48 protein-coding genes (1 of these 48 only partly in view) are annotated in these 57,671 nt (G+C 71.7%); 19 read left to right on the forward strand and 29 right to left on the reverse strand.

Features of this window, described 5'->3' with window-relative positions:
- Positions 1-28 precede the first annotated feature (28 nt).
- Positions 29-1,042 carry a Gfo/Idh/MocA family oxidoreductase gene (locus H305_RS0111735; RefSeq protein WP_028800551.1) on the forward strand — a complete coding sequence of 338 codons (1,014 nt, stop codon included), beginning with the start codon at positions 29-31 and terminating at the stop codon, positions 1,040-1,042.
- A 78-nt stretch (positions 1,043-1,120) separates the two neighbouring features.
- Here the strand turns inward: H305_RS0111735 and H305_RS0111740 are convergent, their stop codons facing one another.
- The 3 genes from H305_RS0111740 to H305_RS0111750 form a co-directional block, all read right to left on the reverse strand.
- Positions 1,121-1,624, reverse strand: coding sequence for a hypothetical protein (locus H305_RS0111740; protein ID WP_028800552.1), 504 nt, complete (start codon positions 1,622-1,624; stop codon positions 1,121-1,123).
- A gap of 64 nt (positions 1,625-1,688) precedes the next feature.
- Positions 1,689-2,864, reverse strand: a complete 1,176-nt coding sequence (locus H305_RS0111745; RefSeq protein WP_028800553.1) for a cytochrome P450 family protein — start codon at positions 2,862-2,864, stop codon at positions 1,689-1,691.
- A 192-nt stretch (positions 2,865-3,056) separates the two neighbouring features.
- The gene (locus H305_RS0111750; protein ID WP_028800554.1) at positions 3,057-3,728 is read right to left on the reverse strand and encodes a response regulator; all 672 of its coding nucleotides are present in this window, start codon (positions 3,726-3,728) and stop codon (positions 3,057-3,059) included.
- Between the two features lie 398 nt (positions 3,729-4,126).
- Here H305_RS0111750 and H305_RS45515 point away from each other — a divergent pair, with 398 nt between their 5' ends.
- From H305_RS45515 to H305_RS0111790, 8 genes are all read left to right on the forward strand, one after another.
- Entirely contained in the window at positions 4,127-5,038 is a 912-nt protein-coding gene (locus tag H305_RS45515; protein ID WP_078628999.1) for an arylamine N-acetyltransferase family protein, read from the forward strand.
- 48 nt (positions 5,039-5,086) lie between these two features.
- Positions 5,087-6,649, forward strand: coding sequence for an AMP-binding protein (locus H305_RS0111760; RefSeq protein ID WP_028800555.1), 1,563 nt, complete (start codon positions 5,087-5,089; stop codon positions 6,647-6,649).
- Positions 6,646-8,208, forward strand: a complete 1,563-nt coding sequence (locus H305_RS0111765; RefSeq protein ID WP_028800556.1) for an FAD-dependent monooxygenase — start codon at positions 6,646-6,648, stop codon at positions 8,206-8,208. Before H305_RS0111760 ends, H305_RS0111765 begins: the two co-directional genes overlap by 4 nt.
- A 20-nt stretch (positions 8,209-8,228) precedes the next feature.
- Positions 8,229-8,804, forward strand: coding sequence for a flavodoxin family protein (locus H305_RS0111770; RefSeq protein WP_028800557.1), 576 nt, complete (start codon positions 8,229-8,231; stop codon positions 8,802-8,804).
- Positions 8,801-9,457 carry a LuxR C-terminal-related transcriptional regulator gene (locus H305_RS45520; protein ID WP_051370531.1) on the forward strand — a complete coding sequence of 219 codons (657 nt, stop codon included), beginning with the start codon at positions 8,801-8,803 and terminating at the stop codon, positions 9,455-9,457. Before H305_RS0111770 ends, H305_RS45520 begins: the two co-directional genes overlap by 4 nt.
- Positions 9,458-9,798: 341 nt before the next feature.
- A complete protein-coding gene (locus H305_RS45525) occupies positions 9,799-10,836 on the forward strand; it encodes a 3-oxoacyl-ACP synthase III family protein (protein ID WP_037763554.1) in 1,038 nt (345 codons plus the stop codon).
- Between the two features lies 1 nt (position 10,837).
- Positions 10,838-11,659, forward strand: coding sequence for an enoyl-CoA hydratase/isomerase family protein (locus H305_RS0111785; RefSeq protein ID WP_051370532.1), 822 nt, complete (start codon positions 10,838-10,840; stop codon positions 11,657-11,659).
- A 67-nt stretch (positions 11,660-11,726) separates the two neighbouring features.
- A complete protein-coding gene (locus H305_RS0111790; protein ID WP_028800559.1) occupies positions 11,727-12,488 on the forward strand; it encodes an SDR family NAD(P)-dependent oxidoreductase in 762 nt (253 codons plus the stop codon).
- 84 nt (positions 12,489-12,572) lie between these two features.
- Here H305_RS0111790 and H305_RS0111795 read toward each other — a convergent pair whose 3' ends face one another.
- Both H305_RS0111795 and H305_RS45530 read right to left on the reverse strand, forming a co-directional pair.
- Positions 12,573-13,526, reverse strand: coding sequence for an NAD-dependent epimerase/dehydratase family protein (locus H305_RS0111795; protein WP_028800560.1), 954 nt, complete (start codon positions 13,524-13,526; stop codon positions 12,573-12,575).
- 14 nt (positions 13,527-13,540) lie between these two features.
- Entirely contained in the window at positions 13,541-14,371 is an 831-nt protein-coding gene (locus tag H305_RS45530) for a thioesterase II family protein (protein ID WP_063611314.1), read from the reverse strand.
- Positions 14,372-14,784: 413 nt separating this feature from the next.
- Here H305_RS45530 and H305_RS45535 point away from each other — a divergent pair, with 413 nt between their 5' ends.
- Positions 14,785-16,167 carry a helix-turn-helix domain-containing protein gene (locus H305_RS45535; protein ID WP_078629000.1) on the forward strand — a complete coding sequence of 461 codons (1,383 nt, stop codon included), beginning with the start codon at positions 14,785-14,787 and terminating at the stop codon, positions 16,165-16,167.
- A gap of 89 nt (positions 16,168-16,256) precedes the next feature.
- On the opposite strand, the gene H305_RS0111810 is transcribed toward H305_RS45535, so the two are convergent.
- Positions 16,257-17,723, reverse strand: a complete 1,467-nt coding sequence (locus H305_RS0111810; RefSeq protein WP_234020757.1) for a flavin monoamine oxidase family protein — start codon at positions 17,721-17,723, stop codon at positions 16,257-16,259.
- A gap of 266 nt (positions 17,724-17,989) precedes the next feature.
- On the opposite strand from H305_RS0111810, the gene H305_RS0111815 reads away from it, so the two are divergent.
- Positions 17,990-18,487: a cupin domain-containing protein gene (locus tag H305_RS0111815; protein ID WP_028800562.1), complete on the forward strand. Its 498-nt coding sequence runs from the start codon at positions 17,990-17,992 to the stop codon at positions 18,485-18,487.
- Between the two features lie 143 nt (positions 18,488-18,630).
- Here H305_RS0111815 and H305_RS0111820 read toward each other — a convergent pair whose 3' ends face one another.
- The 7 genes from H305_RS0111820 to H305_RS53360 all read right to left on the reverse strand — a co-directional run bounded on the left by H305_RS0111820 (position 18,631) and on the right by H305_RS53360 (position 24,362).
- Positions 18,631-19,068, reverse strand: coding sequence for a TIGR03618 family F420-dependent PPOX class oxidoreductase (locus H305_RS0111820; RefSeq protein ID WP_199791386.1), 438 nt, complete (start codon positions 19,066-19,068; stop codon positions 18,631-18,633).
- A gap of 335 nt (positions 19,069-19,403) precedes the next feature.
- Positions 19,404-20,657 carry an IS701 family transposase gene (locus tag H305_RS45540; RefSeq protein WP_078629001.1) on the reverse strand — a complete coding sequence of 418 codons (1,254 nt, stop codon included), beginning with the start codon at positions 20,655-20,657 and terminating at the stop codon, positions 19,404-19,406.
- A 156-nt stretch (positions 20,658-20,813) separates the two neighbouring features.
- Positions 20,814-21,269: a hypothetical protein gene (locus tag H305_RS0111830; RefSeq protein ID WP_028800564.1), complete on the reverse strand. Its 456-nt coding sequence runs from the start codon at positions 21,267-21,269 to the stop codon at positions 20,814-20,816.
- A 262-nt stretch (positions 21,270-21,531) separates the two neighbouring features.
- A complete protein-coding gene (locus H305_RS0111835) occupies positions 21,532-21,939 on the reverse strand; it encodes a VOC family protein (RefSeq protein ID WP_028800565.1) in 408 nt (135 codons plus the stop codon).
- Complete coding sequence (locus tag H305_RS0111840; protein WP_028800566.1) at positions 21,936-23,528, reverse strand: GMC family oxidoreductase; 1,593 nt, start codon at positions 23,526-23,528, stop codon at positions 21,936-21,938. The genes H305_RS0111835 and H305_RS0111840 overlap by 4 nt, the downstream gene beginning before the upstream one ends.
- Positions 23,529-23,542: 14 nt before the next feature.
- Positions 23,543-23,917 carry a nuclear transport factor 2 family protein gene (locus H305_RS0111845; RefSeq protein ID WP_028800567.1) on the reverse strand — a complete coding sequence of 125 codons (375 nt, stop codon included), beginning with the start codon at positions 23,915-23,917 and terminating at the stop codon, positions 23,543-23,545.
- A 22-nt stretch (positions 23,918-23,939) separates the two neighbouring features.
- Positions 23,940-24,362, reverse strand: coding sequence for a nuclear transport factor 2 family protein (locus tag H305_RS53360; protein WP_028800568.1), 423 nt, complete (start codon positions 24,360-24,362; stop codon positions 23,940-23,942).
- Between the two features lie 359 nt (positions 24,363-24,721).
- Here H305_RS53360 and H305_RS45545 point away from each other — a divergent pair, with 359 nt between their 5' ends.
- Complete coding sequence (locus H305_RS45545) at positions 24,722-26,704, forward strand: MFS transporter (RefSeq protein WP_158690518.1); 1,983 nt, start codon at positions 24,722-24,724, stop codon at positions 26,702-26,704.
- On the forward strand, positions 26,701-27,765 hold the full coding sequence (locus H305_RS0111860) for an AMP-binding protein (RefSeq protein WP_028800569.1): 1,065 nt from the start codon (positions 26,701-26,703) through the stop codon (positions 27,763-27,765). Before H305_RS45545 ends, H305_RS0111860 begins: the two co-directional genes overlap by 4 nt.
- A gap of 55 nt (positions 27,766-27,820) precedes the next feature.
- Here the strand turns inward: H305_RS0111860 and H305_RS0111865 are convergent, their stop codons facing one another.
- The 6 genes from H305_RS0111865 to H305_RS0111890 form a co-directional block, all read right to left on the reverse strand.
- Entirely contained in the window at positions 27,821-29,398 is a 1,578-nt protein-coding gene (locus H305_RS0111865; RefSeq protein ID WP_028800570.1) for a Na+/H+ antiporter, read from the reverse strand.
- Positions 29,395-30,621: a low temperature requirement protein A gene (locus tag H305_RS0111870; RefSeq protein WP_028800571.1), complete on the reverse strand. Its 1,227-nt coding sequence runs from the start codon at positions 30,619-30,621 to the stop codon at positions 29,395-29,397. The genes H305_RS0111865 and H305_RS0111870 overlap by 4 nt, the downstream gene beginning before the upstream one ends.
- A 1-nt stretch (position 30,622) precedes the next feature.
- Positions 30,623-31,576, reverse strand: coding sequence for an alpha/beta hydrolase (locus H305_RS45550; protein ID WP_234020758.1), 954 nt, complete (start codon positions 31,574-31,576; stop codon positions 30,623-30,625).
- Between the two features lie 89 nt (positions 31,577-31,665).
- Positions 31,666-32,604, reverse strand: a complete 939-nt coding sequence (locus H305_RS0111880) for an NAD(P)/FAD-dependent oxidoreductase (protein ID WP_028800572.1) — start codon at positions 32,602-32,604, stop codon at positions 31,666-31,668.
- A 112-nt stretch (positions 32,605-32,716) separates the two neighbouring features.
- A complete protein-coding gene (locus tag H305_RS0111885; RefSeq protein WP_028800573.1) occupies positions 32,717-34,876 on the reverse strand; it encodes an AGE family epimerase/isomerase in 2,160 nt (719 codons plus the stop codon).
- 101 nt (positions 34,877-34,977) lie between these two features.
- Complete coding sequence (locus H305_RS0111890; RefSeq protein ID WP_028800574.1) at positions 34,978-35,664, reverse strand: NAD(P)H-binding protein; 687 nt, start codon at positions 35,662-35,664, stop codon at positions 34,978-34,980.
- 878 nt (positions 35,665-36,542) lie between these two features.
- Here H305_RS0111890 and H305_RS45555 point away from each other — a divergent pair.
- Positions 36,543-37,706: a transposase gene (locus H305_RS45555; protein WP_063611317.1), complete on the forward strand. Its 1,164-nt coding sequence runs from the start codon at positions 36,543-36,545 to the stop codon at positions 37,704-37,706.
- A 212-nt stretch (positions 37,707-37,918) separates the two neighbouring features.
- Here H305_RS45555 and H305_RS0111900 read toward each other — a convergent pair whose 3' ends face one another.
- Entirely contained in the window at positions 37,919-39,940 is a 2,022-nt protein-coding gene (locus H305_RS0111900) for a helix-turn-helix domain-containing protein (RefSeq protein ID WP_028800575.1), read from the reverse strand.
- A 40-nt stretch (positions 39,941-39,980) separates the two neighbouring features.
- On the reverse strand, positions 39,981-41,090 hold the full coding sequence (locus H305_RS0111905; RefSeq protein WP_037763563.1) for a transaldolase family protein: 1,110 nt from the start codon (positions 41,088-41,090) through the stop codon (positions 39,981-39,983).
- 242 nt (positions 41,091-41,332) lie between these two features.
- Here H305_RS0111905 and H305_RS0111910 point away from each other — a divergent pair, with 242 nt between their 5' ends.
- Genes H305_RS0111910 through H305_RS45560 form a run of 4 tightly spaced genes read left to right on the forward strand, consistent with a single transcriptional unit; the run spans position 41,333 to position 45,927 of the window.
- On the forward strand, positions 41,333-42,505 hold the full coding sequence (locus H305_RS0111910) for a 3-deoxy-7-phosphoheptulonate synthase (RefSeq protein ID WP_028800577.1): 1,173 nt from the start codon (positions 41,333-41,335) through the stop codon (positions 42,503-42,505).
- 22 nt (positions 42,506-42,527) lie between these two features.
- On the forward strand, positions 42,528-43,325 hold the full coding sequence (locus H305_RS0111915) for a 2,3-dihydro-2,3-dihydroxybenzoate dehydrogenase (RefSeq protein ID WP_028800578.1): 798 nt from the start codon (positions 42,528-42,530) through the stop codon (positions 43,323-43,325).
- 50 nt (positions 43,326-43,375) lie between these two features.
- The gene (locus H305_RS0111920) at positions 43,376-44,002 is read left to right on the forward strand and encodes an isochorismatase family protein (protein ID WP_028800579.1); all 627 of its coding nucleotides are present in this window, start codon (positions 43,376-43,378) and stop codon (positions 44,000-44,002) included.
- Entirely contained in the window at positions 43,999-45,927 is a 1,929-nt protein-coding gene (locus H305_RS45560; protein ID WP_078629003.1) for an anthranilate synthase family protein, read from the forward strand. The genes H305_RS0111920 and H305_RS45560 overlap by 4 nt, the downstream gene beginning before the upstream one ends.
- A 376-nt stretch (positions 45,928-46,303) precedes the next feature.
- Here the strand turns inward: H305_RS45560 and H305_RS45565 are convergent, their stop codons facing one another.
- Genes H305_RS45565 through H305_RS0111950 form a run of 5 tightly spaced genes read right to left on the reverse strand, consistent with a single transcriptional unit; the run spans position 46,304 to position 53,134 of the window.
- The gene (locus H305_RS45565) at positions 46,304-47,752 is read right to left on the reverse strand and encodes a class-II fumarase/aspartase family protein (RefSeq protein ID WP_051370535.1); all 1,449 of its coding nucleotides are present in this window, start codon (positions 47,750-47,752) and stop codon (positions 46,304-46,306) included.
- Positions 47,749-49,734 carry an FAD/NAD(P)-binding protein gene (locus H305_RS0111935; RefSeq protein ID WP_028800580.1) on the reverse strand — a complete coding sequence of 662 codons (1,986 nt, stop codon included), beginning with the start codon at positions 49,732-49,734 and terminating at the stop codon, positions 47,749-47,751. The genes H305_RS45565 and H305_RS0111935 overlap by 4 nt, the downstream gene beginning before the upstream one ends.
- Positions 49,731-50,969: an FAD-dependent monooxygenase gene (locus H305_RS0111940; RefSeq protein ID WP_028800581.1), complete on the reverse strand. Its 1,239-nt coding sequence runs from the start codon at positions 50,967-50,969 to the stop codon at positions 49,731-49,733. The genes H305_RS0111935 and H305_RS0111940 overlap by 4 nt, the downstream gene beginning before the upstream one ends.
- 4 nt (positions 50,970-50,973) lie before the next feature.
- Positions 50,974-52,542 (reverse strand): class I adenylate-forming enzyme family protein, encoded by a 1,569-nt coding sequence (locus H305_RS0111945; protein ID WP_028800582.1) that lies wholly within the window; start codon positions 52,540-52,542, stop codon positions 50,974-50,976.
- Between the two features lie 40 nt (positions 52,543-52,582).
- Complete coding sequence (locus tag H305_RS0111950) at positions 52,583-53,134, reverse strand: SRPBCC family protein (RefSeq protein WP_028800583.1); 552 nt, start codon at positions 53,132-53,134, stop codon at positions 52,583-52,585.
- Positions 53,135-53,359: 225 nt separating this feature from the next.
- Here H305_RS0111950 and H305_RS0111955 point away from each other — a divergent pair, with 225 nt between their 5' ends.
- The gene (locus H305_RS0111955) at positions 53,360-54,331 is read left to right on the forward strand and encodes an NADPH:quinone reductase (RefSeq protein ID WP_028800584.1); all 972 of its coding nucleotides are present in this window, start codon (positions 53,360-53,362) and stop codon (positions 54,329-54,331) included.
- 182 nt (positions 54,332-54,513) lie between these two features.
- Here the strand turns inward: H305_RS0111955 and H305_RS0111960 are convergent, their stop codons facing one another.
- The 3 genes from H305_RS0111960 to H305_RS0111975 form a co-directional block, all read right to left on the reverse strand.
- Positions 54,514-55,770, reverse strand: coding sequence for a sensor histidine kinase (locus H305_RS0111960; RefSeq protein WP_051370552.1), 1,257 nt, complete (start codon positions 55,768-55,770; stop codon positions 54,514-54,516).
- Positions 55,771-56,330: 560 nt separating this feature from the next.
- Complete coding sequence (locus tag H305_RS0111970; RefSeq protein ID WP_028800586.1) at positions 56,331-56,723, reverse strand: ribonuclease domain-containing protein; 393 nt, start codon at positions 56,721-56,723, stop codon at positions 56,331-56,333.
- Positions 56,724-56,809: 86 nt separating this feature from the next.
- Positions 56,810-57,671: the 3' portion of a DMT family transporter gene (locus tag H305_RS0111975; protein WP_028800587.1), read on the reverse strand. Its footprint extends 44 nt past the window's final position; the window shows 862 of its 906 coding nt (coding positions 45-906); its start codon lies off the right edge, out of view; the stop codon is at positions 56,810-56,812.

A 57,671-nucleotide genomic window follows, 5' to 3' on the forward strand; every position in this document is an offset into this window, starting at 1 on the left:
GCGCCGGGTACACCCTCAGTTTGGTCCCATGCGCATCGGACTTATCGGAGCGGGTCGTATCGGTACATTTCACGCGGCCACTCTCAGTCGTCATCGCGAGGTGGGCGGCTCGCTGATCATCACCGACGCGGACACCGCGCGGGCCCGTCGGCTGGCGGACCGGCTGGGCGCGACGGCGGCACCCAGCGTGGACGAGATCTTCACCTGGGGCGTGGACGCGGTGGTCGTCACGGCGGCGACGTCGGCCCACTCCGAACTGATCGGTCGGGCAGCGCGCTCCGGGCTCCCCGTCTTCTGCGAGAAGCCCATCGCCCTCGATCTGGCGGGCACGCTGGACGCGCTGGCCGAGGTCGACGCCGCCGGAACGGTTCTGCAGCTGGGCTTCCAGCGCCGCTTCGACATCGGCTACACGACGGCCCGGGAGGCCGTCCGGTCGGGACGGCTGGGCCGGCTGCACACCGTCCGCGCGATGACGTCCGACCAGGCACCGCCCCCGGCCGACTACCTGCCGCACTCCGGCGGGATCTACCGCGACTGCCTGATCCACGACTTCGACGCGCTCCGCTGGGTCACCGGCCACGAGGTCGTCGAGGTCTACGCGACCGGGTCCGACGCCGGACCCGCGATGTTCCGCGAGGCGGGCGACGTCGACACCGCCGCGGCCGTGCTCACCTTCGACGACGGCACGCTCGCCACCGCGACGGCCGCCCGGATGAACGGCGCGGGCTACGACGTCCGCATGGAACTCGCCGGCGAGCTCGACCAGATCGCCGTCGGGCTCGACGACCGCACGCCGATCGCCTCCACCGAACCGGCCGGACCACCGCCCGCCGACAAGCCGTGGACGGGCTTCCTGGAGCGCTTCGGCCCCGCCTACGAGGCCGAACTCGTCGCCTTCGTCGAGGTCGTCCGCGGCGAGCGCGCCAACCCCTGCGACGGACGTGAGGCCCTGGAGGCGCTGCGCATCGCCGAGGCCTGCGAACTGTCCCGGCACGAGCGGCGCCCGGTGCGCCTCGCGGAGATCCCGGACCGGCGGACCTGACCGCGGAGGCCCGTCGGCGCTCCCTCACGTCGGCGGGCCGGGCGCCGCGACCAACGCGGCGCCCGGCGCGGTGGTGTCTCACACCAGCAGGCGCACCGACGGGCTCCGGGTGTCGGCCGCGAGTTCGCGGTCGCAGTGCTTGCACGTCAGTTCGTGCGGCCGCACCAGGTTGGTCTGGACGCTCGCGGTGCCCGACTCCTTGGCGCGCGGGCAGTGGTAGCCGAGATGCAGCCGGACCCAGGGATGGCTGGTGGGCGCCGCGGACCTGTGGCCGTCGCGGCTGTCCGTGAAGGGCGCCCACCAGAAGTCGACCACGGCCCGCACCCCCATGCGGTCCCGGCCGCTCGTGGTGTCGAAAGCGGCGAGCCGCGCGGCCGTGTAGTGGCGCGCGAAGCCGCTGCGGCTGCCCGAGCACAACGCCCGCTCGGCGCCGCGCTCGAAGACGGTCGTACGGCCGACCCGCTCACAGACGAAGCAGTCCAGCGAGCACTCCAGCGTGCCGCGCCAGTACAGCTGATGGGAGTCCTCACCGCGCCGCTCCTCGCGGCTCAGCTCCGCGGTGATCTCGGCCGTACGCAGCACGGGCGACGCTCCTCTCGCGGCCGGGGTCCGCTCGCGCGCCCCTCGTCGGACGGCATCGGGCCGCTCACCAGCGCACCGGCAGGCTGCGCACGCCCCGCATCAGCATGCCGGGCAGCCAGCCGCCGGGCGGTCCGTCGAGCGCCAGGTCCGGGCAGCGCTCCAGGAGCGAGCGCAGCGCCACACGCGCCTCCAGCCGGGCCAGCGGCGCGCCCAGACAGTAGTGGATGCCGTGTCCGAAGGCGACATGGCCGCGGGTGTCGCGCCGGATGTCGAAGCGGTCGGGCGCCGTGAAGCGCGTGCCGTCGCGGTCGGCGGCGGTGAGGCCGATCATCACCGGGTCACCGGCCCCGATCGGTGTGCCGCCGATGTCGAGCGGCTCGACGGCGAACCGGAACGTCGCGTTCTCCACCGGTCCCTCGTAGCGCAGCATCTCCTCCACAGCACCGTCGAGAAGTGTCATGTCGGCGCGCAGCGCGGCGAGTTCGCCGGGGTGGGTGAGCAGTGCGCGCACCCCGCTCGACAGGAGGTTGACCGTCGTCTCGTGACCGGCGATGAGCAGGACGAAGGCCATGCCGCGCAGTTCCTCCGGGGACAGCCGGTCGCCGTCCTCCGCGGTGGTGCGGATCAGGCCGCTGAGCAGGTCGTCGCCCGGCGCGGCGCACCGCTTGTCCTCGATCAGCCCGGTGAGGTAGTCGGCCAGGCGGACGAACGCGTCGTACTCGCTCTCCGCGCTGGTGGGCGCGACCGCCTCGGTGGACATCTCGCGGAATGCGGCCCGGTCCATCTCCGGCACCCCGAGCAGTTCGCAGATCACGGTCAGCGGCAGCGGGTGGGCGAACGACGCCACGAGGTCGGCCCGCCCGCACGGCAGCATCGCGTCGAGCAGCTCGTCGGTGATCTCCTGGACGCGCGGCCGGAGCGTCTCCACCCGGCGCGTCGTGAACTCGCGTGCGACGAGGGCGCGCAGGCGTGTGTGCTGCGGCGGGTCCGCGACGAGCAGGTACTTGCCGATCAGCTCCTCGTCGAGGAACGTGAGCCCGATCTTCTGCCCGTCCTTGGCCAGTCGCGGGTCGGCGAGTGCCGCGCGTGCCTCCTCGTGACCGACGACGAGCCAGGTCTCGTGATGCGCGTCGGAGCCCGGCAGCCGTACCCGGTGCACCGGTCCGCGCCGGCGCAGCTCGGCGTACACGGGATGCGGGTCCTCGGTGAACCGCTTCCCGAACTCCCCGAGATCGATCATCTCTGCTCCTTCCCCCGTCCCCTGTCCCCCTGTTCAACGACAACGGCCGGCGATCGGTGCCCGGCAGGCGCGGAGGCCCGGACCGATGCGCCTTCGTCCCGTCGACCGGGGACCGGCGGCCGGGGACCGTGGGCAGTCATGCCGTCATGCCGTCATGCCGTCGTGCCGTCGTGCCGTCGTGCCGCGCAGCCGTCACTTCCCGTTGTCCTCGAGCAGCCCGGCGTCGTACGTCAGCAGGGCGATCTGCACACGGTTGTTGAGGCCGAGCTTGGCGAGGATGCGGGAGACGTGGGTCTTGACGGTGGCGACGCTCATGAACAGCTCTCCGGCGATCTCCGCGTTGGAGCCGCCCTGTCCCACGGCGACGGCCACCTCGCGCTCGCGGTCGTTCAGGACCGCGATCCGGGTACGGGCCGCGGACCGGCGGGCGTCGAGCGTGGAGCCCGCCGCGTGCTCGATCAACTGGCGGGTCACCGTGGGCGACAGCACCGGGTCGCCGGCCGCCACGCGCCGCACCGCCTGAAGGATCTCGGCCGGCGGGGTGTCCTTCAGGACGAATCCGGCCGCCCCCGCGCCCAGCGCCCGCAGCACCTGTTCGTCGGCGTGAAAGGTGGTCAGCACGATCACCTGGGGCGATTCCTCGCGGCCGCGGAGCCTTTGCGTGGCGGTGAGTCCGTCGACCGTCGGCATCCGGATGTCCATCAGGACGACGTCGGGCCGGGTGCGGTCGACGAGGGCCTCCACCTCGCCGCCGTCGGCCGCCTCGCCGACGATCTCGATGTCGTCGGCACCGCCCAGCATGAGGGACAGACCGGCTCTCACCAGGGGGTCGTCGTCCACGAGCAGCAGTCGGATCGCAGTCATGGCGTCCACCTAACCAGGTCGGGCGCCCCCGGCCGGGCCGCCGTCGGCCGGAACCCGCCGATCCGGCCGCCGGCCGCAGGCCCGAGCCTGCGGATCGGCCCGGTCCCCGGCGGCCCGCTCCCACCGCCCCGCCCCCACCGGCTCGAACAGCGCCATCCGTCGGCCCGGACCACCGCCCCGCACGGCCGCCCGCCGCCCTCCCCCACCAGGCCGCAACCGTCCCCGCGCGAAGGCGACCTGACTGACTTCCCGGGCATCTGACGGACTGCGCCGGCCGTCCTCCCACCCGTCGCCGGGCCCGCGCAGACTCGCCAGTGCGTCGTCGGCCGACAACGCGTCCAGAGCTCCCCGGTGGAGCTCACAGATGCCTTCCCGTGTTTCGAAGAGAGGTTTGCCCGATGGCTAGCAGCGTCCTTCCCATGCCGCCCGGTTCCGACCCGGAGTGGCAGACGGAACTGCTCGATCTCGACGCCTACTTGGCCCGTATCGGATACGACGGGCCGCGCACCCCCACCCTGGAGACCCTGCGCCGGCTCCACCGCGCGCACGCCGACGCCATCAGCTGGGAGATCGTGGACTCGGCCGTGGGCCGGCGCATCGCGCTCGACATCGAGAGCGTGCAGGAGAAGATCGTGGGCCGCGGCCAGGGCGGCTGCTGCCTGGAGAGCAACCTGCTGTTCGCGGCGGCCCTCGACCGGCTGGGCTTCCCGCTGGTGCGCCACCTCGCCCGGGTGCGCCGCGGCACCCGGACCGTCCGTACCCGCTCCCACGCCGTCCTGCTGGTGGAGGTCGAGGGCGCGCTCTGGTTCGCCGACCCCGGCTTCGGCGACGAGAGCCCGCTGGAGCCGCTGCCGTTCACGCACGACGCCTCCGTGACCGTCGGCGACTGGACCTGGCGTCTGCAGCGCGACGGTGAGGACTGGGTGCTGCAGAGCCTGCACGCCGACGGCTGGTTCGACGTGTATGCCTGGCAGCTGGAGCCGCACTACTTCCTCGACTTCGACATGGTCAACCACTTCTCGTACGCGGACCCGCGGTCGGTGTTCATGCCGCCGGGCGGGCTCAGCCACCTGATCGCGCAGCGCGGCGACGACAAGACCCGACTCGTGCTGAAGAACCAGGTCCTGACCACGCAGTACCCCGACGGCCGTCTCGAGCACGCGGAGCTGACCGCGGACGAGGTCGTCGAGACCCTGCGGGACGCCTTCAAGCTGACCATCCAGCCCGAGGACGCCCAGTTCCTGCGGGAGCGCTTCGCGACCGCTCCGGCCGCCCAGCAGGCCGCGCCCGCCCAGAAGTCCGCCCAGTAGTCGCGGGCAGTCCCGACCGGCAATCGAGGCAATCGAGGAGAGACAGCAATGCCCCGGATCCCTGTACGGCGCAGTGGGCTGTATCTCGGCGTGGTCGCCGAGCATGCGGCGGCCAAGAACGCCGGCACACCGCTGACGCTCGACCACGACCTGGACGTCCTGCCCGGTACGGGCCGGGAGTTCACGGTGGCCGCCCTGGCCGAGCACGTGGACGACATGGCGGCCCGGCTGTGGGCCGCCGGTGTCCGGCCCGGCGCCCACGTCGCCCTCCACAAGACGTCCAACTTCGACATCTACATCCTGGCCAGCGGGGCGTCCCGCATCGGCGCCGTGCCGGTGATGCTGTCCCCCGCGCTGCCCGGCAAGAGCGTCGCCGCGCTGCTGGGGCGGCTGAAGCGGCCGTATCTGGTGACGGACACGGCGAAGCTCGACGGCTCGCTCGCGGACGTCCCGCTGGACGGGCTGACCGAACGGATCGTGCTGGCCGCCGGGCACCGCGCGGGTACGGTCTCGCTGACCGACCTCGCGGGTGCCCCCCGGCAGAAGCCGGTGTTCAACGACCCCGACCGGCCCGCGCTGATGACCCACACGTCCGGCACCACGGGGCTGCCGAAGCTTGTCGTGCACTCGGCCCGCACGCTGCGCGGCCGGTTCCGTCCGCAGAACCGCCTCGCCGGGCTGATCCGCAAGCGGGAGACGGTCGCCGTGCACGTCTCGTTCGTGCACTCGCGGATGTTCCTGGCGATGGCGGTGCTGCTGCCGCGCGCCTTCCCCGTCGTGCTCATGGAGCACGGTGACCCGGAGCGCACCGCCGAACTGTTCGCGCGGACCAGGCCGGGCTTCCTGGAGACCCACCCCAACTCCTTCCTGGAGTGGGAGGAGATCGCCGACGACCCGCGCCGGCCGTTCGCCAACGTCAAGTACTTCAGCAGCACGTTCGACGCGATCCACCCGGGCACGATGGACCGGCTGCTCAAGGCCTCCGAGCGGCGCTCGCCCCTGTTCTTCCAGATCTACGGACAGAGCGAGTGCGGCCCGCTGGTCGGCCGCGGCTACACACGCAGGAACGCCCACAAGGCCAACGGCCGCTGCCTCGGCTACGCCATGCCGGGCATCACCAAGTTCCGGCTGACCGGCCGCGGGGGCAAGCACCCCTCGAAGGCCAACCCCGGCTACATCGACGTGTACACCCCCGGCCGCGCGGTGACGTACTACGGGGAGAAGGAGCGCTTCGAGAAGCAGGCGATCGGCGACTGGTGGCGCGGGATGGACATCGGCTACCGCAGCAAGTGGGGCTGTCTGCACCTGCTGGACCGCGAGGTCGACCACATTCCGGGCGTGCACAGCACCCTGGAGGTGGAGGACGCGGTCCTCGCCAAGCTCCCCGAGCTGACCGAGCTGGTCCTGGTGCCGGGCCCACGCCAGGAGCCGGTGCCGGTGGTCAGCACCCGCAAGGATCTGCCGCTGGACCCCGAGCGCTGGCGCGCGGCCGCCGCGGACTACCCGCAGCTCGCCGCCCCCGTGCAGCTGCCGCTGAGCGAGCTGCCGCGCACGGCCACGATGAAGGTGCAGCGGATCGAGCTCGCACGCCGGCTCCAGGAGCAGACGTGAGCGCGCGGTCCGTGGTGCGGGCCGACGTCGACGTCCTCGTCGTCGGCGGCGGCCCCACCGGCCTGCTGGCCGCCTGCGAACTGCTCAGGCGGGGCGTACGGGTGCGGATCGTCGACCGGGCCGAGGAGCCCATGGCCGTGCCGAAGGCGCTGTCGCTGTGGCCGCGCGCCATGGACATCCTCGAAGACCTGGGTGTGGGCGAGGAGTTGAGGCGGGCGTCCAACCGCATCGACGCCTTCTCCTACTTCTCCGACGGGCGCCCGCTGGCCACGTTCGGCTTCGCCGAGGACCTGGCCTCGCGCACCCTCCCGCAGCCCGTGACGGAGAGCCTGCTCACCGCCCGGCTGCACGAGCTGGGTGGCAAGGTGGAGCGCGGTGTACGCCTGCTGTGCCTGGACGGTGTGGACTTCTCCGGGCGGATCGACGCCACCGACGGTGTGACCGCACTGCTGGAGCACCCGGACGGCACGCTGGAGCGCACCCACGTGCCGTGGGTGATCGGTGCGGACGGGGCGGGCAGCTCGGTCCGCGGCCAGCTCGGCATCGGCTTCCAGGGCAGTACGTACGAGATGGCGTTCGCGCTGATCGACACGCGGATCGAGGGCGAGCTGCCGACGAACCGGGTGCTGTACTACCAGGCACCGTCGGGCACGCTGGTGATCGTGCCGATGCCGGACGGCGTCTTCCGGTTCCTGTCGGTGATGCCGGCGGGCGGCGGCGAGGTCACCGTCGCGATGATGCAGCGGATCCTCGACGAGCGGGGCCCGCGCGGGGTGCGGATCACGGAGCCCGTGTGGCAGACGGTGTTCAGGGTGCACGCGCGGCACGCCACGGACTTCCAGCGCGGGCGGGTCTTCCTGATGGGCGACGCGGCGCACGTGCACAGTCCGGCCGGCGGTCAGGGCATGAACAACGGTCTCCAGGACGCGCACAACCTCGCCTGGAAGCTGGCCGCGGTCGTGCACGGCACCTCCCCGGCCGACCTCCTGCTGAGCTACGGCCCGGAGCGCGCGGAGGCGACCCGTCGCATCGTGCGGGACACGGATCTGCAGACCCGGGCGTGGATGGCGGGGAGCCGGCCGAAAGTGGTGGCCCGCGACGCCGCGTTCAGGCTGCTCGACCGCACCGGGCTGGTGTCCCGGCTGTACGCACCGGTGATGGCGGGGCGCAGGCTGGCCTACCGGCCCGAGCGGGACAGCCAGGTGCCGTCGGGCAGGCGCGGCTGCGGCCGGCGCGCTCTCAGGCCCGGTTCCGTCTTCCCGCGGCCGCTCGCCGTGGAGCACGGGATATCCGGCCCCGGCGCGGACCCGAACGCCTGGACGCTGGCGGTCACCGGACCTGACGTACTCGCCGCGGCAGAGCAATGCGCGCACGGGCACCCGCGGTTGAGGGTGGTACGGCTGCGCAAGGAGCGGGCCGCACCGCTCACCGGCTGCCGGCGGGCGGGCTACCACCTGATCCGACCGGACGGACACGTCGCGGCGCACGGGCACGCAGGGGACCTGGAACGGCTGCGTACCGAACTCGCGCTCGCGTTCACCCCCGTCGCCCCGGACTGACCTCTCATTGGAGTACGCACATGGGTACCACGGTCGCCATCGCCTACCACTCCGGGTTCGGGCACACCACGGTCCTCGCGGAGGCGGTGCGCGACGGCGTGGCCGACGCGGGTGCCGACGCCGTGCTGATCGCGGTGGACGGCATCACCGATGAGGAGTGGGCCGCCCTCGACGCCGCGGACGCGATCGTCTTCGGCGCGCCCACCTACATGGGCACCGCGTCCGCCGCCTTCCACGTCTTCGCCGAGTCGACGTCGAAGCGGTGGGCGGCACGTGCCTGGAAGGACAAGCTCGCCTCGGGGTTCACCGTGGCGGGCGCGATGAACGGCGACAAGCTGCACACCTTGCAGTACTTCTCGATCCTCGCCTCGCAGCACGGCATGCACTGGATCAACCTGGACCTGACGCCGGGCTGGTGCTCGTCGACGGGCTCCGAGCACGACCTCAACCGTCTCGGGATCACGCTCGGCGCCGGCGCCCAGGCCAACACCGACGAGGGCCCGGAGGCCGTCACCAAGGCCGACACGGAGACCGCCCGGCATCTGGGCCGGCGAGTCGCCACGGTGGCCAAGGGCTACGCGGGGGTGGCACGTTGAGCACCCTCGGGGCCACCGCGCTGGTCGTGATCGACCACGAACTGCTCAGCCACGGCGTCCGCTCCATGCTCAAGAGCATCCCCGCCATGGGGTCGGTGTGGGCCTGCGGCAAGGCGTCCGAGGCAATGGCGCTGCTCCCCGCGCAACGGCCGGACATCGTGCTGTGCCTGGGCTCGGGCCCGGACACCGCCGGCCTGGTGCGCGGGGCGGTGCGGCAGGGTGCGCGGGCGCTGATCCTGCTGGAGGGCCCGGACCTCGACGTCCTCGACGAGGAGACGGTGCTCGCCGCGCACGGCTTCCTGATGCAAGCGGAGGTGACCGTCGACAAGCTCCGTGAGGCGGTGGACCAGATGAACGCGGGTGACATTCCGCTGCCGCCCGCACTCGCCCGCAATCTCATGTCGCGTTCCCGGCGAAGGCCGGAGCACAGGCCCTCGCGGCGCATTTCCATCACACCCCGCGAGGAGGAGGTCCTGCATTTTCTGGCCGAGGGTCTGAGCAATAAGCAGATAGCACGCCGACTCGACATTTCCGAGCACGGCATAAAACGTCATGTCACCAATCTCCTGGCGAAGTTGAACGCCCCCAACAGAACGCTCGCGGTCGCGCTGGCACTCAAGGAAGGCCTGATCAGAGCCGCGCAACCGGCGTAGACCGTACACCGGGGAACAGGGCGTGCCGCCTCGACGGCACGCCCTTTCCCGTTTTCCGGGCGGCTTTGTCAGGCGACCGGACCCTACCCGTTCGGGTACCCCGACCGAGCACCCCGGAAGTGCATTACCGAATACGGCGGGATGCGCGAATCTATTGGTGCGGCAAGGAAATCCGGAAAGCCTCCCAAAAGGACGAGCCGGAAGGCCGAGAGCCCAGAAGGCCAAGGCCGTTCCGCAGGCAGGGGCGCGGCTCCACGCGAGCCGCGCCCGGCCCGGCACCGCTTCCCCTTCTCCGCCGCACAAGCCTTCATCCGTACTCAGCCTCACAGGAGTCACGTCCGATGGAACTCACCAAGAAGACCTCGCACGGCGTCGGCATCAAGGCCGTCGGGGGCCGCATCCCGGACCGGGTGGTCACCAACGCCGAGCTGGAGCAGCTGCTCGACACGACCGACGAGTGGATCAGCAAGTTCATCGGCATCAAGGAACGGCGCTGGTCCGCCCCGGACGAGTGGACGTCCGACCTCGGCGCCGCCGCCCTCCTCGACGCCTGCGAGCGTGCGGGGGTCAGCCCGGACTCGCTCGACCTGGTCATCTGCGGGACCTACACCCCGGACCACATGATCCCGGCCGCGGCCGTGGCCATCATGCGCAAGGCCGGCGTCCAGGGAGTGCCCGGCTTCGACGTGAACAGCGGCGGCTGCCCGGGCGGCGTCTTCGCCCTCGACGTGGGTGCCAAGTTCGTGAAGTCCGGTGACTATCGCCGTGTCGCGGTCGTGCTCGCCGACGTCAACACCAAGCTCTTCGACCCGGAGGACCGCACGGTCGGCGTCATCTTCGGCGACGGTGCCGCCTGCTACCTGCTGGAGCCGACCGCTCCCGGCACGGGCGTCGGTTCGGCGCTGCTGGCCAGCGACCCGAGCTCGTACCACACCGCGTACGTCAAGCGCGAGGACCGCACCTGGCCGGACGGCACCCCCAAGCTGTCGGCGTTCGGCAACAACTACTCCTACATGCACGGCCGTTCGGTGCGCGACTTCGCCCTGGAGCACATTCCCGGCTTCGTCGAGCAGCTGGTGAAGGCCGAGGGCATGACGGTCGAGGACATCGACCTGATCATCTTCCACCAGGCCAACTACCACATGATCCACGCCCTGATGGACAAGATCGGCCTCCCGGCGGAGCGTACGTTCACCACGGTCGAGCGGTACGGCAACACCTCGGGCGCGGGTGTTCCGCTGGCCCTGCGCGACGCGATCGACGCCGGGCGGGTCAAGCCGGGCGACAACGTGGTGCTCGTCTCCTTCGGCGCCGGCATGAGCCACGGCGGCACTGTCGTGCGCTGGGCCGCGGAAGACGACTTCCTGCTGGGTGCCTGAGATGACGGTCACCACTGCCATCGAACTCCCGGTCGGGAGCCGGGAGTTCCGCACCATCCAGGTCGCCTGGGGCGGCGGGGTGGCCCACATCCTGCTGAACCGTCCCGAGCGGCGCAACGCCATCGACCTCCCACTCGCCCGCGATCTGCTGGACGCGGTGCACCTGGAGCCGGTGGCTCGCGCCCGGTGCGTGCTGCTCACCGGTGCCGGCCCGCACTTCTGCGTCGGCGGCGACCTGAAGAGCTTCCGCGCCCAGCCGGACATCCCCGGTCACCTCCTGGAGGTGACCAGCCACCTGCACGCCGCGCTCGCCCGGCTGGTCGCGAACGACGCCCCGCTCGTGGTGGCGGCAGGCGGCCATGTGGCGGGCGCCGGCCTCGGGGTCGCCAGCCTCGCGGACGTGCTGCTCACCGAGGAGGGCTCGACCTTCCGCTCCGCGTACGCGGCGCTCGGGCTCACCCCCGACGCCGCCACCAGCCACCAGCTCCCCCAGCTCGTGGGACTGCGCCGGGCGCAGCGGATGACGATGCTCGGCCATGTGCTGGAGGCCGAGGAGGCCGTCGAGTGGGGTCTGTGCACCGAGGTCGTGCCGGCCGGGCAACTCGCCGAGCGGGCACGGCAGGTCGCCGAGCAGCTCGCCGCGGGTCCCACCCGCGCCTTCGGGGAGAGCGGGCGGCTGCTGCGCGCCGCCTCGCGCCGGGCGCTGGCCGAACATCTGGAGGACGAGTCGACGACCCTGCGGGCCACCGCGGGCACGCTCGACGCGGCCGAGGGCATCGCCGCGTTCGTCGAACGCAGGCACGCTTCCTTCCGGGGGCACTGACCACCGCACCCATCGACCGGACACGCCGGACGCGGCGCGAGAGACGTACTCGACGAGACGAGGAGTCATGAACATCGAAGGGAACGTCGCCCTCATCACGGGCGGCACCTCGGGCCTGGGACTCGCCCTGGCCCGGCGGCTGCTCGCCGCGGGCGCCCAGGTCGTGCTGACCGGCCGCTCCGCCGAGCGGGGCGCGAAGGCGGCGGCCGAGCTCGGTCACGACATCGGGTTCGTGCAGGGCGACGTCTCCCGCGAGGAGGACGTCGAGGCGGCGGTCGCCGAGGCTGCGCGGCGGGGCCGGCTCGGCATCGCCGTCAACTGCGCGGGCTCGGCCCGCACCGGCCGGGTCCTCGGCCGCGGGGGCCCGCTGCCTGCCGCCGAGTTCGAGGAGGTCGTGCGCGTCAACCTGCTCGGCACCTTCAACGTCGTACGGCTGGCGGCCGCCGCGATGGCGGGCAACGAGCCGCAGGACGGCGACCGGGGCGTGATCGTGTGCACGGCGTCCATCGCGGCCTTCGACGGGATGGCCGGGCAGGCCGCCTACGCCGCGTCCAAGGCCGGTGTCACCGGGATGACGCTGCCACTCGCCCGGGACCTGGCCAAGCACGCCGTCCGGGTGGTCACCGTGGCGCCCGGCCTGTTCGAGACCCCGATGGTCGCGGGGCTGCGGGACGACATGCGGGCCTCGCTGGTGGGACAGACGCCGCACCCCAGGCGCATGGGCCGGCCCGACGAGTTCGCCTCGCTGGTCACCCACGTGGTGGAGAACCCGATGCTCAACGGAGAGGTGATCCGGCTGGACGGCGCGGTGCGTCTCGGTGTCGCGTGAGGCGCCCCGCCGCCGCCGTCACCCACGGGGCCCGGCCTTCCCGACCGCCGTCGGACCGGCCGGGCCCCGCCTTCCCGGCTCCGTTCAGGCCGCCGCGGGCGACGCGGTGCTGCTCAGCTCCGCGGTGAAGCCGGTACGCCAGGTCGGGTACCGCGGAGTCCAGTCGAGCTGGAGCTTGGCGCGGGAGTTGTCCGCGCCGCGCAGCTGCGTCATGAAGGCAACGCCCCAGCCGCCGACGGCCATCCTGGCGAGCGCGGCGGGCGCGCCCTTGGGCTTGCGGGCGCCGAGGATGTCGGCGAGTTCGGGCAGCCACACGTTCATCGACGCCGGCTCGTCGTCGACGACGTTGAGCACACCGCTGTAGTCGGAGTTGAGCGCCGCGACCACCGCGGCGGCCGCGTCCCGGGTGTGGGTGAAGGAGAAGGTGGCGGTGCCGCCGCCGACCAGTGGGACCTTGCCCGCCCGCACCTGCTGGACGAAGGAGCCGTCCTGGGCGTAGATCGTGCCCGGCCCGTAGAGGTGCCCGAGGCGCAGCACGGCACCCTCGGCGAGCAGCGTCTGCCGCTCCAGGTCACGCAGGGCGCCGAGTACCGGCACGAACTGCTTGGGCGGGTTCTTCCACAGCGGCGCCTCCTCGTCGGCGGGGCCGCTGCCGCCCGGTTCGTAGGCGTAGGCGAGCCCCTGGGCGACGACGCGTCGTACGCCGATGTCGCGGGCGACATCGAGGAGGTTGCGGGTGCCCTCCGTGCGCAGCCGGTTGGTCAGTTCGAAGTCCTTGGCCAGGCGGCGCGGATTGATCTCGGCCGGGATGGCCGTGAGCATGTTGACGATGGCCTCGGGGGCGGCGGAGCGCAGCGCCTTGGCGACCGCGGCGCGATCCAGCGCGTCCGCTTCGACGACCTTCGCGCCGAGCCGGTCGGCGGCCGTCGCGCTGCGTCCGGGACGGGAGAGCACGACCACGTCGTGGCCCGCCGAACGCAGCAGCGGCACCAGCTGCCGGCCGATGACGCCGGTCCCTCCGGCAACGAGAACTTGCATGACTACTCCAGGAATCAGGCCCCGGCTGCCCGGGAACGATGGGTGACTTCAGGACGGGCGACGGCGCGTCGCTGCGACAGTTCGTCGATGTGATGCTGGTCACTGTCACCGGTGAACCGGTCAATCTCGTGGGCGAGTTCGGCCAGCAGCCGGGGCGGCGGGTCGAGGAAGGCATGGTGGCCGCCGGGCAGGGTCACGCTCCGGAAGGCGCCCCGCGCGGAGCAGGCCGCCCAGCCCGCCATGCGCTCCGGCGGCACCTGGTCGTCGTCGCGCCAGCCGATGGCGTGCACGCCGACGGGCAGCGGCACCGGGAGCTGGACGCTGTAGCGCTGGGCGGCGGTGACGTCGGCCCGCAGCACGGGCAGTCCCGCGCGGATGGTGCCGAGGGACTCGACGCCGCCCATGGCGCGCGTGAGCCTGCCGATCTCGGTGACGAGCTGGGCGTCGCTCATGCGCAGCAGCGGACCCCAGGGGCCGTGGTGCGGCGCCACCTGACCGGAGACGAACAGCCTTTGCGGCAGCGGAAGTTCCCGTCTGACCAGGTGCACGGTGAGCGCGAAGGCCTGCAGGGCGCCGGTGCTGTGGCCGAGCAGGGCGAAGGGCCGGTCGAGCAGGGGCAGCAGTGCATCGGCGGCCCGCGCCGCGAACGCCTCGTACGTGCCGTAGTGCTCCTCGCCCCGGCGCGCCTCCCGGCCCGGCGGCTGGACACGGCAGAGTTCGGCGTCGGCGATCCGGTCCGGCCAGTGCCGGTAGGCGGAGGCTCCGAGCCCGGGAAACGGGAAGCAGAAGACACGGGCGGCGGCCTCCGGCGCGGGCGTGCGGGACAGCCAGGGTTCGGTCGGCACGGGGACACCTCCAGACGCGGTGGGGGGCGGTGCCGGGACAGCTCCTGACCGTGCCGGCGGGCCCGGCCGGCGGCCGGGACCGGGATGCGGCCCTCGGCCGCGAAGTCACCTCAGGGGTGCCGTCGACAATTCGGGGCCCCGGACATGGTTGGAGCCTTCCACAGCGGGAATTTGACTTCCGTAGTCAAGTCCATGCACCTCGGACAGTCAATCAAATCTGACACAGTGTGGCGATCCGCTACGGCGCAGCACGTCGGAGTGGGTGTGGCGGGAAATGGAGAGGAACAGACTTCGGCCATTGCCCGGGTACCCGCATTGACACGCTGACAATTGGCGGTAAACAAGAAGTCGCACCGTGCCCGCAACCACCCCCCATGCTGTGCAAGGGCATGTCAGTAAGCCCCTGGAGAAACATGAAACCGCCATTGAGCGCGTCCAGCGGCATCGGCCGGCGTCTGCGCGAGCAACGCCGACGGCGCGGCCTGAACCAACAGGACCTGGCCTCGGAGGACATCTCCGTCAGTTACGTGTCCCTGATCGAGACGGGCAAGCGGATGCCGTCTCCCGCGATCCTCGAAGCACTCGCCGACCGGGTGGGCTGCTCCGTGGAGTACCTGCGCACCGGGCGTGACGACGACCGGCTCAAGGAGCTCCGGCTCAAACTCGCCTTCGCCGACATCGCGTTGCGGGGCGGCTCCCACGGGGAGGCCCTCCAGGCCTACAGCGAGGTCCTCGACTCTGCCCGCCTCCTCGACGGTCCCGCCCTGAGCAGGGCGAAACTCGGCCAGGCCCTGACCATGGAGAGACTGGGCCACACCGAATCCGCCCTCCAACTGCTGCACTCCCTCTACGAATCGCCGGACACGACACCCGGCTCGGCGGAATGGGCCCAGCTGGCGACCGCGCTCTGCCGCTGTTATCGCGCCGCCGGCGACCTGGACATGAGCATCGAGATCGGTGAGAAGGCCACGCGCGTGCTCGACGAGCTCGGCCTGGAGTCCACCGACGACCATGTGCAGCTGGGCACCGCCCTGATGGGCTGTTACCGGCTGCGCGGCAATCTGCCACGGGCCCACATGCTCGCGGCCCGGCTGGTCGAGACCGCCGAGCACACGGGTTCGCGGGTCACACGAGGCTCGGCGTACTGGAACGCGGGTCTGGTGGCCCACTCCCACGGCCGGACCAGTGAGGCCCTCGCCCTGATCGAGCGGGCGCTGGTGCTCATGGCGGAGACGGACAACGTCCGCCACCAGGCGATGCTCAAGAGCTCGTACGGCATCCTGCTGCTCGAGTCCCACACCCCCGAGCCCGAACGGGCGTTGCGGCTGCTCGAGGAGGCACGGCGGGAACTCGCCGAAGTCGGCTCGGGGACGGAGCGCGCGCTGGCCGAGATGGGTGTCGCCTGGGCCACGCTGCGCTGCGGCCGCGCCACGGAGGCGGTGGAACTCGCCGAACGGGCGCTCGGCCTGTTCGGGCCGCAGGACTCCTCGGAGGCCGTCGAGGCACGGTTCATCCTCGGCGAGGCGCTGTTCGCCACCGGGGACACCGGCCGCGGCGAGACCGCGTTCCAGGACGCGGTGCTCCTGCTCGACGGGATCCCGCCGAGCAGGAAGACCTCGAAGCTCTGGCGCCGCATCGGCGACCTGAGACAGCACCAGGGCCGGTCGGCAGAGGCCCTGGGCGCCTACCAACGGGCGCTCGCGGGAGTCGGGCTGCATCCGCTGCCCGCCTCCGAACCGCTGTCCCTGGAACAGCTGCCGATGCGCGAGGTGGTGCTCAGCGAACCGCACCTGTGAGCCGGGGGCGACCCTCCCCGTCTCGCGGGCCGGGGACTCGTCCCGGTGCGGCCGGGACGAGCTCCGTGCGGCCCACGGAGCGGGCTGGTTCACCCCTTGAGGATGTCCGCGGCGGCCTGCTCGCCGGAACGGACGGCACCCTCCATGTGACCGTTCCAGAAGGTGGCGGTCTCGGCACCCGCCCAGTGGATGACACCGCTGGTCTTCCTGATGGCGGTGCCGAACCGGGTGAGGACACCGGGCGGCGTGAAGCCCGGCGCGCCGCCGCGGGTGTACTCCTCGGCGTCCCAGCGTCCCAGCACGAACTCGGTGGGCGTGGCCGCCTTGGAGCCGAAGTACCGGGTCAGGTCGTCGAGGATCAGCTGCTTGACGGTGGCGTCGCTCTTGTCCTCGACCGCGCGCATCTGATCGCCGTCGAGGAAGGCGAGCAGGGCACCGTACGAGCCGTCGGGCGGCGAGTTGTCGAAGGTGCTGCGCGTCGTCCCGGTCAGGGCCGCCACCTGGCCGTTGAGGCCGGCGTCCCGCCAGAAGGGCTTGTCGTAGACCGCGACGGCCTTGCCGATGGAGGAGAGGGGGAAGCGCTGGGTGAGCTGGTCGCGGGTCGCGGGCAGCGCGGGGGTGTAGACGATGCGGCCGGCGAGTGTGGGCGGCAGCGCCACGACGACGGAACTCGCCGACACCGCGAGGTTGTCGGCGACGACGAGGGCGGAACCGCCGGACTGGACGATGCGGCGGACCGGCGTCTTCAGGACGACCTTGCTGCCGAGGGCGGCGGCCATCTTCGTGGCGATCTGGTACGGGCCGCCGACGAAGCGTGAGTCGCGGGCACCGCCGAGGGTGCTGATGAGGCGGGTGAGGTTGCCCGGGTTGGTCTCGTTCCCGGAGACGGCTATGTAGTAGAGGATCCAGAGCAGCGAGATGTCGCGGGACTCGGCGGAGAGCGCGCCGTTGGACATCAGGTGCAGGATCGTCTTCGCGTCGGCGTTGGTGACGTTGCCCTCGATCCAGCTCGCGAAGGTCTGGCCGTCCAGTTCCTCGGCCTTCGGCGCGGCCCAGGGCGTGTCGACGGGGACGGTCGAGGCGAGCGTGTCGAGCTGGTAGATGGCCTGACCGAGCGCCTGGTAGGAGTCGTTGTCCATGGGCGGCAGCGCTCCGGTGTAGCGGATCGCCGTGCCGTCGGCGGTGCAGTAGATGCTCTCGCCGGTGTTGTAGCCGGTGAACGTCTTCACGCCGAGTTCGCCGGCGAGCGCCTGGAGCCGGGTCTGGGTGGGGCCGGTGAACTGACCGCCGCGCTCGATGGTTCCGCCGTTGGCGAGGCCGATGTCGTGGACGCGCCCGCCGACTCGGTCACGGGCCTCCAGGACCAGCACCTTCTTGCCGGCGGCGACCAGTTTGCGGGCCGCGGCCAGGCCGGCGAGTCCCGCTCCGACGACCACCGTGTCGACGATGGCGTCGGCGCCGTCGACGGCCTGCGCCCTGGCGGGGGTCGCCACGGCGGTGGTGGCGGCGCCGGCTCCCAGGGCGACACCGGCGCCGAGGAGGCTTCTGCGGTTCATTTGCGGTCTCATGATTCCCCTTCGAATGCGTGGCATGGCTTGCGTTGCGTGCTCGGGACGCGGGCGTGCCCGTGCGGTGCTGCGCGGTGCGTCGTGAGGAAAGGGCTACGCGTCCGTCCTATCAGGACCGGACCAAGTGTTTCGAAATCCCGTGCGGATGCGGGAAATTGTCCGGGGGCCGCCTTCGCACTGCGTCAAGTTCCGTGGACAGGAATATGCGTTGTGGATACAACGGCAGTCACCGGATTTCTCGGGAGGGTAAAAGGATGTCCGCATTCCGCCACGAACCCGTTCTCGTACGGGGCGCTGAGGCCGAGGCCATCGGCCATGCCACCGGCGCCGCTTTCCTGCTCACCGACTCGGCGAGCACGGCGGGCGCGCTCAGCTGCCACCGGGTGCTGCTCGCCGCGGGAGCCGACGGTTCCGCACCGCACTATCACGCCCGCTCCTCGGAGCTGTTCTACGTCGTGTCGGGCGCCGTGCAGCTGCTCAACGACGACAAGGTCGTCGAGGCGGGCCGCGGCGACCTCGTGGTCGTACCGCCGTTCATGCCGCACGCCTTCGCCGCGGTGTCCGGATCGGAGGCGGAGCTGCTGATCACCATCACGCCGGGTGTCGACCGCTTCGACTACTTCCGGCTGCTGGGCCGCATCGTCAACGGGGAGGCCCCGTACTCGGACCTGCTGGCCGTCGAGGACAGCTTCGACAGTCACTCGGTGCAGAGCGAGATCTGGGCGGCGGCACGTTCACCGCAGGCCGCCTGAGGGCACATCGACGGCCCGTACGCACATGTTCCCCGAGGGCCCGCGGCATCCGGACCGGCAGGACGTCTGCACTGCCGGTCCGGGCGTTCGCGGGTCATGCCGTGCCGGGCGCCGCGGACCCGAGCCGATCCGGACGAAGCCCCCTAGTCCCAGGGGCCGAAGCCGGTCACCCGGTCGACGGTGGTACGGACGACGAATCCGGTGGCTCCGGCGAAGCGGTCGGCGGGCCAGGTCCTGCCGTCCTCCAGGTACGGTGCGGCGATCCGGCCCAGCAGGGCGACGGCGCCGCCCTCCAGTACCTCGGCGGTACCGTGGGCCACGAAGTGGTACTCCATGCCCTCCGGACTCCTGACGCCCGCCGCCATGGACAGGGCGACCCGCGGGTCGCGCCGCAGATTGCGGATCTTCTGCTGCGCGTAGAGATGCCCGGAGACGATCCGGTCCTCCTCGTCGAGCCCCACCCAGACACAGGCCACCTGCGGACTGCCGTCGGGGTTGAGCGTGACCATGTGCGCGAGAAGGCCGGAGGTGAGGGCCCGGCGCACCGGTTCGGTCAGTCGGTAGGCCTTCGTGGTGGTCAAGTTGCTCCCTCTCTCACTAACCAACCAGCCGGTAAAAGGGAAACAGCTCCCGCCGCCCGACCCCTGGCGGCGGGAGCTGTGCGGGGACGCCGCTTCGGAAAAGCGTCCCCGGCCTGTGGGGGGAAATTGCGGGAGACCGCCGGAATCGATCCGCCGGACTCCCGTGCTCCGGACCTCCGCTTTTTCGGATCTGTTCGTTCCGAGTTTCCCGGGTATTCGGATCGACAGGTCCTCGGAGAGTCACGGAAGTTCCCTGGCCCCGGTCGCGACGCGGGGCCGGTGATTCCTGCCCGTGCGGTGCGCCGTGCGGCACCGCGTCGGGTGGCGCGGGTTCTTCACGGGGACATGGCGGCCACGGCGGGCATGGCCGGGATTCCCCCGTGACGACGCAGGACACCGGCCGCCCGCCGGGCCGCCAGCCGCTCCAGGGCCTGGAAGCCGTGGGCCGCGGACGCCAGCGTCACATGGTGGTGCCAGCCCCGGAAGGAGCGCCCCTCGAAGTCCACGAGCCCGCACTCCTCGCGCAGCCGGCCCAGGTCGTAGCGGGAACGCCAGCGCAGCTTCGCCATGGAGACGAGGTCCGGCAGCCTGCGCGAGCCGAGGTTGGTGACCCAGTAGGTGCGCGGCTGCGGGCGTCCGGCCGGCCATTCCACCAGGAGCTGGCGGGGCCGGCGGAAGCGGCGCTCGCCGTGCCGGGCGGTGGGCCCGCCGGGTCCGGCCGGGATCTGTGCGGCGAGGAACTGCGACTGCCTCACCCGGCTCTCGACGCCCTCCCGCCAGGCGAGCGTGACGCGGGCGCTGCGCCGGCCGGCGGTGTGCATCATGTCGGCGGCGGTGCCCAGCACGACCGGCGATCCGTTCGCCGAGGGTGCGGCGAGCAGCGGCGCACCGCCGGAGACCTCGACGAGATAGCCCAGCCCTCGGGCCTCCAGGCCGTCGAGCAGGGGCAGTACGTCGGGCTCGTGCCGCCAGTCGGCGAGGATCGGGGCGGGCTTGAGGTCCCACTCCTGCACCATCTCGTCGAGGCTGTCCAGGACGTGCCGCCAGCGCGGCTGATGGCGCTCGACGTCGGGCACCCGGGCGGCGCCGCGCCGCCGGTCGTCGTCGTCCCAGTGTGGTGGCATCAACAGCCGCCAGTTCACCGGGATGCTGGCCTCCTCGGTGGCGAGGGAGACGGCCAGACCCAGCTGGCAGTTGGCAGTGCGTCCCTCGGCCGGCACGTACTGGCGGGCGACGCCCGCCGAGTGGTTGCCGTTCTTCGGGAAGACGACCTCGTCCACGACCCAGGCGTCGGGCTCGGCGGCATGGAACACCTGCTCGGCGAGCCGCTTGCGGACGTCGGTGCATTCCCAGGGACTTTGGCTCACGAACTGTTGCAGCGACTGCGAGGCGCGGCGGCCGAGGACGTGCTCGGAGATGCGGGCCGGCGTCTTGCGGCCACTGGCATCGAGCAGTCCACGCACATAGACCTCACCCCAGCGACGCTGGTCGGAGCGGGCGAATGGCGAGAAGAGATACGCGCAGTATTCGGAGAGACCGTCTCCCCAGCCCCGCTCCCGCGTGGCGTTCAGGTCAGCGTTCAAAGACATGGAGACCCCCTGCGTGAAGCATCAATGATAGTTAACTCCGCCTGTGAAAATCTGTCAAGTCGCTAGTAAAGCGGGGAGTTGACCGGGCGACACACAGCAAGGGGCGGAGCCTCCGACCTTCGGAGACTCCGCCCGTTTGCGGAGGAAGAGCGCGTGTTACAGCGCCGCCGAGCCCTCCATGGGGTCCAGATCGTCCACGATGTACGTCTTCACCAGCGGGCGGCCGTCCTCACCTGCCACGACGATCCAGGTCTGGTAGGCGTCGAATCCGAGCCACTGGCTGCGTGCCGCCGGCGGATTCCAGATGTGGGCCTGCCAGTTGACAACCACCTTTACAAGCGTTTCACCGCCGACGGTGGGCTCCACCTCGACGCTCTTGAGCTCGTGCACCTCGTCGAAGAAGCGATTGGTCACCGCCTCGTACCAGCCCTTGAACTCGTCCAGGGTGGTCAGGGTCGCCTCGGGGAAACGCATCTCCAGGCCGTCCTGGACGAGATAGGGCAGCACCTGCTCCAGCGGGACGTGCTGGTCCAGTGCGACGTACCAGTCGCGGACCGCGTCCTTGATGGACTGTTCGGTCAGCGAGGCGCCGAGCAGCGTGGATTCGGTCATGGGAAGCCTTCTTCCTCGTACGCGTGTGATCGGTCTCTTTCAGTCAAGGCAGGCCCCCGTGCGCTTCCGCCGACTTGGCGGTTCGTCGCGCGAACTGTGCCAACTCCGGTGCACAGAACCCGACGACGGCCGGCTGCCTTCTCTTCTCCGCTCCTCCGCCGTGCCCGGCCCGCGCACGGTCCGGGGCACCGCGCGGGACGCGGGCACCGGACGGCGAAGGGCGGGCCAGGCCGTCGCTGCGGCCCGCCCGCCCCGCCGGTGGTCAGGAGGCGTCCCGGTACCCCTCGCTGACCTCGACGATCACCCCGTCGGGGTCGGTCAGCCAGACGGTCTGCCACCCGGGGATGAAGTCGTCGAAGTGCAGCGGTCCCAGAGTCACCGGAACCTCGTCGCCCACCTTGGCCAGGAAGGCCTCCAGGTCGTCGGTCTGGAAGGCCAGATGGCGGGCCACACCCGGCTGCGCGGGGCCGTCGCCGGCCGGCTTCACCAGCGGCTCGGTGTCGGTGTGGAACAGCTCCAGGTACACGTCGCCCTGCCGAAGGAACACGATCCGGTCGTCGTCCAGTTCCACGGTGCGCGCCCGGCTGAAGCCGAACCACTTCTCGTAGAAGGCCTCCGTCGCGCCCAGATCACGGCAGTTGAGCCCCACGTGGGACCACCGAAGGGTCATGCGTCCCCCTTGATCAGGTCTGCGGCGCGCTCGGCGATCGCCGCGATGGCCGTGTTGCAGTTGCCCGACGGCACCGCGGGCATCACGCTCGCGTCGACGACCCGCAGCCCGCTCACCCCGTGCACCTTCAGGTCCGGGTCGACGACCGAGAGGTCGTCGATGCCCATGCGGCACGAGCCGGCCTGGTGGTGGTAGCTGTCCGCGCGCTCGCGCACGAACCGCTCGATGTCGGCGTCCGTGCGCACGTCCGGGCCGGGCAGCAGCTCCCCCTTGAGGTGCTCCTTGAAGGCCGAGGTGGCGAAGATGTCGCGGGACAGCTTCACCGCCTGCACCAGACGCTCCACGTCGGAGCGGTCCCCCAGGTAGTTGGGGTCGACCAGCGGCTTGGCGAACGGGTCGGCGCTCGCCAGCCGCACCGTGCCCCGGGAGTTGGGGCGCACCACACCGGGCAGGATGCTGACCGCGTTCGGGTGCTGCCGGCCGACGATGATGTCGAACGGCACGTGCACGAAGGCGATCTGCAGGTCGGGGGCGATCATCCCAGGCCGCGAGGTGGCGAAGAGCGCCGACTCGGAGAGGTTCTGGTGTCCCTGTTCCACGGGCTCCGCGGTCTCCGCGATCAGACCGGTGAGCACGTGGTTGTGGAAGTTCTCCCCCACACCGGGCAGCGCCTCCGTCACGTCGATGCCCAGCGGCCGCAACTGGTCGGGGGATCCGATCCCGGACAGCAGGAGGATCTTGGGCGATTCGATCGCGCCCGCGCACAGCAGTACCTCGGCACCGGCCCGTAAGGTGTGCTCGCCCGGCTCGCCGGGCCCCGCGTTGGGCACGGTGCGCCCCTCACCGGCGGGAACCACGTCCTGCTGGACGTAGGTGACGCCGGTGCACCGGCCGTCCTCCACCACCAGCCGGGACACCTGTGCTCCCGTACGCAGCGTCAGGTTCGGCCGGTCCAGGGCGGGTTCGAGGTAGGACACCAGGGCACCGCGCCGCCGGCCGTCGCGGGCGTCGAGGTGGTGCCAGCCCGCCCCGATCATGCGGGCGCCGTTGAAGTCGTCCAGCTCGGTGTGCCCCAGCTCCACGCACGCGTCGATGAAGGTGCGGGAGAGCGGGTTGGGCCGGTGCGCGCCCGCGTTGGTGACGACCTGGGGTCCGCCGACGCCGGTCGCGGGGCCGTGCGGATCCTCCTGGTCCTCCATCCTGCGGAAGTAGGGCAGCAGGTCCTCGTACGACCATCCCGCAGCGCCCTGGTAGGCCCAGGCGTCGAAGTCCGAGGGGTGCCCCCGGACGTGCATCATGATGTACAGGTTGCTGCTGCCGCCCGGGATCTTGCCCCGCGGCTCGTACGTCGAACGGCCGCCGAGGGCGGGCTGCGGAACACTCGTGTAGCCCCAGTCGACCTCGGAGCCCAGCAGCGTGAACCAAAGCGGTGCCTGGTCGACGTTGGCCGGGATGTGGTTGCCGCCGGCCTCCAGGAGCAGGACCCGTACCGCGGGGTCCTCGGTGAGGCGCGCGGCGAGCACGGAGCCCGCGGTGCCCGCGCCCACGATGATGTAGTCGTAGTCCTTGTGGTCCTCGTGTTCCGCCATGGCGGCTCCCGCCTCTAGTCGGTCCCGAGCACGGGCCGGAACGGGACGGTGTCGTGGTGGTTGGACATGTACGAGATGAGACCGCCCTCCACCCGGAAGTAGTTGACGACGTCGGCCTCGATCGGCTCGCCGGCGTGCGTGGCCGCCGAGATGTGCGAGACGACGGCGGCCTGCTCGCCCTCGACCACGATGTGCCGGGGGGTGTTCGTGAACGAGGCGTACATCGCCGGGAAGCCCTGCATCATGGCGCGCAGGGTCTCCCGTCCCTCGACGTGCCCGGCGAGCTGCTCGTCCATGGTCTGGCGCTCGGCGAACAGGTCCGTCCAGGCGTCCCAGTCACCCTTGTTGGCCAGCTCGTAGTAGCTGTTCACCACTTGCCTGGTGTCCACGTGAGTCTCCCTCGGGCAGGGCTCAGACGGCGATGCGCTCGTCGATCGACTTGAGCTGGAAGACCGTCCACATGAAGCGGTCCACGCTGTGCTGGTCCGCGGTGTGCACCTGGACGTCGGCGATCCTGCCGTCGCGGATGCCGTACGTCGTGGACGTCGGGAACAGGTACTCCTCGGTGTCCGCCTTCGCGTGACCGAGGTGCTTCTCGACGACGGTGCCGTCGTCCAGCTCGCCGAAGTGGACGTTGTCGACGGTGACGCCGGCCTTGAACAGCTCGCCGAAGAAGGCCATGACCTGGCCGGCGCCCCGGTGGTCGCCGGAGAGCGGGTGGTGGCCGGGCATCTTCCAGGAGATCTCCGGGTGGAACAGCTCCTCCTGGATGCGGTCCAGCTGGCCGGAGTTGAAGTACTCGTACATCTTCAGAACCAGGTCGGTGTTCGACACAGCGCTCTCCTCGGATCGTGGTGGTTGTCTCGCAGCGGCGGCCGGGCCCGGCGGGGGGTTCGCGTTACCGGGCCCGGCGGCCGCTCGGCGGGACCCCTGCGCCGTGAAGGGGGGAACGGCGCACGCGGTCCGGCCGGCTCGGACGTAGAACTGGTCGTTCCTGAATTTCGGGAGACCCTCGAAAGCGGCATCTCGTGAATCCAGCGGAAAGGCGTGCCCCTTCTCCTGCCTTTCCGCGGGATCGCCGCCGAGTAAGAGTGAAACGGCGCTCCCTCTTCCCCTGCGACAACATGGGACTACGTCGGCGACACTTCGGCAGGTCGGCGACGTACTCGCCCTCCGCGCACCAGACTTCCTGCATGTTGAGCGCACAGCGCGGCAGCGGGCGCCGCTGGGTGAGCCTCGCGGTGATCCTGGCCGGCGCATTCATGGCCATTCTCGACGTGGCTGTCGTCAACGTCGCCATGCCGTCGATCCACAGTGATCTCCATACGAGCCTCGGCGCCGTCGAATTGGTGGTTTCCTCATACACCCTTCTCTATGCGAGTTTCCTGGTGACCGGTGGGCGGCTCGGTGATGTCATCGGCCGGAAAAGCATGTTCATCACCGGTCTCGCGGTGTTCACGGCGGCGTCCGCGCTCTGCGGTCTGGCCCCCGACATCCACGTCCTCGTCGCGGCGCGCGCCCTGCAGGGCGTGGGCGGAGCGCTGTTGTACCCACAGGTCCTCGCGATCATCCAGGTGACCTTCGAGGGTCCCGAACGCGCCCGCGCCCTGGGCGTGTTCGGTTGTGTGGTGGGCGTCGGTGCCATCGCCGGGCAGATCGTCGGCGGGCTGCTGCTCGCCTGGAACGTGTTCGGCCTCGACTGGCGGCCGGCCTTCCTGATCAATGTGCCGATCGGCGTGGCGACCATCGTGGCGAGCCGGATGCTCCTGCCGCCGGACGAGCCGCCCCGGTCGCGTCCGCACCTCGACGGGCGCGGCTCCGCGCTGTCGGTGCTGACCCTGGTGCTGCTCATCGTGCCGCTGCTGATGGGCCGCGACGCGGGCTGGCCGCTGTGGATGCTGCTGTCGCTCGCCGCCGCTCCCCTGATCGCCGTCCTGTTCCTGCGGCACGAGCGCGCGGTCGCCGAGCGGGGACTCGATCCGCTGATCAGGCTCTCGCTGTTCCGCAACCGCGGATTCGCGGGCGGAGTGCCGATCGCCGGCATGTTCAGCTTCTCGTACGTCGGCTTCATGCTGGTCCTCGCGCTGTACCTGCAGATCGGTCTGGGCTTCTCACCGCTGCACGCCGCCCTGGTGTACACGCCGAACGCCGTCGGCTTCCTGATCACCTCGCTGCTGGCCGCGCGGATCGCCCGCCTGCTGGGGCGCCATGTGCTGACGCTGGGCTATCTCGTCGCGGCCGTCGGACTGTGCTCGGTGGCCGCCACCAGCGCCGCCCAGGGAGCCGGGCTCAGCGGCTGGGAGCTCGGGCTGCCGATGTTCATCGCGGGCCTGGGCCAGGGACTCGGCATGACCCCACTCATCGGCACCATCATCGGCACCCTCGCGCCGCGCGACGCGGGAGCCGGAGCGGGCGTGGTGACCACGACCCTCCAGGTGGGCAACGCGCTGGGAGTCGCCCTGATGAGCCTGCTGTTCTTCGCGGTGCTCGGCGACGGCACCGGTCACGCCGACTACGCGACGGCCTTCTCGCAGGTGCTGCCGGTGGCCGCGCTCGTGACGCTGATCGCCGCGTTCATGGTCACCCGGCTGCCCCGCGGCACCGGCGCCGGCAACGCCCTGCTGGAACGGCTGCCCGGCCACACGGTGGGCTTCGCCTACTCCATGTACCTGATGACCGGCGGCCGTATCGGCGACCGGCTCTTCCACGAGATCCTCGGACACGTCACCGAGCGCCGCGAACGCGAGGTCCGGGAGGCTCCGAGTGCCGCCGGCGACTTCTTCGTCTACCACTTCGAGTCCGCACACCACGACGCCGCCTGGCTGACCTACCTCACGCGCGAGGCGCTCGCGTACGGCAGCGCTCCCGTACCGCACGAGGAGGAACGGCGCGCCGTCATCAAGTCGCAGGTGGACGAGATCCGCAGGCGGCAGTGCGGCGGAGAGCTGCGTCCGGAGCTCGATCCCGAGCTGCTGCGGCTGCTCACCTTCGCCCTCACCAACTATCCGCGCCTACTGCCGCAGATCACCCGGATGGCGACGGGCCTCGGCCCGGACGACCCCGGGTTCACCGCGCGCTGGGAGCTGTTCCTCCAGCAGCTGGGAGATCTGCTGCACGCGGGCCCGCCCACCACGTCCCTACCGCGCGTGAGCGCATCCTCCGGAGGACAGGAATGACCACCATCGATCCCTTCGACCCGCTCGAACCCTTCGATCCGTTCGACTCGTTCGACGTGATCAGCCCGTTCGACGAGAACCTCGTCATCGATCTGCCGGTGTACGAGACGGTGCTCGGCGAGGCCGCGGCCCGCGGCACGAGCCCGGCGCTGATCGACGGCGTGACCGGTCGCGAGATCGGCTACCGGGAACTGGAGCGGGCCACCCGCCGGCTCGCGGCGGGACTCGCCGACGCCGGTGTCGAGCAGGGCGACGCCGTGGCGCTGTTCGCCACCAACACCCTGTGGTATCCGGCCGTGCCGCACGCCTGCGCTCGTAGCGGCGCCGTGGTGTGCGTGCTGGACAGCCAGGCCGACGAGGCGGAACTGGCCGCCCATCTGACGGAGAGCGGCGCGCGGTGGCTGTTCACCACGCCCGCGCTGCTGCCGATCGTGCGGGAGGCGCAGCGCCTGCGCGGTGCGGGACAGCGGCCGGTCGAGGAGATCTTCACGCTGGAGCCGGTGGACGGCCACCGCTCGGTCCAGGACCTGATCGCCTCGGAGTCCCCGGAGCCGATCGTGGACATCGAGCCCGTCACGGACATCACCGTGGTGCACCACGCGGTGGGGTCCCGGCGGCGTGCCCAGCTCACCCACTCGGACATCGCCGCGGACCTCGCCGTGCTGGCCTCGGACAATCCGCTGGAGAAGGGCGAACGGGTCCTGGCCGGCGTGCCGTTCGCGCAGCAGGACGGCCTCGCGTTCCTGACGCAGCACGCGCTGCGCTGCGGTGCGGCCGTGGTGGTGGTGCCCGAGCTGATGCACGCGCCCGAGCTGCTCGACGCGATCCGGGCTCAGCAGGTGCGTACGGCCTTCGTCACCCAGTCCGTGCTCTACAGCCTGGTCGCCTCGGCCCCCGAGGACGTCGACGAGCTGGGGTCGCTGGAGCGGGTCGTCTGTGTGGGCCCGGAGCTGACGCCGGACACCGCGGAGACCTGTGCGGCCCTGCTGGGCGTGGAGCACATCGAGTACCTGGGCCGGCAGGCGTTCGCGGGGATCGCTCCCCCGCTGCCGGGGGCCTGAGCCGCATGGGGGTGCCCCCGCCGGAGATCCGGCGGGGGCACCCCCATGCGCGCGCTCACAGATGCAGATCGCGGCTGAGTGCCGCCTCCTCGAAGTCGAGCTGGTGGACGACCTGGCGGGCCACCTCGTCGTCGAGGCGTCCCTGGTTGCGCATCATGATGAACGCCTCACGCTCGGCCGCCAGCATCTCCCGGCGCAGCAGCCGGTAGGCGGCGGACGGCGACTGGCTGCCGAGCCGGCCGTCGTCGCGCAGCCGCTCCCAGGCGGCGACGCGGCGGTACTCGGCGACCTCCCGCAGCCGCAGCACCACATGCTGCGGGCAGTGCCTGTGTTCGTGCGCGACCAGTTCCTCCAGGCGGTGCTGCGCGAGACGGGCCGCCTCCTCCTGTGCCCTGGCCTCGGCGAGGTGGTCGTCGTGCTCGCCGTTCGTGCCCGCGAGCCCCAGCAGGCGCACGAACGCCGGGAATCCGAGCCCCTGCACGAAGAGGGTGCTCAGGGTGACGGAGAAGGTGAGGAAGAGGACGAGTTCGCGGTGCGGCATGTCGTCGGGCAGCGCGAACGCCGCGGCCAGTGACACGACGCCGCGGATGCCCGCCCAGGACAGCGTCGCGGGCAGCTGCCACGGTGGCGAGGGGTCCCGGGCGCGCAGCCGGGGCGACAGCCACCGCGGCAGATAGGTCGCCGGGAACACCCACAGGAAGCGGCCGAGCATGACGGTGGCGGATACGGCGGCGGCGTACCAGATCAGGGTCCAGGGTGCAATGCCGTCCAACGACCCAAGGACCGGGCGGAGTTGGAGTCCGATCAGTGCGAACACCAGGGATTCCAGCAGGAAGACGATCAGCTTCCAGGATGCCTGCTCCTGGATGCGGGCCGCGTGCGAGGCGCGGTTGGAGTGGTGTCCGAGGTACAGCCCGGCGGCGAGGACCGCGAGCACACCGGAGGCGTGCAGGTACTCGGCGAGCGCGTAGGTGACGAAGGGCACCAGCAGGGAGACCGCGGTGTGCGCGACGGCGTCGCCGAGCCAGCACTGGAGCCGGCGCACCGGCCAGGCGATGAACAGGCCGAGGAAGAGTCCGCCCGAGCAGGCGAGCACGAAGTCGCGGACGCCGTCGAGGAGGGAGAATCCGCCGCCCGCGACGATCGCCACGGTGATGCGGTACGCGGTCAGGCCGGTCGAGTCGTTGAACAGCGACTCCGCGGTCATGATCCGTACGAGTCTGCGGGGCAGCCCGAGTCTGCGGGCGACGGACACGGCGGCGACCACGTCGGTCGGTCCGAGGACCGCGCCCAGCACGAAGGCGACGGGCCAGGACATGCCGGGGACGACGCTGTGCGCGACCAGCGCCACCAGCGCCATGGTGAACAGGACGAGTCCCACGGACAGCAGGGCGATGGGTCGCGCGTTGACCCGGAAGCTGAGGAAGGAGCTCTCGCAGGCCTCCGAGTACACCATCGGCGGGATGAACAGGAACAGCACGACGTGCGGGTCGAGATGGTAGTCGGGCACGCCCGGCACGAAGGAGGCGAGCAGACCCGCGAGGACCAGGCTGACCGGTGCGGAGATCTCCGCCCGCCGCACCACCACCGCGAGCAGGGTCACGGGGACCACGAGGAGCAGGACGTCGGTCACAGGGCATCGCCCGGCGCGGAGTACGACGGGGCGCTGCCGCCCGGCGCCGGATGCAGATGCCGGCCGAGTCCGGCCAGCCGGTGCTGCCTCGGCCGGCAGCCGCAGTGGCAGCTCGGCGCCATGCCCACCACGGCGGTCTCGACGACGGCCGCGGCCGTCACCGGCACGGTCAGCAGGCCGAGCGCCAGCAGGCCGGAGCGGCCGTCCGCCACGAACGGGACGAGCAGGGCGACGGCGGCGACCGTGAGGCGCACGGTGACGACCGAGCGCGGCAGTCGCCAGCGCGGCCAGGCGAACACGGTGTGGAAGCCGACGGCTCCGGCGCACATCAGCCACAGGACGGGCGTCTCCGCCGCGGCCCGTGGGTGCGCCACGGCCGACCACACGCCGACGGCGATCGCGGAGACCGAGCCGAGGAGGCAGTAGTGCCCGTAGGCGAGGAGCTCGCGCACCACGCGGCTCTGGTCGTCCTCGGTGCGCAGCTGGTGGGCGATGCGGCTGTTGCTGAGGTGGAAGTAGATCCACCACAGGGAGGCGACGAGCAGGAACGCGGTGCCCAGCGCCACGGCCTGGCGCGCGGAGAAGTCGTGCGGGATCTTCCCCCCGGCGTCCACGAAGGGCACGCCCAGCGCCAGGATGACGACCAGGCCGAAGCGTTCGGGCAGGTGCAGCACGTCGACGCGTATGTGGTTGAGGCGTCTGCGCAGCAGGAAGGTGCTGGACAGCTCGACGGCCATCAGGACGGCCCAGGCCACCCGCTGCTGCTCGTGGCCGAGCCCGGCGGTGAGCAGCAGCAGCGGCGCGGTGAAGAACGCCGACACGGAGAACGGGTTCAGCCGCAGCCCGCCGAAGACGTCGATCGCCCACCACAGCAGCAGGGCGCGCAGCAGCAGGTAGGCGCCCGCGAAGAAGAGGCCGTGCCCGTGCAGGGCGGTGGGCGCGGCGATGGTCATCATCGAGGTGATCAGCGTGATGGCGAAGAGCCGCAGACGGTTCTTCACGTCGTGCAGGTCGGTCAGGTTCGACAGGATCCCCGTGCCCACCCACGACCACCAGAACGGTGTGAACACGGCCCAGGCGTTGACCAGGCCGGTCCAGGAGACGTCGTCGGCGAGGGTGTGGGTGACCTTGTTGACCGCGAAGACGAGCACCAGGTCGTAGAAGTGCTCCGCCACGTTGATGCGTTTGGACTGGATGAGCGGTGCGACGCGGCTCGTCGCCATGTCAGCCTCCGGCGGTGGGCCTCACCCGGTCGAAGCTGTGGCGGAAGTGCGCGTCGACCGCCTCGACCGCGGAGCCCACCTGGGGCTCCTGGTCGTAGAAGTCGAACTGCGTGCCCTCCAGCCACAGCACGCGGGCCGCCGTGGGCAGCAGGGTCGCGAAGCGCCGGACGCCGTCGGGCAGGGCGGCCTGCTCGCTGTGCACCACGATGGTGGGGGCGTCTATCCGGGGCGCCGAGGGGATCGGGCTGAAGGTCAGCCAGTCCCACCAGCCCATCACCGCGAACCGGTTGGACCACTCGGGCACACCCCCTCGCTCCGGCGAGAGGTAGTAGTCGTAGGGCCCGTACATGGCGGCCTCGGGGTCGGTCTCGCTGACCGCCTTCACATAGCGGACGGTGCCGGTGCGGGCGTACTCCTCGCGGGCGAGTGCGGCCTCGTCGAGCTTGCGGCGCACGGCGTCCTGGCCGCCGTAGACCTGGTGCACCAGGGAGGCGTCGTGCAGCCACGGGGCGACGAGGGCGAGCGAGCGCACCCGGGGGTCGTTGGCGGCGGCGACCGCCGCGTAGCCGCCGCCCGCGCAGACGCCGAGCAGGCCGACCGACTCGGGGTCGACCATCGGGTTCTCCAGGAGGTGGCTGACCGCGCTGCTCATGTCGCCGACCTTGCGGCCGACCAGCTCGGTGTCCCGAGGGTGCCCCGTGGACTCCCCGTGGCCGGTGAAGTCGAAGGCCAGGGCGAGGTATCCGAGCCGCGCGAGGCGTTCGGCGTACAGGCCGGCCATCTGCTCCTTGACGGTGGTCCAGGAGCCGGCGACCACCACGGCAGGGCGCGGTTCGCCGCCTTCGCTCTGCGCCAACTGGTAGAGGGTGCCGACCAGTTGCTCACCCTCACTCTCGAAGGTCACGCGTGCCCTGCGCACCATGGGCGTCTCCTCGATGCGGCGGTCCGCTTCCATGACTGTCATCCTCACGAGCAGTTAAACGGGGAGTCAAATCTGTGCCCGGTCAAGGGGCGTACTCTGTCGAGTCGCACTCCGTGGCCGGATCAGGCGGCCTTCAATTCGGCCGGGTACAGGAAGTAGTTGGCGGCCGAGGCGGCCTGGGAGCCCTCGTGCACGGCGGCGCTGACCTGGTGCGAATGGAGCGAGGAGACGTCACCGGCCGCGTACACCCCTTCGGCCGACGTCTTCTGCTCGGTGTCGACGGCGATGTGGCCGCTCGGCGCGAGCGCGAGACCGAGCGAGCCGGCCAGGGCGATCTCCGGGGTGGCGCCCTGGATGCTGAACAGGGCGTCCGCCTTCAGGTGGTGTCCGCCGCGGGTCACGACGGTGCGCAGCATGCCGTCCTCCCCCTCCACCGAGTGGATCCGGTCGTGCAGGACGGGGATGCCGGCGGCGTCCAGGCGCCGCCGGTACAGCGGGCTGATCTCGTCGCTGCGGCTGTTGGTGAGCAGCTGGATGTCGTCGGTGAGGCTGTGCATCTGGAGCGCCTCGGCGGCGGTCGCGTCGGTGTGGCCCGCCATGAGGACGCGTTTGCCACGGTTCTCGTAGCCGTCGCAGGCGATGCACCAGAACAGGGAGCGGCCCACGTAGGACTGCCAGCCGTGGAAGTGCGGGAAGTGGTCGAGCACACCGGTGGCGATGACCAGCGTGCGGCCGGTCCAGAAGCCGGTCTGCGCGTGCACCGTGAACCCGCGCCCGGCGTCGCCCTCGGCGCGCACGACGGCGTGGTGGACGATGCGGGCCTGCGGGTAGGCGGCCAGTTGCGCGCGGCCCAGCTCGCGCAGTTCGACGGTCGGGATGCCGCCCGGGAAGCCGAGGTAGTTCCGGTTGACCTGGTGATGGGTGGAGCGTCCGTGTCCGGTGTCGAAGACCAGCACACGGCGGTTGTAGCGGGCCAGGCACAGGGCGGCGGACAGCCCGGCGGGGCCACCGCCGACGACCAGGGTGTCGGCGTCTGGAACCGATGGGGCCGTGGTGGCCATGGGGTGAACCTCTCCGTCCGTCCGGGACTTCGGATGCCGGGCGCCGCCCCCGCCGGGCGGGCGGGGGCGGCGCCCGCTGCTCAGGGCGGCGGGTCTCCCGCCGCCCGCTTCGTCACTCGTCGTCGCAGCGTGCGTGCGGGTCGGTGAGGAAGGCGTCCGTGGCGGCCAGGGCCCGGGTCACCTCCGGCGGGACCTCGCCGACGATGACGAAGTCGACGTCCAGGCCTGCCTTCGTGCGCTGGAACAGCAGCTCGTTGATGGGCTCGCGGGAGATCTCGGTGACCCGGCACATGTGGAACTCGACCCGCTCGGGCCGGGCCTCCAGCGCTTCGTTCAGCGTGCGCCGCAGCTTTTCCAGCGAGTCCCGGCCGAGGACGCCCTCACAGGAGACCCGCGCGGTCCTGCCGTCGAAGCTGCTGGAGATCCGCATGGGCATCTCGGTGGGCTCGATCTCGACGCGTACCTTCAACCGCTCGGTGGACTCGGGCAGTTGTACGGTGAGGTTCTTCGGGTCGAAGTCCTCGTAGCGCTCGCCGTCGATCCACACCCGGGCGAGCCGCACGGCTTCCCTGGGCAGCAGGTCGGGCGCGACCCGCAGCGTGCGGCCCGGGAAGGACGCGGGCAGCGGCCGGAAGTGCAGGGTGAGCACGTTGTCGCCGACCAGCAGGTTGCCGTAGGTCGCGGCGAGGTAGCACAGCTCGAGGGAGTGGTAGCCCGCCATGGCGTGGCTGCCCTTGAGCCGCTCGGTGCCGAGCAGGTAGGGGATGCCGTTGGCGAGGACGTTGAAGTACACACCGCCGTCCTCGTAGTCGAGGAAGAAGGCGTTGTAGAACGATGCGGCCTCGCGGGCGAGCCGCCGGTGGTCGGGGTCTCCGGTCGTGCCCGCCAGGATGAGGTAGGCGAGGATCGACTGCTCCTGCTGCCACCAGGCCTTGCGGTCGTGCCAGATCAGCCGGTGGTCACCGAAGCGGGGATCGGCGCGCCGCTCGACGACGTCGTACCAGCCGCCGCGCTGCTGGTCGCTGCCGACCGCCGGCATGATCTCGGCGATCCGCTCGGCGAGTGCCACGTACTCCGGCTTGGCCACAAGGCTGTTGATGCGCATGAGGTTCCACGCGATCTTCAGGTTGTGGCCGACGACCGCGCGGTCCTGCTGCCAGCCCCAGGTGCGGTCGGGGCTCCAGTCCTCGTGGAAGCGTTCCTGCACGAAGGGGCTGTTGGGCTCGTCCGGGAAGTGCCGGACGATGGTGTCGGCGGTCTCCTCCAGCATGTCGGCCAGATCGGAACGGCCGGTCGCCAGGTAGGCGTTGATGAGGTAGGCGGGAGCGTGGTCGCCCACCGAGTTCCAGTTCTTGCGGGCCCGGTTGCGTCCCAGGGAGTCCGCGCGCGGGTCCATGGTGATCGGGTCCAGGTGCGAGAAGTAGCCGCCGCGGACGTAGTCCTTGAAGTAGCGGTGGAACAGCTCGACCGTCCGGTCGATGTCGGCGGCGATCCGCGGATCGCCGGTGATCCGGTACGTCTGGGTCGGTCCCGCCAGCGCGTAGATCTGCTCGTACATGGGGATCGCGTCGAAGTCGTCCCCGAACTCCGAGGCGAACACCTTGCGCTGCCCCGCCCCGGTGATGTCGATGCCGTGGTACCAGTAGACGATGCCCTCGCGGTCGTCGGCCACCTGCATGTGCTCGCGCAGGTACTCCGTGCCCGACTCGGCCGCCTCCAGGAAACGGTCCTCACCGGTCAGCAGGAAGGCGGTGGCGAGCCCGTACACGAGGCGGGAGATCGTGTCGGTCTCCTGCCGCACGTCCTGTCCTGCACCCTCGGGAAGGTGGGTTCCGCTCAGCGTCAGGTGCGTGCGGAAGTTGCGCCAGTCGTAGACCTCGCCGGGGAACTGGCCGCGCAGATAGAAGTCCGCGATCTCGCGGGCCTGATGGACCCACCATTTGGGGTCCTCGAAGACGTAGGAGCCGCGGTGTTCCTCGGGGAAGGTGATGTTGCGGGCCTCGATGCGCGCCCCGCCGTCCCATTCGTAGAAGATTCCGTAGACAAAGACGTAGCGGCCCTCGGCGAGCATGTCGAGGGTGGCCTCGCTGGTGTCGCGGTACCCCTCGGCGAGATTGCGCACGATCTGGGAGCCCAGGAGGCCGTCCAGGTGGATCGTGAACTCGCGCCCGTCGGTGGTCCGCAGGCCGAAGCGCTGGTGAGCGGGCTCGTAGGCGCTGACATATCCGGCGATGCTGTCGCTGTACGTACGGCGTATCTCGGGTGCACTCATCGAAGGGTGCCTCCATCATCGGGGGGTGCCATGAGCAGCACGGCGCTGTCTCCATGGGGGTGGAAAGGTGTGGCCGTGGACAGGGGTCTCCCGTCCCCGGCTCAGCCCACGGGAATCCGGTCCCAGTCCAGTGCGGCGAAGGAGGACTCCCAGTCGGTGACCGCGGGTCCGGTCTCGTTGAAGAGTTCGAAGGTCACGCCGATCGCGGAAGGGCAGTACATGGCCTGGATGCAGGCTTCCGCGGCATGCTGCCGCGAGACCTGGCCCGTGGCACGGTCGCCCTGCACCAGGCGTACCCGGGAGCCGGCCCGCTGGTCGTCCACGAGCCAGCCGGGGCGCACCACGGTGTGCGAGAGGCCCGACTCGCGGACCTCGTCCTCTCCCGCGCGGCGCCAGTCCAGCACTTTGCCGTAGGCGTTGAGCGGGTGGCCGTAGTGCGTGGCGTGGATCTGGCTGACGAGGACCACGTGCGGACGGCGGCCCGTGCGGACGGCAGACCGGAGCGCATGGCGCACGCCCAGGTACATCGTCGTCTCGGGCCGGTCCGGCCCGGTGTCGTCGGTGCCGGGAGAGACGCAGTAGACCAGCGCGGAACAGTCCGCGAGCGGTGCGTCGAGCGAACCCGGTTCCCGTACGTCGGCCGCGGTGTAGGTCACTCCCACGGGCAACGCCTCCCGGGGCGCGCCACGGCCGACCACGCGGACGCGCTCACCCAGGTCCAACAGCCTGCTCACGACCAGACGCCCGAGCCGGCCCGAGCCTCCGATCACCACCACCGGGCTGTCCATCGATTCCTCCTCGTGCTGGGGCGGTTCATCCAGGGACGGTTCATCTGGGTACGGTTCGTCGCGGACCGTTTCGTCGGGGACGGCGCCACGATCGTGGTGCCGCGGGTCGTCGGGGGCGGCCGGCGCCGGACGGTGTCAGGCGCGCCGGGCCGTCGGCAGGGCGTCCGGCTGTGCCGGTTCCCTCCGACCACAACCGGCCGGCATGACGGCCTCGGTCCGGCTCGTCGCCCCAGGCATGCAGGCCTCCCCGCTAGTCGCAGCCTCTCCGTTCGAGATGGAACCCCGCGGTGTCGAATGCTGTCAAATGCCTTGTAAATTAAGGTCGGACCTCGTCAACTCGGCTTCGTCGAATCTCATGTGGGGCTGCGAAAGCGGGAATTCCCGACCGGCGTGCGGCCGGTCGACCACGGCATCCGGCGGCTGCCGCGGGCGGGCCTGCGACACCCGCCGGGACCGGGGCGGACGCCCCGCGACCCACGCGAGCCTCGCACCGGCAGCCGGCCCGAGCCGAGCGCCGGTGCGCCGCAGCCTGCGCGAGCCGAACCCCCCGCACCCCGACAACCCGCGCGAGCCGAACTCCCCGCATCGAACACGCATCGCGGCGCGATCCGGAGCCGGCATCCCGCCGCAGCTGGACCCGGGACGGGTCCCCGGAGCGGACGCACCGTCGGAGCCCCTCTCCGGGCGCCCGGACGCGGTGGTCCGGACACCGTCCGGAGGGCCCTCGTGGTGGGCTCCCCACCATCGCGGCCCGGGACGGTTGCGCGGTCACCGCGACCGCCCCCAACCGTGTGTCCGGACCACCTGGGCATGGCACTGAGTGCCGCGCACTGTGGAGCCAGCTCAACAGAGCGACTCCGAACCGAGGTGGGATTCCGATGAGCGGCACCGAACTCTCTTCCACGTTGTTCGCCACCTTCCCGCGCAGCGATCAGCGCAGGAAGGGCGAGGAATACATCCAGGGCCTCCTTGCCACCGAAGGGCGCAAGTCCATAAGGAACATGGCGGCTCCGGCCGGCGGATCGGCCCGCGAACAGAGCCTCCACCACTTCGTTTCCAGTTCAACATGGCACTGGATGCCGGTCCGCAAGGCACTCGCCCAGTACGTCGCACGGACCGTCGCCCCGGAGGCCTACGTGATCCGCCGCATGGTGATCCCGAAGGCGGGCGACAACTCGGTCGGCGTGTACCGGCGTTACGTCCCCGAGCTCGGCCAGATCCGTGGCGTGCAGCAGGCCGTGGGCGTGTGGGCGGCGGCCCAGGAGTCCAGCGTTCCGGTCAACTGGCGGCTCGACATCCCGCAGGACTGGCTGGACAACGGCCTCCGCCGGCGACAGGCCGCCATCCCGGACAGCGTGCGCGAGGAGTCGCCGGAGGAGGCCGCGGTCGAGGCCATGCTCGCCGTGCGGGACTGGGGGCTGCCGGCCCGGCCGGTGGTCATGGACGCCCGCGACATGGACGCCATGTCCGTCGTGCGCCGCTTCCGCTCCTCCGGCGTCCCGCACCTGCTCCGCGTCAGCGGTTCTCTGCGGCTGACGCCCGCGGACCCGGCGCAGATCGGCCGCCCGGCACCGGAGTCGATGCCCGCGCAGCAGATCATGTCCGCCGCCAAGCTGCTGCGCCGTCCCGCGGTGTGGCGCGACCACAGCCCCGAACACGCCATGCGCACCAGCCTGGTGGCCGCGGTCCGCATCCGCGGTGCCTCCCGGGCCCCCGGCATGCGGGGCGGCGGGGACATGCTGCTCATCGGCATCGGCGACAGCGGCAAGGCGTGGCCGGCCGAGCTGTGGCTGACCGACCTGGTCGACATGAACCCCGTCGCCCTGCTGCGGCTGACCAAGCTTCTCGGCCGGGTCGACCGGGACTTCACGGAGATCTCCGAGCAGGTGGGCATCCGCGACTACGCGGGCCGCTCCTTCAACGGCTGGCACCGGCACGCCACTCTGGCCTCGGCCGCCCACGCCGTCGCGGCGCTCGACGGGACGTACGGAACGTACGACGAGGAGCTGCGCAGCGGCGGGGGCGTGCGTCAGGCCTCCTGAGGCGGCCCGGCCCGCCGCGCCGCCAGGACTCGCCCGCGGGGGGACGAGGTCCCGTCACGGCCCGGGCCCACGGACGCACTCGCCGCCGGCGGCCCCCGGACCACGCCTCACGCCTCACGCCTCACGCCTCACGCCTCACGCCTCACGCCTCACGCCTCACGCCTCACGCCTCACGGCTCACGGCTCACGGCTCACGGCTCACGGCTCACGGCTCACGGCTCACGGCTCACCAGATGGTTGCGGATTCTCAACAGCCGCAGCGCCAGCTGCACTTCGAGCGCCCGTCCGGGCTGCTGCCAGTCCGGGCCGACCAGTTCGCTGATCCTTTCGAGCCGCCGGGCGACCGTGTTGGGATGGACGTGCAGCCGCCGCGCCGCGTACGTGGGGCTGGCCCCCGCCTCGAAGAAGGCCTCCAGCGTGTGGGTCAGCTCGGAGAGCCGCTGCTCGTCGTAGGCGAGAAGCGGTCCGAGGACCGACTGGATGTACTTCTCGGCGTCGTGGGTGTCGGACAACAGCAGCCCGAGGAAGCCCAGTTCACCGGCCGAGCCGGCCCTTCCCACCGCCCCCAGCGCCGTCATCGCCTCCAGGCAGCGCACCGCCTCCTGGTAGCTGTGCCGCACCCCGGCCGGGTCCGCGACGGGGCCCGAGGCGGCCACCGTCACCGGATGGCCGAGCAGCGGCGTCAGCTCGCCGGACAGCGCGCGGGCCGCGGCGCCGGGATCGGTGCCCGGCAGCAGGAACACCGCCGTGCCGTGCCGGATGCTCTTCAGGCCGCTCTTGCGGTAGGCGTACGAGGCCGCCCACACCGAGGCCCTGGCCGGGGTCTCCTCCTCCGGCCGGGCGACGACGACCACGTGCGGGCCGTCCAGTTCGACGCCGAGCCTGCGCGCCCGGGTCCGTATCTTCTTCGGTGACAGGTCGGGATGAGTGAGCAGCTCGTCGAGGAGGTCGTCACGCACCTGCCCCTCGGCGATCGCCGCCCGGCTGTTCTCCAGCAGCATCAGCACCGCCATCGCCTGGGTCGCGAACCCGAGCAGCTGTGCGGCATGGTCGGTGAGCGGCCGGTTGGGGTGCACCAGGACGGTGCCGAGGTCGACGGTGCCGGTGCAGATCGGCGCGGCCCACATGCCGTCCTCGTCCAGCGGTACGGGATGGCAGGCGCCGTGCGCGTCCAGGGCACCGGCCGCCGCGTGCTCCCACTCGACCTCCGGCACCTCGCCCGCGGTGGCGAGGACCACGCCGTCGGAGCCGCAGATCCGCACGGCGCCGTCGAGCAGCTTGCTGGTCTCCTCCGCCACCTCGTTCAAGTCGCCGCCGCCGAGCACCAGTTGGAGCATCCTGGCGTGCGCGTCACCGGACTCCCGCAGTGCCGCCGCCCGGTCCAGGAGCCGGGCCCGTTCCAGGGTGGCGCCGGCGAGTTCGCCGTACGCGCTCATCAGCGCCACCTCGTCGGCGGTGAAGTGCCGCACGGTCCGCGCGGCGATGTGCAGCACGCCGAAGGGCCGGGTCTGCCGGTTCAGCGGCACCGCCATCACGGTGCGCAGTCCCTCCGCCCCGATCACCTTGTCGACCGCGGCACTGCGCTCGATCCGCTCGTCGGTGAGGTAGTCCGGGGTCCAGAAGGGCACCGGGTCCGTCATCGCCATGCTCCCCGGCCCCTCGCACACCGGCAGGGTCAGCCCGACGTCCAGGCCGGCGATCCGTCCGTCCGAGGCGTGGACGCGTACCCGCGCCGTGGCCGGCTCGCCGGCCGGCGCGTCCTCGTCCCGCGCGCCGGCGGGAGGCGCCCGGTGCGTGAGCGCTCCGTTCCGCGAGCCCGCGGGGGCCCGTGACGCAAGCTCCGAAGGCTCCCCGTCCTCGTGCGCCGAAGGGTCGCGCCGGCCCGCGTCGTCCTCCTCGCGGAAGCAGACGTACGCCATGTCGAGGCCCAGCAGCAGCCGTGCGCGCCGGGCGATCACCTGGACCAGCGTGCTCTCCGGCTGGTGCACGGCGCCCAGGTCGCGCGCGGCCTCCAGCAGTGTGGACAGACCGCTCTCGCGTTGCCGGTGCCGCTCCCAGCGCGAGGAGATACTCAGCCCGAGCCGTGCGGCGCGCTCCAGCTCCGCGAGCTCCGCGGCATCCACGCCACGCACCCTGGCCTCGTCCACGAGGGAGGTGAGACGGTCGCCGGAGGCTCCCGCCGCCAGCAGTTCCAGTACGGCGGAACTGGCGTCCCGCGTCGGCTCCTGGGACACACTGCCTCCCACTCCCCCGCACGTGTGCTCTGGTGTGTCGCTATCGGGCGCCGTGCAGCCGCAGTTGGGTGCCCACCGTCCCGCGGAGTGCTTCCCACGACCGGACCAGCCGTTTCTCGCCATGCGCGGCGAGCCTCCCGGCGACCGCCTCGAAGCGTAGGCCGGTCCGTTCGAATTCGTCCAACACGCGAAGGGCCTCCCAGCGACGGCCGTCGAGCGTGTCCCCGCACGGCGTTCCCCACCTGTCGGCGGCGACCAGGGAGCGCAGCGGAAGAGCCAGCGCGGTGTGCCATCCGACCAGTCGGGCCGCGTATCCGGCCTGGTCAGGAGTGTGCGGTCCGTCCACCGTCCAGAGCAGCCGCTGCGGCCTGGCGCCCGCTGCGGCGAGCCTGCGCCAGCGGTCACTGCCCAGCCGCGCGTCGTAGTCGTGGTACATCAGCCGGGCGAGTGCCAGGGCGGTCCCGCCACGCAGCGCGTCCGCGGCGGGGGTACCCAACTCGGCCAGTCGCGCGTCGCATTCGGTGTCGATGCGGTGCACCGGCGCCGAGGCCAGCGAGACGATGCCGTGCAGTGCCCGGCCGGCGTCCCGCGCGATCTCCAGTCCCGCGCAGTAGGCGTCCGCGACCTCCCGGTAGCGCCGCGGTGTGTAGATCTCGACCGCGTGCACTCCGATGCCCCGGCCCACGCAGTCCCTGATGGCCGTGAGCCCTTCGGCGGTGGCCGGGATCTTCACCAGCGCGTTCTGGCGGGCGACGGCGGACATCAGCGCGGTGGCCGCGGCGACGGTGGCCGCGGCGTCGTGGGCGAGCCCCGGGTCGAGGTCCATGGACACGTGCCCGTCGCGGCGGCCCGTGGCCTCGTGGACGGCGCCGAGGTCGTCGCAGGCCAGGCGCGCGTCCTGGGTCTGCAACGCCCTGAGCGCGGCGCCGACGTCCGTCCCGTCGCGGGCCAGCCGGGCCAGCTGCGGACGGTAGGCGTTGTCCGCGGACAGGGCGGCGGAGAGCAGGGCGGGCTGCGCGGTGGCGCCGCGCACGCCTTCCTCGGCCGCCAGCGCGGACAGCCGCCGCGCCTGGAGAAACCCACGGTGAAATCCGTTCAGCCATGGGGAAACGCCCTCGGAAATGAGACGACGCAGAATTCCGCCCCGCATAACCCCTCCCGGCGCCGTGATTGAGGACGACGGGTCAGCATGCGCGGTCCTTCCGCACTGCGCGACCTCGCTGCGCGGACAATGTCAACTCGTGCTGCGCGGGCGCCCGTCGGGAAGCGCGGGCGACCTGATGGACATGCGCTTCATCTGACGTATTAGCCGATGCGTCGTTGGCCGATACCCGCCGCCCTCGCACCCTTTGTCACCAAGGAGCACCCGTAGGAACAGCCTTGGAGACAACCGTGGACATTGATCTGCCCAGTGTCCGATCGCGGACTGCGCTGCAGCAGCCGGATTGGGACAGGACAGAGTTGATCCGTTCGGTCAGAGGGGAGTTGTCGAACAGTCAGGCACTCGTCGGTCACGACGACGTCACCGCGTTGCGCGACCTGCTCGCGCGGGTGGCCGTCGGTGAAGCCCATGTGGTCCAGGCCGGGGACTGTGCGGAGGACCCCACCGAATGCACCGCGGGCTATGTCGCCCGCAAGGCCGGCTTGCTGGACGTGCTCGCCGGCACCCTAAAGATGATCACCCATACGCCCGTGGTCCGGGTCGGCCGGATGGCCGGCCAGTTCGCCAAGCCGCGTTCTCGGCCCACCGAAGTGATCGGAGGCACCGAACTCCCCGTCTATCGCGGGCACATGGTCAACAGCCCGGAGCCAGACCCGGAGCTGCGCCGGCCCGACCCGCGCCGGCTCCTCGACGGCTACGCGGCCGCCCAGGAGGCCGTACGCCATCTCGGCTGGCTCGACGACGGACGCCCGTCGGTGATCTGCCCGCCGGTGTTCACCAGCCACGAGGCCCTGCTCCTCGACTACGAACTCCCCATGGTCCGCCGGGACGAGGAGGGCCGGCTCCTGCTGACCTCCACCCACTGGCCGTGGATCGGCGAGCGCACCCGGCAGCCGGACGGCGCCCATGTCGCCCTGCTGTCCCAGGTCGTCAACCCAGTGGCCTGCAAGGTCGGTCCCACCATGTCGGTGCGCGACCTGCTGACGCTGTGCGAACGGCTCGACCCGCACCGGCGGCACGGCCGGCTGACCCTCATCGCACGGATGGGAGCCGACCTGGTCTCCGAGCGACTGCCCTCGCTGGTGTGGGCGGTGCGCGCCGCCGGCCATCCGGTCATCTGGCTCACCGACCCCATGCACGGCAACACGGTGACCGCCCCCGACGGGCTGAAGACCCGCTTCGTCGAGACGATCGTCCGGGAGGTCGAGGGCTTCCAGTGCGCGGTGCGCACCTCCGGCGGCATCGCCGGCGGACTGCACCTGGAGACCACTCCGGACCACGTCACGGAGTGCGTCACGGGCGTGGACGACATCGACCACGTCGGCGACAAGTACACGAGCTTCTGCGACCCGCGGCTCAACCCGGTCCAGGCCGCATCCGTGGTCTCGGCCTGGCGCGGATGACCGGACCAGGGAGGTCCCGCACATGGAGAACCAGCAAGAAAACGAGGAATGGGAGAACCGGGTCGCCCTCGTCACGGGCGCCGCGGGCGGCATAGGCGCCGCGGTGGGCCGCGCGCTCGCCGAACGGGGCGCGACGGTCGCGGCCGTCGACCGTGACGCCGACGCGCTCGGCGAAACGGTGGAGAAACTGCGGGCGGACGGGCTGCGGGCCGAGGCGTTCGCCACCGACGTCAGCAGCAGCGCACAGGTCGAGGCGACGGTCGACGCCGTCGAACGACGGCTCGGCCCGGTCCGGTATCTGGTGAACGCGGCCGGCGTGCTGCGCCTCGGCGAGGTGCGCGGCTTCAGCGACGAGGACTGGCAGACCACGTTCGCGGTCAACGTGAACGGCGTCTTCCACGTCAGCCGCGCGGTCGTGGACCGCATGGCGGAGCGCGGCAGCGGGGCGATCGTCACGGTCTCCTCGAACGCCGCGGCCACCCCGCGCACCGAGATGGCCGCGTACGCCGCGTCCAAGGCCGCCGCCACCATGTTCACCCGGAGCCTGGGGCTGGAGGTGGCCCGGCACGGGATCCGCTGCAACGTCGTCGCGCCCGGCTCCACCGACACCCCGATGCTCAGCTCGATGTGGCACGACGAGTCGGGCCCGCGGGGGACTGTCGAGGGCCGCGCGGACGCCTTCCGTGTCGGTATCCCGCTCGGCCGCATCGCACAGCCCTCGCACATCGCCGACGCCGTGGTCTTCCTGCTCTCGGACCGCGCCGCACACATCACCCTGCACATGCTCACCGTCGACGGCGGCGCGTCGCTGGGCGCCTGACCCTCCACAAGGCGCCCGACCCACGCAGATCCGAAGGGACTTCCACTGCCATGGCAGGCATTCCGACCATCGAGCCGTACGCGATGCCCGCGCCGGGCGACCTGCCGCCGAACACGGCGGCCTGGTCCGCGGACCCGGACCGCGCGGTCCTCCTCGTCCACGACATGCAGCGCTACTTCCTCAAACCCATACCCGACCAGGGGCCGGCCGACGAACTCGTGTGCAACGCCTCGCTGTTACGGGACCGCTGCGCTGAACTCGGCGTCCCGGTCGCGTACACCGCGCAGCCGGGCGGCATGGACGCCGGGCAGCGCGGACTGCTCGCCGACTTCTGGGGTCCGGGCATGCGGGTGGACCCCGCGGACCGCGAGGTCGTCGAGCCGCTGGCGCCCCGGGAGGGCGACTGGATGCTCACCAAGTGGCGCTACAGCGCCTTCTTCAACACGGATCTGCTGGAGCGGATGCGCACGGCCGGCCGCGACCAGCTGATCATCTGCGGTGTGTACGCGCACGTCGGTGTGCTGATCACCGCGACCGAGGCGTTCTCGCACGACATCCAGCCGTTCGTCGTCGCCGACGCCGTCGCCGACTTCTCGGCCAAGGACCACCGCACCGCACTCCACTACGCGGCCCAGCGCTGTGCCGTCGTCATCCCCGCAAAGGAGGTCTTCGCATGACCGGCGCTCCGCGCGACCTGCTCGACCAGGTGCTGTCCGGGCAGCCGCCCGCGTACGCCCTGGTCCACCGGCCCGCCGCCACCGGCCGCGCCGCACTGGAGGTGCTCGTCGGCGAGGTGAGCGAGCCGGAGACCCTCGACGGTCTCCCGCTTCCCGCCGCTTCCGCACCCGGCCACGAGGTGCTGGCGCTCGTCCCCTACCGGCAGATCGGCGAGCGCGGGTTCGACGTCGCCGACGACGGGGCGCCGCTGGTCGCCATGGCGGTCACGGAACAGCAGACCCTGCCGGTGGCCGACGTGCTGGCGCGCATCCCCGACGTGCCGATCCGGCTGGCCGGCGGGCACTTCGACATCGACGACGCGACGTACGCGGACACGGTCCGCCGGATCATCAAGGAGGAGATCGGCGAGGGCGAGGGCGCCAACTTCGTCATCAAGCGGTCCTTCACGGCCGACATCACCGGCTACTCGCCGGCGAGCGCGCTCACGCTGTTCCGCAGGCTGATGGTGCAGGAGTCCGGCGCGTACTGGACCTTCCTCGTGCACACCGGGACCCGCACGCTGGTGGGCGCGAGCCCCGAGCGGCACATCAGCGTGCACGGCGGTACGGCGGTGATGAACCCCATCAGCGGCACGTACCGCTATCCCGCCGCCGGCCCGACCCTGCCCGACGTCATGGACTTCCTCGCCGACCGCAAGGAGGCCGACGAGCTGTACATGGTCGTCGACGAGGAACTCAAGATGATGGCCAGGATCTGCGCGACGGGCGGCCGGGTGGTCGGACCGTATCTGCGGGAGATGGCCCGGCTCGCGCACACCGAGTACTTCATCGAGGGCGAGACGGACCGCGATCCGCGCGAGATCCTGCGCGAGACGCTGTTCGCGCCGACGGTCACGGGCTCCCCGCTGGAGAGCGCGGCCCGTGTCATCCGGCGGCACGAGCCGAACGGCCGCGGTTACTACAGCGGTGTGCTGGCCCTCATCGGCCGTGACGCGCGGGGCGGGCGGACGCTGGACTCCTCGATCCTGATCCGTACGGCGGACATCTCCGCCGAGGGCCGCCTCGCCATCGGCGTGGGCGCCACCCTCGTGCGCCACTCCGATCCGGACTCCGAGGTCGCGGAGACGCGTGCCAAGGCGGCCGGGCTGCTGGCGGCGCTGGGCGCGGAGGAGCCGGCGCGGTTCGCCGAGCACCCGAGCGTGCGGGGTGCGCTGGCCGCGCGGAACACCACGATCGCCGGGTTCTGGCTGGCCGAGGGCGCGCGGCAGGCTCCTGTGGCGGACGGCCGTAAGGTCCTCGTCGTGGACGCCGAGGACACGTTCACGGCCATGATCGCGCACCAACTGCGCTCCATGGGACTGCTGGTGACGGTACGCCGGTTCGACGAGCCGTACTCCTTCGACGACCACGACCTGGTGGTCATGGGCCCGGGTCCGGGTGATCCGCGGGATCTGTCCCACCCCAAGATCGCGCATCTGCGCGCGGCCGTCCGTACGCTCCTGGACTCCCGCAAGCCGTTCGTCGCGGTCTGCCTCAGCCATCAGGTCCTCAGCCTGGAGCTGGGGCTCGACCTCAACCGGCGTGCCGTGCCGAACCAGGGGGTCCAGCGGGAGATCGACCTCTTCGGGCGCCTCGAACGGGTCGGCTTCTACAACACGTTCGCCGCGCGCAGCGCCGCGGACCGGCTCGACGTCCCCGGCGTCGGGGAGATCGAGGTCTGCCGTGATCCCGGCAATCGCGAGGTCCACGCGTTGCGGGGGCCCGGGTTCGCGTCCATGCAGTTCCACCCGGAGTCGGTGCTGACCCAGAACGGGCCGGCCGTGATCGCCTCCCTCATCGAGGACGTCCACGCCCCCCTGCGGACCGAGGACGTCCACGCGCCCCTGCGGACCGACGACGTCCACGCCCCCCTCCAGACCATCTGACCCCGTCCCCACAGGCCCCGGCCCTTCCCCCAGGGGGCCGGGGCCTTCCCCTGTCCGGGTCCCGCACCGGACGTCTCCCGCCCCCGCCGCCCCTACCCGTCCCTTACCTCGGGGGCGCCGCCCCCGGCCCCCCGAATCGGCCTGAGCGGCCTCGTCCTCAAGCGCCGGACGGGCTGGAACTCTCCGGCCTCCCGCGTGTGAGACAGGGGCTGAGAATCAGCCCCTCCGGCGTTCGAGGAGCGGGGTCCGGGGGCGGAGCCCCGGGGACGGGACGGGTAGGGGCGGAGGGGGCGAAAAGACTGGAGAGGCCCTCCCCCGGGTGTCCGGGGAAGGGCCTCTGTCTTGAGGCGGGACGGGCGACGCCCTCGGGCGGCGGCTACGCGGCGTCGCGTTCGACGGTCGGGGCCGGCGGCAGGCCCAGGGCCCGGTCGACCAACGCCCCCGCACCCCCGGTGTATCCGCCGGGATCGCACAGGGCGCTCAGCTCACCGGCACCGAGGAGGCGGGCCACGGCGGGCTCGTCGGCCAGCACGTCGGGCAGCGGCCGGCCCGTCTCCCGGGCCGCCGTCACCGCGTCGCTCAGCAACTGCTTGGCCCGCACCTTGCCCAACCGGGGCGCGAGGACTGCGGCGATCCGCTCGGAGACCAGCTGGGCCCCGCTGTGCGCGAGGTTCTCACGCATGCGGCGCGGACTGACCTCCAGCCCCTCGGCGAGCTCCACGGCGGTGTGCGCCGCGCCGCCCACCAGCCGCAGGCACTCCCGCAGCAGCTGCCACTCGGCGTGCCAGGCCCCCGCCGACCGCTCGTCCTCGGAGAGCAGACACTGCGTCAGTCCGGCAGCCATGACCGGCACTTGGAGTGCGGCGGCGCGCATCAGCGTGGCCAGCACGGGGTTGCGCTTGTGGGGCATCGCGGAGGAGCTGCCGCGTCCCGCCGCCGTGGGTTCGGTGACCTCGCCGACCTCGGTGCGGGTCAGCGACTGCACGTCCACGGCGATCTTGCCCAGCGCGCCCGCGGTGAAGGCCAGCACCGCGGCGACGTCGGCGACGGGCGTGCGCAGCGCGTGCCAGGGCAGGACGGCCGGAGCGAGTCCCGTCTCGGCGGCGAACGCCTCGACGAGACGGTCGAGGTAGTCGCCCGCCTCCCCCACCTCGCCGTCGAGCGCCGCGTACTCCAGATAGCCGGCGAGCGTTCCGGCGGCGCCGCCGAGCGACACCGGCAGACCCCCGTCGAGGACCCGCTCGACCCGCAGCGCGGCGTCGAGGACCAGTGCGCGCCATCCCGCGGCCTTGAGACCGAAGGTCGTCGGCACCGCCTGGAGGGCGAGCGTACGGCCCGCCATCAGGGTGTCGCGGTGCTCCAGGGCCAGTGCGCCGAGCGCGTCGGCGACGCGCTCGAGGTCGGTGTGCAGCAGCCGCAGTGCCCGCGCGGTGACGAGCATCGCCCCGGTGTCGAGGATGTCCTGGCTGGTGGAGCCCCGGTGCACGTACTCCGCAGCGCCCTCGTCGCGCTCCGCGACGGCCCGGGTGAGGGCCTGGACCAGGCCGACCACGGGGTTGGCGGTCTCGCGGGAGGCGAGTGCGAGGACCCGCAGGTCGAAGCGGTCCGCGCGCGCGGTGCGGGTGATGACGTCGGCCGCGGGTTTCGGCACCGTCCCGAGCCGTGCCTGGGCACGGGCCAAGGCGGCCTCCGCGTCGAGCATGGCCTGGAGCCATGCCCGGTCGCAGACGGCCGCCTCGGCGGGGGTACCGGCACGCACGGGGGACAGCAGACCTGAGTCGGTCGGCACGTCCGCGTCCAGATGTGCGTCCAGTGGGTGGGTCACACGATCACTCCTGTCAGGTCGGTGTCGGTCTCGTCGGTCACCGGCCGTACGCCCGCGGGGACCTGGGACGCCGGCGGCAGTCCGAGGACGGCACGGGCGATCGCGTCGGAGTCGCCGAGGGTCACGGAGTCGACGCCGGGCCGGATGCCGGCCGCGGTCACCCAGTGGACGGACTCGGTGGGCACGCCGTAGGCGAAGCGGCGCGGGTGCGCGCGCCCGCGGGCGTCGAGGAGCCGGTTGGGCCGCTCGGTGACGGCGAGTCCGCCGGTCTCGTACGTGGTGCCGCAGCTGCCGTCGATCCGGAACGGGCCCGCCTGCTCGGTGTTGATCAGGTGGCTGAGCAGCGGGTCGTCGGTGCGCCGGATGTCGGGCTCGGGCAGCCGGGCCTCGATGAGCGCCGTGGCGCGCACCGGAGTGCCGGGCACGGCGCTGGAGTCGGCGACGAAGACCTGGTTGCGGGTGTCGAGCCGCACCTGGGTGCCCGGTCCGGTGACCTCCAGGACGCCGGCCTCGATGAGCGCGACCATCTGCTCGATGCGGGCGGCGGGCGGGCCGATGGACAGGAAGGCGTTGAGCGGTGTGTACCAGCCTTCCAGGTCGTCGCGGTGCGAGTTGCCCTCCAGGCCGCCGTGGTCGACGGCGAGCCGGATCTCGTTGCGCAGGTCGCGCAGGACGTCGAGAGCGGCCTTGAGCGGTCCGCTGACGTTGCCGGAGCGGGCCGCGGTCACGTCGGCGCGCAGGTAGTCGAGGAGCCACTCCTGGAACTCGTCGCGGTCGGTGAACTTCCGGCTGCCGTAGGGCCGGGAGAGCTTCTCCCAGTCCCAGCGCTCGGTGCCGCCGATGCCGTACGAGTCGAGCAGCGCGTCGGGGCTCTCGCCCTCCGGCAGGGCGAGGTAGGCGCTCACCAGCGCGTCGCGGTCCTCCTCACGGCCCTTGGCGGACAGCAGCGTTCCGTAGAAGACGCTCTCCACCTCACGGGAGATGTACGGCCACAGGTCGGCGGTGAAGTTGATGCGCTCGCCGTCCTCGGAGCGCTTGCGGAGGTCCTCGATGTACTGGCCGGTGAGCAGTTTCGGGTAGTAACGCCCGTACGCGCCCTTCTCGTTCTCTCCGCGCGCGTGGTACGGGACACCGCGCCGGGAGAAGGCGTACAGCTTGGGCTCCCGGCCGGAGGGGTGGTAGACGAGCTTGCCGTCCTCCTCGACGAAGCTGCCGCCGCGGCCGAGGGTGAACAGGGCCATGTGGTCGAAGAAGTTGAGGCCGAGGCCGCGGATCAGGACGTTCTGGCCGGGCGCGACGGAACCGAGGTCGGCGTCGGCCGGGTTGCAGGGCGTGATGTAGGTCAGGTAGTGGATCCGGGCGAGGCTCGCGGTGCGGGCCTCGCGCGGTGTGAGGCGCGCCGGGAGGTGGCCCTGCGCCAGGATGATCGCGTCGAGCTGGTTCAGACGGGTGCCGTCCTCCAGGCGCAGGCCCTGCGGGCCGCCGGGGACGCCGTGCGTGTCGGCCATGGCCACCGCGCGGGAGGCGTGCACCGTGATGGTGACATGCTGGGGGGCGCGGGCGACGACGCGCTTGAAGGCATCGTGCAGGTAGCGGCCGTAGAAGGCGCGGCTGGGGTACGAGTCGGGGCCGAGGCGCTCGGCCTCGTCGAGGGTGTCGTTGTCGTAGCCGCCGAACTGGCCGATCAGGGAGAGGCCCTGGGCCCATTCGTACAGGCTCGGACCCGGCTCGATGGGGCCCTCGATCTGCGCGCTGTCGTCCGTGTAGACGGTGATCTGCGAGGCCACCGTGTTGGTGAGCAGATGCCGGGACTGCTCCGCGCGCCAGACCGCGCCGGCACCTGCCGGGGACGGGTCCACGACGTGCACGACGACTTCCGTGTGCGTGGGCCGCTTGCGCTCGCCGGCGCACAGGCGCTCCAGTACGGACAGTCCGCGCGGTCCGGCACCGACTATGGCGACCTGGAGACGGCTGCTGCTCATTCCTGAACTCCGTTCTGATTCGGGTGGGTGGGAAGGTAGGCCGGTGCGGGGGTGGTGGCGCCGAAGTCCCGGGCGCCGTGCATCCAGGCGACCTGGTCGTGCAGTTGTCCGGGGGTGAGCTTGGAGAGGAGGGCGTTCCTGGCGAGCGCGGCGCCCCCCGCGGGGTGCCACAGCCGGGTGCTCTCGCGTGCGGCGAGCTGGATGGCGGCGGTGCGTTCGCGGCGGTCCGCGGTGTACTTCTCGAAGAGCTGGGACACGTCGTCACCGCTGCCGTCCTCCAGCAGGTCACCGAGGTGGACGGCGTCCTCCAGGGCCTGGCAGGCGCCTTGTGCCGCGTAGTGCAGCATGGGGTGGGCGGCGTCGCCGAGCAGGGCGACGCGTCCGTCGGTCCAGGTGTCGACCGGGTCGCGGTCGACGAGCATCCAGGACCGCCAGCCGTCGCCGAGCTCGACGAGACGCTGCGCGTCCTGGCCGAGGGTGGCGAACTGCTTGCGTACGTGGGCCTTCTCGACGGGCACTCCGGCGAAGGCTCGGGTGCCTCCGTCGTCCTTGCTGCCCGCGAGGTTGAGGTACTTGCCGCCGGCGATCGGGTAGTGCACGAAGTGGCAGCCGGGGCCGGTCCACCACACCACGGAGGTGTCGCGGCGCAGTTCCGGCGGCACCTGGTCCATGGGGATGACCGCGCGGTACACGGTGATCCCGGAGACGCGGGGTTCGCCGTCGCCGACAAGCCGTGCGCGGACCGCGGAGTTGATGCCGTCGGCGCCGATCAGGGCGTCCGCGTGGACCCGTTCGCCGTTCTCCAGCACGGCACTCGCGCCGGTGGTGGTCTGCTCGTATCCGGTGACGGCGCTGCCGCCGCGCAGTTCGACGGTGTCCCAGGCCCGGCAGGCGTCGAGGAGCACGGCGTGCAGCTCGGCGCGGTGCACGACGACGTACGGGTTGCGGAACCTGCGGCGGTACTCCTCGGTGAGCGGCACGCTGGTGACGTGTTCGCCCGTCACCCCGTCCATGAACCGCAGTTCGTCCATGCGGACGGCGAGGGAGCGTGCCTCGGCGCCGACGCCGAGCCGGTCGAGCGCGTGGATTCCGTTGGGGGCCAGCTGGATGCCGGCGCCGATCTCGGCGAACTCGGGGGCCCTTTCCAGGACTACGGCCCGGTGCCCGCGGCGGGCCAGGCCGAGCGCGGTGGCGAGCCCGCCTATGCCACCGCCGGTGATGACTGCCTCGATCATGGTCTCAGCCGCCCTGGTTCGTGAGGACGCGCGCCAGTTCCAGGCGCTTGATCTTCGTGGTGGCCGTCTGCGGCAGATCGGCGAGCCGCCACTGGACGGGGTCCGCCATGGGCGGCAGGCCCTCGGCCGCGGACCGCCATGCGTCGAGGTCCAGCGGTACGTCGTCCTTGGTGCACACCACGGGGACGGCCGTGCCGTTCGCGCCGGGGATGATGATGACCTCGGCGAGGTCGTCGAGCCGGGCGAACAGGCGGTCCTCGGCGGCCAGCGTGGAGCCGAAGCCCTCGATGACGTCGACCTCCCGGTCCAGCAGGTGCAGACAGCCCCACTTGGTGCGGTAGCCCACGTCACCCATGCGCCACCAGCCGCCGTCCGACAGCTGCTTGTCGTAGCGCTCCTGCTCGCCGAGGTAGGTGACGATGCGGCCGTCGCTCTTGACCTCGATGAATCCGGGGTTGTCCTTGGACGGCGGCCGGCCGTTGCGGCTGACGACGCGGACGTCGGTCATGCCGGGGAACGGCATGCCCACGCAGCGCCCGTCGGCCTCTTCGGGCCGGCGCCTGCTGAAGGAGCGCACCACGGCGGGGCCGATCTCGCTCTGTCCGTAGAGCTGGCCGAAGACGGGGGCCCGGCGGTCGGTGGCGGCCAGCAGCCGCCGCACGGTGCGGGGGTGGATGGCGTCGAAGGTGCTGCTGTACAGCTTGACGTTGGACAGCGGGCGGCGCGGGTCGTCGGCCAGCTCCTCCCATTTCATGAAGGAGTTGGGGTGCGCCTCCAGGATTCCCGGCCGCAGCTGCGCGAACAGGCCCCCCACGTGTGCCGGGTCGGAGTCGGCGAGCACGACGACGGGGAATCCGCGGTGCAGCGAGATCGCGAGTGCCGTGAAGAGCCGCGAGTGCACGAACGACACGTGCAGGGCGATCGTCTCGCGACCGCGGACGAGCGGGCCGACGACGGAGGCCTGCGGCCGGTAACGCGCTTGCAGGGTCCGCCCGGTGTGGACGGCCAGCTTCGGCGTGCCGGTGGTCCCGGAGGTGTGCGTGATGAGCGTCGGGTGCTCGGGCGGCATGGTCACCGGCGCGACCCGCTCGACGCCCTCGAAGTCGGCGAGCGGGGTGGCCGCCGGGTGCGTGCCGGAGGTCAGCAGCACGGCGGAGGCCAGCCCGACGACCGAGTCGGGCAGTTCCTCCTCCAGCTTCGCCCGGTCGGTGACGAGGTAGGGGCGGTCGGTGCGCCGCACCAGTTCGGTCACCGTCTCGCCGTCGAGCTTCGGCGACAGCAGCACCGGTACGGCACCGATCCGGGCCGTGGCACAGGCGAGCAGGGTGATGTCGAATCCGTCGGACTTGTAGATGACCACCCGGTCTCCGGGCCTGACCCGTGCCGCCCACAGCCGGGACGCGAAGTCGTCGATCACGTCGGCGACTTCGGCGACCGTGGCGCGGCGCCCGAGTCCGGGCGCGATGTCGAGGTCGTGGTCGAGTATCAGTACGTTCGCGGGGTGCCGGGCGGCCGCTCGCTCGAAGAGCGTCCCGAGCCGGATTCCCCGGTTTCCTATCCGTTGCAGCAACACGTGCTCGCCCTCTCCTACCCAGGCTCAACAGGCTCGGAATTCAGCTCTTGAATTCGCCTTCGATGACGTCCTTGATGCGCTTCACGGTCGCCGCCAGGTCCTTTTCCAGCTTGGCGCCCCAGTCGGCGAAGAACTTCTGCTTCTGCTCCGCGTCCATCTCTGCGGTGATCCCGCGGATTCCCTCCGTGGCGGCGCCCATCCGGAAGTGGTGGACCAGCCGGCTGCCGGTGCCGTCGGGCTCGATGTCGAAGGTCCAGACGCTCTCCTGAGCGCGTCCCGCCGAGTCCTGGATCGCCCAGGAGAACGTGGCGCCGGGCTCCGCGGCGATGACCTCGGACCGGGTGCTCCAGGCGCCGCGTACGACGGGCGCCCAGGCCACCACGTCCTTCTCACGGTGGTTCTCACCGCGGAAGACGGCGCCCACGGTGGCGGGCTCACCCTCCACCCACTCGCCTCCGACGCACTCCTCGCTCCAGTCGCCGCTGCGGCCGAGGTCGCTGACGACGGAGTAGACCTGGAGGGGCGTGGCGTCGACGAGCACGTCGGCCGCGGCGCGGAACAAGGGGGTCCCCCCCGGGACTTTCTCACTCACGGTGTTGTCACCCACGGTCTTGTCTCTCCCGGTGTTGTCGGCTGATGCCCGGAATGCTGCGCCGCTCGGGGAGCGCGGGCAAAAGTGCCCGTGCGGGTCCGTCAAGTCCGCGGTGCTTCCGGGTTCCTCGTCTTCGGAGTGCGGCGGGAGGGAATTGCGGCCGACTTGACGAAGAACGCGCGCTTTCCGCCCGGGTGCGCCCACCCGGTGGAAGAATCCATGGCCATGCGTGCCGCTTATGCCGAACAGCTCGGCCCACCCGACGTCATTCGCTACGGAGAGCTCGCCGCACCTGTGCCGGGCCCGGGCGAGGTACTCGTCGACGTGCGGGCCACCACGGTCAACCCCGTAGACACCTTCGTGCGTTCAGGGGTGTTCCGTACGCCGCTGGAGTTTCCCTTCGTCGTCGGGCGCGACCTGGTGGGCACGGTCGCGACGCCGGGCGGCGGCTTCTCGGTCGGTGACGCCGTGTGGTGCAACAGCCTCGGGCACGGCGGGCGTCAGGGTGCGGCGGCCGAGCAGGCCGTGGTGTCCGTGGACCGGCTGTACCCGTTGCCGCCCGGCGTGGATCCCGAGGTCGCCGTGGCCGTGGTCCACCCGGCCGCGACCGCGTATCTCGCCCTGTTCACGCACGGCTGCCTGGAGTCCGGCGAGACCGTGGTGGTCGGCGGCGCGGCGGGGAACGTGGGGGCCGCGCTGGTCGTCCTCGCGGTCCGTGCGGGTGCCCGTGTCATCGCGACGGCGTCGCCCCGTGACCATGACTACTGCCGAGGCCTGGGCGCCGCGGAGGTCGTGGACTACCGGGATCCGGATCTCACGGGGCGTCTGTCGCGGCTGGCCCCCGACGGGGTCGGCCTGCACGTCGACACCTCCGGTCACAACGACCTCGCCTCGGCCGTCGCGCTGCTCGCGCACCGCGGCCGTGTCGTCCTGCTCGCGGGGGCGAAGGACGAGCCGGTGCTGCCGGTGGGGCCGCTCTACATGAAGGACGCGTCCGTGCGGGGGTTCGCGATCTCCCACGCCACGCCGGCCGAGCTGGCGTCGGCGGCGGGCGCCATCAACGACCTGCTGCCCGCCGGTCTGTTGCGTCCGCGGAGCACGGAGGTGCTGCCGCTGAGTGCGGCGGCGGAGGTGCATCGGCGCATGGAGCGGGGTGAACTCCACGGACGCAGGGTGATCCTGCGTCCGGGCGCCTGACACCCCGGGGGCTCCGCCCCCGGACCCCTGGGTCGGCCTGAAAGGCCTCGTCCTCGAACGCCGCACGGGCTGGAGCCTCACCCCTGGCCCGGCGCCCACGTACGCCCCTGGCCAGGCCCCCGTGGCTCCGCCCCCAGCCCCCTCGCGTCGGGCTGAACGGCCCCGTCCTCAGTAACCGCACGTCAGGCGGGCCAGGGCAGCCAGGCCCGGACGTGGAAACCGCCGTCGCCCTCGGCTCCGTGCTCCAGTCGGCCGCCCGCGAGGGTGGCGCGTTCGGTGAGGCCGATCAGGCCCTGGCCGGAGCCGGGCACGAGCGGGACGTCGCCCGGCGGGGCGGGGTTGCGGACGGACAGCGTCAGGCCGTCGCCGGCCGCGCCCGACATCGCCACCGTCACCTCCGCGCCGGGCGCGTGCTTGCGGGCGTTGGTGAGTCCTTCCTGGGCGATCCGGTAGGCGGTGCGTCCGACGGACGCGGGCACGGTGGCCGGGTCGACGACGCGGTTGTCGAGGGCCACCTTCATCCCGGCCGAACGGGACTCGGTGACCAGCGCGTCCAACGCTGCCAGCGTCGGCTGCGGTCGCCCGGCCTCGTCGGAGTTCCCCGCGCGCAGCACCCCGATGATCTCGCGCAGGTCCTGAAGCGCCTCGTGGGCGCTCTCCCGGATCACGCCTGCCGCCCGCGCGACCTCCTCGTGGGGCGCGTCGGGCCGGATCTCCAGGGCGCCCGCGTGCACGCTGAGCAGGGTGAGCCGGTGCGCGAGCACATCGTGCATCTCGCGCGCGATCGCCTCGCGGGCGAGCCGCTGGGCCTGCTCGGCCCGCAGTTCCGCCTCCGTCTCGGCGCGCCGGGCCCGGTCCCGCAGGCTCTGCATGAGCTGACGCTTGGAGCGGACGAACATGCCCCAGCCGACCACCGTGGCGGTCAGCAGGGCGCTGACGGCGATCGCGGCGAGGTACGGCAGATCGGGGTCGGGCCGCAGCCAGAAGTACAGCGGGAGCAGCGCGAGCTGGAGACCGGCGAGCGTGCCGACGTACTTGAAGGGCCGGTGCACGGCGAGCGTGAAGAGGGCGACCAGTCCGGCGCCGCCCGCCGTGGTGGAGACCAGCCCGACGGCGAGAAGGGCGATGGCGAGCCCCAGCGGCCACCGACGCCGCAGCCAGACCGCCCCGCAGGCCAGGGCGCCGAGCACCTGGTCGACGACGGCCAGGGCGTGGGGGGTGTTCGGGTCCTTGGTCAGCGTGTTCGCGGCGGCGAGACCGATGGCCAGGGCGAGCAGGAAACAGCCGAAGTCGACGATCCAGTCGCGTACGGTGCGCCGCGGCCGTCCGGAGCGGGCCGGGCGGCCGGCGTCGAGGTCCAGCTCCGCGATCACCGTCGACGGGAGCAGCCAGCGCCGGGCGGACAGAGTGCGCAGCGAGGACACCGGCTGCGGGGCCAGGCCCTCCGAAGTCGTCGTCGCCCCGTGCGGCGCCGTCTTCGCGGCCTGGGGGCGGGGCGTGGCCGTCCGCCCCGGTACGTCGTGCGCCGGCCGCGCCGGATGGTCACCGTTCACGGTCGACAAATCTACGCAGGCTCGCCCGGTGCCTCCGCATCGCGACGGCGATCGTCGACCAAAGTCGCGGCCCTTCAGACTTTCGGTGCTCCGGTGCGGCGGGGTCCTCGGACTCGGGACGGGCAGGGCTCGCCCCACGGCCGATGGTCGTGGGGAGGCCGTGGGGCGAGGGTCGTCCCATGAAGCGGATTCTCGAAGTGCTCGGTTTCATGGCCCTGGCCCAGGGCGTCCTGGGCCTGGTACCGGCGATCACCGGCCGGCTGCACGTGTCGGGAGTGTGGGGGGGTGGTGCGCCGGCTCGGTTTCCTCGACGGCTACGAGGTGTACGCGAGCGTCGCCCTGATCGTGCTCTCGGTCGCGCTGTTCGCCGCGGCGGAGAGCCGGAAGTCCGGCTGATCGCGGACCGGACTTCCGGCGGGCCGGGTCACCCCGAAAGCACGGGCGGTTCAGCAGCCGAAGTCGACCAGCCTGAACGTCGCGTAGTGGTCCGAGGTGTAGTAGTCCTCCTGGGTCTCCTGGCCGGTGACGATGCGACGGGCGCCGCGGGTGGGGGAACCGGGCGTGATGACCGTGTACTCGTGGTAGTAGCCGGAGGACCGGGAAGGCAGCACACCCTCGCGGTTCTGGAAGACGGTCCCGTCCTGGGGGTACGGGAAGGGGCCGCCCGCGTCGATCAGGTCCAGGGTGTCGTGCGCCTGTGCCGGCAGTGCGCCGTAACAGACGCTGCCGACGGCCGTGGTCGCGGCGTCGGCGGGGGCCACCGCGGTGCCGCCGAGGAGCAGGGCGGACATGAAAGAGACGAGCGTGCCGATGCGGGTGATTCGTGGGGGGAATCTCATGCCTTCAGGATGACGCGCGTAGAGCATGGCATGTCAATGTCAAGGAAACGGTTTTCTCCCGCCGAGTCCGATGATTTTTCCGGGAGTCAACCTGGCGGCCGGCGTCCCCACGCGGTCCCCACGAGCACCAGGACGCCGCCCGCCAGGCCCGCCGCGCCGAGCCGCTCCCCGCCGAGGGCGATGCCGGCCGCGGCGGCCCACAGGGGCTCCGTCCCGAGCAGCAGGCTCACCCGGGACGGCGAGGTCCGGCGCACCGCCCACATCTGCACGAAGAAGGCGAACAGGGTGCAGAACGCGGAGAGGAACAGCAGCCCGGCCCACTCCCGTGCGCCGAAGCCCGCGGCGGTGCTCCAGGGGGTGGCGTCGGCGCCGGTCGACAGCAGCGCGAACACCGCGACGGCCGCGCCCAGTTGGACGGTGGTCAGCGGCAGGGCGTCGGCCCCCTGCACGGCCTTGATGCGGGACATGGCGAGCACGTGGACGGTCCGGGCGAGAGCGGCGAGCAGCATCAGCAGGTCGCCGGCGGACGGCCGGGTGAAGCCGCCGCCCTGGGTGAGCAGCACCACGCCGAGCATGGAGACACCGGCCGCGGCGAGGAACGAGCGCGAGGGACGCACCCGGGTGACGGCCGCTTCGGCGAGCGGCGTGAAGATCATGGTCAGGCTGATGATGAGGCCCGCGTTGGTGGCCGAGGTGTGGACGACGCCGTACGTCTCCAGGAGGAAGATCCCGCCCAGGATCAGCCCGAGCAACGCCGCGCCGCGCCACTGCGCCGCGGTCAGGGCCCTCAGCGCGCGCCGTCCCGCGATCACCAGCACCGGCAGCACGACCGCGAACCGCAGCACGAGGACGGCGATCACCGTCCGCGCGGTGGTGATGTCCTTCGCCGCGAGATAGCTGGCGCCCCACACCACGGCCACCAGCAGGACGGGCAGGTCGGTGAGCCAG

Origin of the sequence: Streptomyces sp. 142MFCol3.1 (genome assembly GCF_000424945.1) — a bacterium.
In the GTDB taxonomy this organism is placed as follows: Bacteria; Actinomycetota; Actinomycetes; order Streptomycetales; family Streptomycetaceae; genus Streptomyces; species Streptomyces siamensis.

What these genes read in the sequence shown, in the direction of transcription:
- H305_RS0111885 (WP_028800573.1), bottom strand. Translation starts at nt 34,876, where the DNA reads ATGAGTGCACCCGAGATACGCCGTACGTACAGCGACAGCATCGCCGGA.
- H305_RS0111905 (WP_037763563.1), bottom strand. Translation starts at nt 41,090, where the DNA reads ATGCGGGGCGGAATTCTGCGTCGTCTCATTTCCGAGGGCGTTTCCCCA.
- H305_RS45525 (WP_037763554.1), top strand. Translation starts at nt 9,799, where the DNA reads ATGGAACTCACCAAGAAGACCTCGCACGGCGTCGGCATCAAGGCCGTC.
- H305_RS45545 (WP_158690518.1), top strand. Translation starts at nt 24,722, where the DNA reads ATGTTGAGCGCACAGCGCGGCAGCGGGCGCCGCTGGGTGAGCCTCGCG.
- H305_RS0111890 (WP_028800574.1), bottom strand. Translation starts at nt 35,664, where the DNA reads ATGGACAGCCCGGTGGTGGTGATCGGAGGCTCGGGCCGGCTCGGGCGT.
- H305_RS45515 (WP_078628999.1), top strand. Translation starts at nt 4,127, where the DNA reads ATGGCTAGCAGCGTCCTTCCCATGCCGCCCGGTTCCGACCCGGAGTGG.
- H305_RS0111760 (WP_028800555.1), top strand. Translation starts at nt 5,087, where the DNA reads ATGCCCCGGATCCCTGTACGGCGCAGTGGGCTGTATCTCGGCGTGGTC.
- H305_RS0111735 (WP_028800551.1), top strand. Translation starts at nt 29, where the DNA reads ATGCGCATCGGACTTATCGGAGCGGGTCGTATCGGTACATTTCACGCG.
- H305_RS0111860 (WP_028800569.1), top strand. Translation starts at nt 26,701, where the DNA reads ATGACCACCATCGATCCCTTCGACCCGCTCGAACCCTTCGATCCGTTC.
- H305_RS45555 (WP_063611317.1), top strand. Translation starts at nt 36,543, where the DNA reads ATGAGCGGCACCGAACTCTCTTCCACGTTGTTCGCCACCTTCCCGCGC.
- H305_RS0111880 (WP_028800572.1), bottom strand. Translation starts at nt 32,604, where the DNA reads ATGGCCACCACGGCCCCATCGGTTCCAGACGCCGACACCCTGGTCGTC.
- H305_RS0111770 (WP_028800557.1), top strand. Translation starts at nt 8,229, where the DNA reads ATGGGTACCACGGTCGCCATCGCCTACCACTCCGGGTTCGGGCACACC.
- H305_RS0111955 (WP_028800584.1), top strand. Translation starts at nt 53,360, where the DNA reads ATGCGTGCCGCTTATGCCGAACAGCTCGGCCCACCCGACGTCATTCGC.
- H305_RS0111915 (WP_028800578.1), top strand. Translation starts at nt 42,528, where the DNA reads ATGGAGAACCAGCAAGAAAACGAGGAATGGGAGAACCGGGTCGCCCTC.
- H305_RS0111745 (WP_028800553.1), bottom strand. Translation starts at nt 2,864, where the DNA reads ATGATCGATCTCGGGGAGTTCGGGAAGCGGTTCACCGAGGACCCGCAT.
- H305_RS0111750 (WP_028800554.1), bottom strand. Translation starts at nt 3,728, where the DNA reads ATGACTGCGATCCGACTGCTGCTCGTGGACGACGACCCCCTGGTGAGA.
- H305_RS0111795 (WP_028800560.1), bottom strand. Translation starts at nt 13,526, where the DNA reads ATGCAAGTTCTCGTTGCCGGAGGGACCGGCGTCATCGGCCGGCAGCTG.
- H305_RS0111830 (WP_028800564.1), bottom strand. Translation starts at nt 21,269, where the DNA reads ATGACCGAATCCACGCTGCTCGGCGCCTCGCTGACCGAACAGTCCATC.
- H305_RS0111870 (WP_028800571.1), bottom strand. Translation starts at nt 30,621, where the DNA reads ATGGCGACGAGCCGCGTCGCACCGCTCATCCAGTCCAAACGCATCAAC.
- H305_RS0111790 (WP_028800559.1), top strand. Translation starts at nt 11,727, where the DNA reads ATGAACATCGAAGGGAACGTCGCCCTCATCACGGGCGGCACCTCGGGC.
- H305_RS0111970 (WP_028800586.1), bottom strand. Translation starts at nt 56,723, where the DNA reads ATGAGATTCCCCCCACGAATCACCCGCATCGGCACGCTCGTCTCTTTC.
- H305_RS45540 (WP_078629001.1), bottom strand. Translation starts at nt 20,657, where the DNA reads ATGTCTTTGAACGCTGACCTGAACGCCACGCGGGAGCGGGGCTGGGGA.
- H305_RS0111785 (WP_051370532.1), top strand. Translation starts at nt 10,838, where the DNA reads ATGACGGTCACCACTGCCATCGAACTCCCGGTCGGGAGCCGGGAGTTC.
- H305_RS0111840 (WP_028800566.1), bottom strand. Translation starts at nt 23,528, where the DNA reads ATGGCGGAACACGAGGACCACAAGGACTACGACTACATCATCGTGGGC.
- H305_RS0111920 (WP_028800579.1), top strand. Translation starts at nt 43,376, where the DNA reads ATGGCAGGCATTCCGACCATCGAGCCGTACGCGATGCCCGCGCCGGGC.
- H305_RS0111810 (WP_234020757.1), bottom strand. Translation starts at nt 17,723, where the DNA reads ATGAACCGCAGAAGCCTCCTCGGCGCCGGTGTCGCCCTGGGAGCCGGC.
- H305_RS0111935 (WP_028800580.1), bottom strand. Translation starts at nt 49,734, where the DNA reads ATGAGCAGCAGCCGTCTCCAGGTCGCCATAGTCGGTGCCGGACCGCGC.
- H305_RS45560 (WP_078629003.1), top strand. Translation starts at nt 43,999, where the DNA reads ATGACCGGCGCTCCGCGCGACCTGCTCGACCAGGTGCTGTCCGGGCAG.
- H305_RS45535 (WP_078629000.1), top strand. Translation starts at nt 14,785, where the DNA reads ATGAAACCGCCATTGAGCGCGTCCAGCGGCATCGGCCGGCGTCTGCGC.
- H305_RS0111940 (WP_028800581.1), bottom strand. Translation starts at nt 50,969, where the DNA reads ATGATCGAGGCAGTCATCACCGGCGGTGGCATAGGCGGGCTCGCCACC.
- H305_RS0111815 (WP_028800562.1), top strand. Translation starts at nt 17,990, where the DNA reads ATGTCCGCATTCCGCCACGAACCCGTTCTCGTACGGGGCGCTGAGGCC.
- H305_RS0111835 (WP_028800565.1), bottom strand. Translation starts at nt 21,939, where the DNA reads ATGACCCTTCGGTGGTCCCACGTGGGGCTCAACTGCCGTGATCTGGGC.
- H305_RS45550 (WP_234020758.1), bottom strand. Translation starts at nt 31,576, where the DNA reads ATGGAAGCGGACCGCCGCATCGAGGAGACGCCCATGGTGCGCAGGGCA.